We start from the raw sequence: 46,480 nt of genomic DNA, 5'->3' as shown, positions 1-46,480 counted from the left end.
GGCCCGCCGCGATCAGCGCTCTCAACAACACCGGAAACCTGTCAACGATGTATCCGGTCTATAGTGTCAACGATCTCTCCGGTTGCACAGACTGCGCCCTATCCGCTACCAGCGGCGCTTCAAGCGATTGCCCTGAGAGGCAACACCTCACGGCTCGGTCCGATCGCCCCGGCAAGGCCTGCCTGAAATCATCTGGCTCTAGCGCCCGCCCTCGATCTTGCGGCGGCGCTGGTTGATGCCGCCGGCGCCGTAGGGGTAGTCCGCCATCTCGGGCCGGCTCGCCGCGTCCAGCGCGGCGATCTCGTCGCCGCTCAGCGCCAGTGTCGCCGCGCCGAGATTGTCGGCCAGCTGCTGCCGCGTGCGCACACCCAGGATCACCGAGGTGACCGCCGGCTGCGCCGCGACCCAGGCCAGCGCCACCTGTGCCATGCCGACCCCGCGCGCCGCGGCGATGTCCTCGACCGCCTCGATCACCGCCCAGGTGGTCGATCTGGCGTTGCGGGCGTCATAGGCCTCCATGCCGCGCTGCGGGTTCTCGCCCAGGCGGGTGGCGCCGGTCGGCATCTGGTCGCGCTTGTATTTCCCGGACAGCCAGCCGCCGCCCAGGGGCGACCACGGCAGCAGCCCGATCCCGGCGTCGAGCGCCGCCGGCACGATCTCGTGCTCGATGTCGCGGACCAGCAGGTTGTATTGCGGCTGCAGCGTCACCGGCGGCGCATAGCCATTGGCCTTGGCCAGCCACACCGCCTTGGTCAACTGCCAGCCAAGGAAGTTCGAGAAGCCGTAATAGGCGATCTTGCCGTTGCGCACCGAATCGTCGAGAAAGCGCAGCGTCTCCTCCAGCGGCGTCAGCGCGTCCCAGGCGTGCATCTGGTAGAGGTCGACCTGCTCGACGCCCAGGCGCCGCAGCGAGGCGTCGAGCGCCGCCCCCAGATGCTTGCGCGACAGGCCGAGGTCGTTCGGTCCCTGCCCCATCGGGAACCGGCCCTTGGTGGCGATCACCAGGTCCTGGGCGATGCCTGGCCGGCTTTGCAGCCAGCGGCCGATGATCTCCTCCGACACGCCGGCGGCGTAGACATCGGCGGTGTCGAGGAAATTGCCGCCGGCCTCGACATAGTCGTTCATCAGCGCGAAGGAGGTGGCCTCGTCGGATTCCTTGCCGAAGGTCATGGTGCCGAGGCAGTAGGCCGTCACCACCGCGCCGCTGTTGCCGAGCTTGCGATACTCCATGGTCTTCCTCCCGTGGGAATGTCGAGGTCGAGCCCCGGGCCATGGCCGGGAGCCGCTGTCTTCTGGAGAGCAGACGAACAGGGGTTCCGGCCGGCCGCCTGCCGCGCCGCCTGGATCCGAAGGCAGAATGGAATGTCCGGTTAAATCCGACAAATAGATTGTGCAGATCCGATTGATCGGATTCTCAGCACAATGGCGGCGGAATCAGACGCGGTCCAGGAACGCGATCACCCGCTTGGTGAGCAGCGCGGTCGCCTCGGCGTCGTAGGACGGCAGCGAGCTGTCGGCAAAGTAATGCTGGTCGCCCGGATACAGGAACAGCTCCGCATCCGCGGCCTTGGCCACGATCTCGCGGGCGGCGTCGACGTCGCCCTCGCCAACGAAGAACGGGTCGGCATCCATGCCGTGGATCTGGACCGGGACGCCGTCCGGCCAGGGCCCGAAGGCCCAGTCGCCGCTGATCGGCAGGCAGGAATAGAACAGCAGGGCGCCGCGCGCTCCGGGCCGGGTCTGGGCCAGTTTCTGCGCCGGCAGGACGCCGAAGGAGAAGCCGGCATAGACGAGGTCGGCCGGCAGGCCGTCGGCGAGGTGGACGCCGCGCTCCCGCAGATCGTCGAATCCGACCTGACGGATATGGGTCATCCCCTCTTCGATGCTCACGAAAGTCCGCCCGTCGAACAGGTCGGGCGCGTGCACGGTGTGGCCGGCGGCCCGCAGCGCGTCGGCGAAGGCACGCACGCCGGGGGTCAGCCCCTGGGCGTGGTGGAACAGCAGGACCTCGGTCATGGACAGCCTCCGGGTCTCGGGTTGGACGAAGGGGTATGGCTCCGCTATCCCGGCTCGGGATAGGGCGTGCCGTCCTTGTGCAGGAACCGGCTATCGGTGCTGGGGCTCATCATGTCGATATCGGAGCAGGTGATCACATCGGCCGGCGAGCGCGTGCCGACCTCGAGATAGACCGCGGTCGCTTCCGACCGGTTGATCATGTGATGGCCGTTGCCGGAGTTCTTCGGAAAGGCGGCGCAATCGCCGGCGCGCAGCACGGTCTCGCCGCCGTCCTCGATCAGAACGAGCTCGCCCTCGAGCACATAGACGAGCTCGTCCTCCTCCGAATGCCAGTGGCGCTGGCTCGACCAGTTGCCCGGCGGCAGGCGCATCAGGTTGACCCCGACATCCGTCAACCCGCCGGCATCGCCCAGCCGCTGCCGGGTGCGGTCGGCGCAGGGCGCGTCGAAGGGGTGCGGATAGCCCGTGCCCTTGCGCTCCGGCACGGCGGCGATGTCGATCCTGGGCATGGCGGTCGTCCCGCAAGCGGTGGTCCGCCCGCACTGTGGGCAAAGCACGCCCGGGGGACAAGGCCGAGAGAGCCTGCCGGGCGCGATCGTTGGATCCCCCTAACCAAACAGCCGGGTCGTCAGAAAGATCGCGCAGCCGACCAGGGCCCCGACGATCGTGCCGTTCATCCGGATGTATTGCAGGTCGCTGCCGACCACGAGCTCGAGTCGCTCGCTCAGCGTGCGCGTGTCCCAGCCGCGCACCACCTCGGCGATGAAGCCGCCGAGCCTGCGCCGCCAGGAGATGAGCTGGACCGCGAGCCGCCGGACCACGGCATCGACATGCGCCTGCATGGCGCCGTCCGCGGCCAGGGCCCGGCCGACCAGGGCGATGCCGTGTTCGAGCGCGGCGCGCGTCTTCGACGCCGGATCGGCCAGGTCCTCCAGCGCCGTCCGGGACAGCTGGCCCCAGATCGAGGCGAGCCAGGCCTGCACCTCCGGGCTGTCGAGGATCCGGTTCTTCGAGGCGTTGATCTGGTCGCGCCGGGCCGGCGAGCGCAGCAGTTCCTCGATCAGGCCGGCCAGCGCCTCGCGGAACCGCAGCCGCGCCTCGCTGTCCGGCCGGCGCAGGTCGCTCAGCAGTTCGGCAACGGCCGAGACGATCGCGGCGGCGATCCGGCGGTCGACCGTCTTCGGAATCCACCAGCGGCTGCGGGCCTCCACCAGCCGGTCGATCTGGCCCCGGTTCTCCTCCAGCCAGCCGACGCCGATGCCGATCGCCCGCTCGAACAGGATGTCGGCCTCGCCGCTGGCCGTCGCCAGCTCGACCACGCGGCCGAGGATCGGCGCCAGGTCGGCGCGGCGGAGCTGCTCGCCCAGCGTGCGGTTGGCGAAATCCTGCAGGTCGTGGTCCTCCAGCGACCGGATCAGGCCCGGCAGCGCGCCGGCGACCAGCCCGGCGATCACCGGCGCGGTGTCTGGCGCCGCCAGCCAGGCGGCGAAGCGCTGCCCGACCCGGCCATCGGCAAGCTTCCGCAGCAGGATCTCCTGGGTCAGGAAGTTCCGTTCGATGAAGCGGCCGAGGGTGCGCGCGATCCGGTCCTTGCTGTTCGGGATGATCGCGGTGTGGGGGATCGGCAGGCCGAGCGGATGGCGGAACAGGGCGGTCACCGCGAACCAGTCGGCGATGCCGCGGACGATCCCGGCCTCGGCCCCGGAGCGCAGCAGCAGCATGGCGAAGCCGGGCTCCGCGACCAGATGCGTGCCGACGAAGACCACCCCCATCGTGGCGAGCAGCCCGGTCGCGAGCCGGCGGTTGCGCCGCAGACGGCGGCGTGCGGTCTCCTTCGCCCGGCCGGATGCGAAGGGCGGGGCGACGGGCAAGACGGGCTGCGGCTGCGGGCCTGAGGCCATGTCTCGGCCCTCCTCTCTCTCGGAGCGATGCGCGGGTCCGCCAGTCCGGCTTCACCGCTTCGATCAAAATTCGTTATAGCGAGCCCCGCAGGGCCGTGGCCATCCGGCAGATCCGGCCCCTGACATTGCGGTCACCATTCAACCGAAACACGCTTTCGCTTGACCTATTGTTCCTGTTTTGTTCTAATGCACAGATGGTCAAAGGTGCCATCAAAGCCGGAACTCCCGCTGCCGCCTCGCCGGCCACGGACGAGGCCGACACCGCGATGCTGTCCGAGCTGGCGGGGCTCGCCATGGAGCTGGCCCAGGCCTTCCAGGCTCAAGGTCTCGCCGCCCTCGCGGCCGGCGATCTCGACCGCGCCGGCAAGGCCGAGGCCGGCTTCAACCGCACCGCGCTGGGCATCCGCGCCGCCGCGCTGAAGGCCCGGCTGCACCAGCAGCGGGAGGAGGAGTGGCGCAACGCCGACGGCCACCGGCACCGGCTGCAGGACCGGAAGGACAACCGGCGCCGCGCTGTCGCCCAGGGCGCCTCCAGCGCCATCGCCGTGGTGAAGCCCGAGGTCCAGGAGCGGCTCACCGCCGATCTGTGGGTCCGGCTGACCGAGACCGAGCGGATCGACGCCGACCTGGCCGACACCGACCTGCCGATCGAGACCCTGGTCCTGCGCCTGGGCCGCGAGATCGGCCTGTCCACCGCGCCATCGCCTACCCGGCCTCGCCCCCGACAGGGCGAAGGCCAGGGCCGAACGGGCCGGCGCCGGCCCGAAACTCTGGAGCGAGAGCCCGGCGGCCGGGCCGGCCCGGTGAGTCCCAATACTGGTGCAGCATCCCGGCCGAAGATGTCGGCGGGCCCGAGGGCGAGCGCTATTTCCACAACGTCCTCAACGGCGAGATCTACGATCAGGCCTGGGAGCTGGTCCGGACGTTGCCTGCGGACGACCGGCCCGAGCCATCCGGCTGACAGGAGCGTCGCCCGGCGGCATGAAAAAGCCCGGCCTCTCGCGAGGCCGGGCTTATCGCCACAGTCTTGTCGGCCGGTCGGCTCAGGCTTCGCCGACCGTGTCCAGAATGGCGGCGGAGACCGCCTCGCTGGCGCTCTTGCCGCCCCAGAGGACGAACTGGAAGGCCGGGTAGAAGCGCTCGCATTCGGTCAGCGCGATGTCGACCAAGTCCTCGAGCTGCTCCTGGCTCGCCGCCTGGGCGCCGCGCAGCAGCGTGGTGTGCCGGAACATCGGCGTCAGCTCCTCGGAGTCGACGTCGAAATGGCCGAGCCACATCCGCTCGTTGATGATGCCGAGCAGCTCCGCCACGTCGCGGCGCTTCTTCTCCGGCACCTTCAGGTCGAACTGGCAGGAGAACTGCATGGCGCTGATCTCTTCCTGCCAGAAGAAGAACAGGCGATAGCTGCACCACCGGCCGGCGACCTCGGCCAGCATCTCCTCGTTGCTGGCCCGCTCGAAACTCCAATCATTGGCGCTGACGATTTCCTCGAGCGTGTCGAGGGGGTTTTGGGTGAAGGCGGCTTCCTCGAAGGTCTGGGACGCTGTGGTCATGATCCTCCGCTCCCGTACCGAGGCGTGGCACATCTATGGCGCCCGCTATCGGCCAATACCCAATGTGTAGTGGTGTTAACCATTACAGCCTTTCCAAGACAACGGTCGCACAAGGGCTTGTTAGGCGCAACCGATATGCTCCGCTGCCACGATAAAAGTTGTGGATGATTTGTGACGAAATTCAGTCCGCCGCCTTGGCACGAGCCCTGCGGCCCTTCGGCGCAGGAGCCGAGTCCGCGGCCGCCTTGGCCTTGCGGGCAGGCCTGGCCACCGTCGCCGGGGCCGCGCGCTTCGAAGCCGCAGGCTTGGCCGCGGGCTTCCCCGCCGGCTTGACTGCGGCCTCCAGCGCCGCCACCCGGGCGGCCAGCAGCTCCTGCTCCTCGCGCGCCCGCTGGGCCAGGGCGCGGACGATCTCGAACTCCTCGCGGGTGACCACGTCGAGCCGCGACAGGATGTGCTCGAACTGCTCGCGCAGGCGGGTCCTCGCCTCCTCGCGCACGCCGGCGACGGCACCGAAGGCTCCGGTCGCGACGCGGACCAGATCGTCGATCAGCTTGGTGTCGAAGGGCATGTCAGGCGGTATCCGGAACAAATCATCATCATCTGGCAATATGGCCGCCGGTTCCCCGCGTTGCAACACGCTGGACCGCGCGCCTATAAGGGCACGCTTCGCCCCCCGAACGGGAACACACATGGGTTGGTTCGATCCGGTCGCCCTGCAGATCGGCCCCATCGCGATCCGCTGGTACGCGCTCGCCTACATCGCCGGCTTCATCCTCGGCTGGCGCTATGCCCTCTGGCTGACCCGCCGCACTGCGCTGCCGCCCGACCGCACGGCGCTGGACGACTTCCTGACCTGGGCGGTGATCGGAACCATCCTGGGCGGCCGGCTCGGCTATGTCCTGTTCTACAATCTCGACGAATATCTGGCCGCCCCGCTGTCGATCCTGGAAATCTGGCATGGCGGCATGTCCTTCCATGGCGGCTTCCTCGGGGTCAGCGCCGCCATCATCCTGTTCGCCCGCAGCCGCGGCTTCTCGCCCCTGCTGCTGGGCGACGTGGTCGGCGCCGCCGCGCCGATCGGGCTGTTCTTCGGCCGCATCGCCAATTTCGTGAACGGCGAGCTGTGGGGCCGCGTCACCGACGAGCCCTGGGGCATCGTCTTCCCCAATGGCGGGCCGCTGCCGCGGCACCCCAGCCAGCTTTACGAGGCCGGGCTGGAGGGGCTGGTGCTGTTCCTGATCCTGCTGCCGCTGGCCGCCAGCCCGCGCATCCGGGCCAGGCCGGGCATCGTGCTGGGCGCCTTCATCGCCTGGTATGGCGTGTCGCGCTTCCTGGTCGAATTCGTGCGCGAGCCGGATGCCCAGCTGGGCTATCTGATGGGCACCGACTGGTTCACCCGGGGCCAGCAGTTGTCGATCCCGATGATCCTGATCGGCCTCGCCGTGGTGCTGTGGGCCACGCGCCGGCCGGCGGTCGAGGCCCCTGCCCCGGCCGCCTCGCCACCGGCCGCGTGACCGCGCTGCTCGACCTGCTGCGCCGCCGCATCGCCGTCGCCGGCCCGCTGACGGTGGCGCAGTACATGGCCGAGGCGCTGGGCCATCCCCGGCACGGCTACTACGTCAAGCAGGACCCGTTGGGCGCGGCCGGCGACTTCACCACCGCGCCGGAGATCAGCCAGGTCTTCGGCGAGCTGATCGGCCTGTGGTGCGCCGATCTGTGGCAGCGGATGGGCGCGCCCGACCCGGTGCTGCTGGTCGAGCTCGGCCCCGGCCGCGGCACGCTGATGCAGGACGCGCTGCGCGCCATCGGCCGCGCCGCGCCCGGCTTCCGCGCCGCGCTGCGGCTACATCTGGTCGAGACCAGCCCGGCCCTGCGCACCGCCCAGGCGGCGCGGCTGGCCGACGCCGATCCCGCCTGGCTGGACCGGCTGGCCGATCTGCCGGACGGGCCGGCGCTGGTGGTCGCCAATGAGTTCTTCGACGCCCTGCCGATCCGGCAATGGCAGCGCGGGGCCAAGGGCTGGCACGAGCGGCTGGTCGGCTGGGACGAAGCGACCGGCCGGCTGCGCTGGGAGCTGTCGGCCCGCGCCGATCCCGGGCTGGCGCTGATTCCGGAGGCGGTGCGGGACGCGCCGGAAGGCTCGATCGCCGAGGCCTGCCCGGGGGGGCTGTCGCATGCCACCCTGCTCGGCCGGCGTCTGGCGCAACAGGGCGGCGCCGCGCTGATCGTCGATTACGGCCCCGCCCGCAGCGCACCCGGCGACAGCTTCCAGGCGGTGCGGCGCCACACCTTCGCCGACCCGCTGGAGGCGCCGGGCGAGGCCGACCTGACCGCCCATGTCGATTTCCAGGCCCTGGCCCAGGCCGCAACCCAGGCCGGAGCCGACGCCCAAGGCCCGGTGACGCAAGGCGCATTCCTGGAGGCGCTCGGCCTGCGTGCCCGCGCCGCGCAGCTCAAGAAGGCGTCCCCGGCCCGCGCCGCCGAGATCGACGCCGCGGTCGACCGGCTGGCCGGGCCGCAGCAGATGGGCAGGCTGTTCAAGGCCCTGGCCCTGACCGCGCCCGGCCTCGGCGCGCCGGCGGGATTTCCCTGACCCGGCCGGCAATGCTATTCCGGTCCCGTCCGAACCGGCCGGAGCCCACCCCGTGATCACCGTCGACGCCCTCGCCCTGCCCGGCATCGGCCATGGCTTCTTCCCGCGCACCGGCGGCGTCAGCGAGGGCATCTTCGCCTCGCGCAACTGCGGCTTCGGCTCCGGCGACCGGCGCGAGGCGGTGGCGGAGAATCGCGACCGCTGCCGGCGCGAGCTCGGACCGGCTGAGACGCTCTTGACCGTCTACCAGGTGCACAGCCCCAATGTCGCGACCGTGACCGGGCCCTGGACGCCGGAGACGTCACCCCAGGCCGACGCCATGGTCACCGACCGGCCGGGCCTGGCGCTCGGGATCCTCACCGCCGACTGCGCCCCGATCCTGTTCGCCGATGCCGAGGCCGGGGTGATCGGCGCCGCCCATGCCGGCTGGAAGGGCGCGCTCGGCGGCGTCACCGACGCCACCGTCGTGGCGATGCAGGCCCTGGGCGCGGTGCCGGAGCGGATCGCGGCCGCCGTCGGCCCCTGTATCGGGCCGGACAGCTACGAGGTGGGGCCGGAGTTCCGCGACCGGTTCCTGACCGAGGATCCGGACAGCGCCGGCTTCTTCCACACCCCCGGCGCCCGGCCGCATTTCGATCTGCCGGGCTATGTCGCCCGTCGCCTGCACCGGGCCGGGCTGCGCGACGTCACCGTCACCGGACTCGACACCCTGGCGCGCGAGGACCAGTTCTTCAGCTATCGCCGCACCACCCTGCGCAAGGAGCCGGATTACGGCCGGCAGATCTCGGCCATCCTGCTGACGGGCTGACCGCCATGCCGCATCTGATCACCCTGTTCCTGTTCATCATCCTGGCGCTGCTCGGGAGCTGCGTGCTGATGCTGATGTGACAATTCGGGGTCAGGGTTGCGTGAAGTCCGTTTACACCCAGATGCGCGCGGGATATACGCAGCCGCATCCGGCCCCGGCCACCGCCCGAGACCACCGAGCCGCCCCGCATGAAAATCATCGCCTGCAACAGCAATCGCCCGCTCTGCGAGGCGATCGCCGCCTATTTGCAAATTCCGCTGACCAAGGCCCAGATCCGGCGCTTCGCCGACATGGAGGTCTTCGTCGAGATCCTCGAGAACGTCCGCGGCGAGGACGTGTTCGTGATCCAGCCGACCAGCTTCCCGGCCAATGACAACCTGATGGAGATGCTGGTCGCCATCGACGCGCTGCGCCGCGGCTCGGCCCGCCGGATCACCGCGGTGATGCCCTATTACGGCTATGCCCGGCAGGACCGGAAGACCGGCCCGCGCACGCCGATCTCGGCCAAGCTGGTGGCCAACCTGATCACCCGCGCCGGCGCCGACCGGGTGCTGACCCTCGACCTGCACGCCGGCCAGATCCAGGGCTTCTTCGACATCCCGCTGGACAACCTGGTGGCCGCGCCGGTGTTCGTGAAGGACATCCGCAGCCGCTTTTCCAGCGACAACCTGGTCATCGTCTCGCCCGATGTCGGCGGCGTGGTCCGCGCCCGCTCGGTGGCGCAGCGCCTGGACGCCGACCTCGCCATCATCGACAAGCGGCGCGAGCGCGCCGGCGTGTCCGAGGTGATGAACGTGATCGGCGACATCGACGGCCGCCGCTGCATCCTGATCGACGACATCGCCGACAGCGCCGGTACGCTGTGCAACGCCGCCGTCGCCCTGATGGAGCGCGGCGCGTCCGAGGTCTTCGCCTATATCAGCCACGGCGTGCTGTCGGGCGGCGCCGTCGCCCGCGTCGGCGCCTCGCCGATCAAGGAGATGGTGACGACCGACAGCATCCTGGCGACCGAGGCGGTGCGGCTGAGCCACAATGTCCGCCAGCTGACCATCGCCCCGCTGATGGCCGAGGCGATCCTGCGCATCGCCGAAGAGAAGTCGGTCTCCAGCCTGTTCCAGTAAGCGCGGGCCGGCACCCCTTGGGAACCGGCCCGCTTCGTCTTGCGTGATCGGGGCTACAGCGCGAAGTCGCCGGCGGCCAGGCCCAGATGGCCGGAGAGGACGATGCTGAAATCGGAGGCGCCGTCGCCGTTGACGTCGCCGGAGACCACGGTGTCGGTCCCGCTGTAGTAGTAATGCAACTCGCCGGCATGGTGGGTGTAGGCGCCGGTACCGAGGAAGCGGAAGGCCTGGTTGCCGGCCGCGCCGCTGCTGGCATCGATGCCCGACAGGTCGATCTTGTCGCCCTGGGCGTGGCTGAAATCGGTGATCCGGTCGGCGTTGGCCCCGGTCACGCTGTCACCGAGGGTGGTGAAGTGGTAGCGGTCCGCCCCGGCGCCGCCGGTGAGCGTGTCCTTGCCGGCCCTGCCGAAGAGGGCGTCGTTGCCGTTCCAGCCCTGCAGCACATTGGGGCCGGTAGTGCCGTAGAGGCCGTCGCCGCCCTGGCTGCCGGAGAGGTTCTCGATGCCGAAGAGGGCGTCGCCCTGGGCCTCGCCGCCGCTGCCGAGGCCGCTGGCGAGGCTGACCACGACGCCGATGGTGCCGCTATAGTAACTGGCGGTGTCGCTGCCGAACCCGCCATCGAGCCGGTCGGCCCCTGCCCCGCCGCGGAGCACGTCGTTGCTGTCCCCGGCGTTCAGCGCGTCGTTTCCGGCGCCGCCGCCGCGGCCGGACATCGTGTCGTCGCCGGCATTGCCGTAGCCGGACGGCGGGATGAGGTTGTCGTATTCGTCGCCTTCGAAACGCGTCATCGAATTCTCCTGAACGGGTAGAGTGAGGACGCAGGACGCCCCTGCCGGCATGCCGCATCCCGGGCCGATCTCGACGTCCGCACTTTCCGTTCAGGGTGATGAAACAGGCCCTAGCACAGCAATCCCCGACGATTGGGGGATGGACTCCCTTTCCATCGCCTGGCCCCGCTGGCTAGTCTGGCGCGGCAGCACGCAGCGGGGCCGGCATGAGCACGACGCTTCCTTCCTTCTTCGATCCGGCCCGGGCCGGCGACTGGTCGTACCGGCCGGACATCGCCGGGCTACGCGCCGCGGCCGAGGACTGGCGTGGCGAGATCAAGACAGTCGAAGGGACGCGCACGGACCTGCTGCTGATCGACCTGCAGCGCGATTTCTGCCTGCCGGAGGGTGCGCTCTATGTCGGCGGCCGCTCCGGGCGCGGCGCGGTCGAGGACACGGCGCGGATCGCCGCCTTCATCCACCGCAACCTCGGCGCCCTCTCCCGGATCGTCCCGACCTTCGACACCCACACGCCGCTGCAGATCTTCCACCGCTCGTTCTGGGCCGATGCCGACGGCCGCTCGCCCGCCCCCTTCACCGTGATCACCGAGGAGATGCTGGCCGGCGGCACGCTGCGGCCGAGCCCGGGCGTTCTGGCCCTGCTGCCCTCCGACGTCGCGACGGAGGGGTGGGTCGAGCGGCAGTTGCTGCACTATGTCCGCAGCCTGGCGCGGCAGGGTCGCAACGCCCTGATCGTCTGGCCCGACCATTGCCTGATCGGGTCTGAGGGGCACGCCATGCCGGGGCTGGTCCAGGAGGCCTGGCTGTTCCATGCCCTCCTGCGCGGCGCGCCGACCCCCGTGATCATCAAGGGCGACGATCCCTGGAGCGAGAGCTATTCCGCCTTCGCACCCGAGGTGCCGGACCGCTGGGACGGCGGGCGGCTGGTGCAACCGCAGGACGATGCCGCGCTGCTGGAGCTGCTGCGCGCCGACCGGATCGTCGTCGCCGGCCAGGCCGCCAGCCATTGCGTGCGCTGGTCGGTCGACGATCTGCTCGATCGGATGCGGGCGCTCGACCCGGCCCTGCCGCGCCGGGTCTATGTCCTGCGCGATTGCATGTCGGCCGTGGTCGGGCTGGATGGCGAAGGCCGGCCGGTCCCGGCGCTGGACTTCACCCCGCAGGCCGAGGAAGCCTTCGCCCGCTGGGCGGAGCTCGGCGTCCACATCGTCGAGTCCGGCCAGCCAATGGCGGAGTGGCCGCGATAGGGTTCAGGCTGGCGCCAGACCGTCGGTCACCGCCCTGAGCCCGAGCTTGTCCAGCAGCCGGGCGTCGCGATCCAGCCCCGGATTGGCCGTGGTCAGCAGCACGTCGCCGAGGAAGATCGAGTTGGCGCCGGCCAGGACGCACAGCGCCTGCAGCTCGTCGCTCATGGTCTGCCGGCCGGCGGAGAGCCGCAGCACGCTGCGCGGCAGCAGGATCCGCGCCACCGCCACCAGCTGGACGAAGCCGATCGGATCGGGCGTCTCCGCCGTCGCCATCACCGGAGTCCCCACCACCTCGGCCCACAGGTTCAGCGGCACGCTTTCCGGATGCGGCTCCATCCCGGCCAGGAGCAGCAGCAGGCCCAGCCGGTCGTCGACTGCCTCGCCCATGCCGACGATGCCGCCGCAGCAGACCTTGATGCCGGCGGCGCGGACATGCTCCAGCGTCTCCAGCCGGTCCTGCAGCGTCCGGGTGGTGATGATCCGGCCGTAGAACTCCGGCGAGGTGTCGACGTTGTGGCTGTAGTAGTCGAGCCCCACCGCCTTCAGCCGGTCCGCCTGCGGCCGGGTCAGCATGCCGAGGGTGACGCAGGTCGACATCCCCAGCGCCTTGACCCCTGCCACCATCTCGCAGACCCGGTCGAGGTCGCGGTCCTTCGGGCTGCGCCAGGCCGCGCCCATGCAGAAGCGCCCGGCCCCGGCGGCCTTGGCCTGGGCCGCCCGGTCCACCACCGCGCCAGGATCCATCAGCCGCGTGGCCTTGACACCGGTGTCGTAGCGGGCGCTCTGCGAGCAGTAGCCGCAATCCTCCGGGCAGCCGCCGGCCTTGATGCTGAGCAGGCTGGCGGTCTCGACCTCCGCCGGATCGAAGCTCTCGCGATGGACCAGCTGGGCCCGATGCAGCAGCTCCGGAAACGGCAGGCCGTACAGCGCCTCGGCCTCGGCCCGCGTCCAGTCGAACCGGACCGCGGGCCTGGAACCGGAGGCGTCAGCCGCCGTCACGCAGCCCTCCGGACGCGGCGCAGGGCGAGGGTCACGGCGGCGGCCAGCAGCACCTTCAGCGCGTCGCCGAGCAGGAAGGGCGCGACGCCGGCGGGGATCACGGCCGCCCAGCCGGTGAACTGCGCCAGCCAGAGGCAGCCGAGGAGATAGATCACGCCCAGCCCGGCCAGCATCGGCACGACGGTGGCGATCATCCCGCCCGGGCGACGCCGGATCCATTCGCCGGCCAGGAAGGCGGCGACGACGAAGCCGAGCAGATAGCCGCCGGTCGGGCCCACCAGCGGCGCCAGCCCGCCGCTGCCCCCGGCCAGGACCGGCAGGCCGACCGCGGCCTCCGCCAGGAACGTTGCGACCATCGCCGCCGCCAGCCGGCCGCCGGCCAGCCCGGCCAGGAGGAAGGTGGCGCAGACCTGCATGGTCATCGGCACCGGCCAGAACGGGATCTGGATCTGGCCGCTGAGCGCCATCAGCAGGCTGCCGCCGATGATCGCGGCGGGGACGCGCCAGCCGGCCAGGGCGGGCAGCGGTGCTTCGACGGGAGAATGCATGACTGACTCCTCAAGATCATAGATAATCTCTTTGATTAGTCTATGATTGTTGTGACTCAGTCGAGTCTATAGGCACCAAACCCGGCGCGCACTGATTTACTCAGTAGATAATCTATGATCCAGAATGCCGAAGACTGACGTTTCCCAGCAGACCGTCGCCGACCGGATCGCCGAAATCCTGGCCGAGCGGATCGTGACCGGCGAGCTGGCGCCGGATGCGCCGCTGCGCCAGGACCACATCGCCCACGAGTTCGGATCGAGCCATGTGCCCGTCCGCGAGGCCTTCCAGCGCCTGCAGGCCCAGGGGCTGGCGGTGAGCGAGCCGCGGCGCGGCATGCGCGTGGCGCCGCTGGACGAGCGGTCGATGCGCGAGGTGGTCGAGATCCGGGCGGCGCTGGAGGTGCTGGCGCTGCGCCATGCCGCCCGCCGGCTGACGCCGCTGCAGATCGAGCGGATCGACGACGCCGTCGCCGCAGGCGACCGGGCGCAGTCCTTCGCCGAATGGGAGGCGGCCAATCGCAGCTTCCATCGCGAGCTGGTGGCGGCCTGCCGCATGCCACGCCTGCTGGCGATGCTGGCGGAGCTGCAGCTGGCCAATTCCCGCTTCACCTTTGCCGCGACCCGGTCGGCCGGGTGGCAGCCGCGCTCGAACCAGGACCACCGGCAGATCCTGGACGCGCTGCGGCGCGGCGCCGTCGATCAGGCGGCCGCGCTGCTGGGCCGGCATATCCAGACGCTGGAGCGGGTCGGCGGCGCTCCTGCCGAGCCCGCGAGTCTCTGAGGATCAGGCCCGGCGGCGCCGGCGGCCTTCGCGCTCGCCGCCGCCTTCGGCCGGGCGGCCGGACTGGGCCTTGATCGGGCCCAGCAGCCGCTCGACCGTCTCGACATCCGGCACCGGGCCGCGGGCGCTGCCGTTCACCGCCGCGACCATGGCCCGGATATGCTCCGGCGTCGTGCCGCAGCAGCCGCCGATGATGCGGGCGCCGGCATCGCGCGCCAGCACGGCGTAGTCGGCCATGATCTCCGGCGTGCCGTCATAGACGATGGCGCCCTCGCGATATTGCGGGATGCCGCAATTGCCCTTGGCGACGATGATGTCGCCGGTCTCGGAGGCGCGCACCAGGCCGAGGATGCTGTCCAGCAGCTGGGCCGGACCGATGCCGCAATTGGCGCCGAAGGCGCTGGGCCGGCAGGCGCAGTTGCGGCCATGGGTGATCGCCGCCTCCGGCGTCAGCCCCATCATGGTGCGGCCGTTGGTGTCGAAGGTCATGGTCGAGACGATCGGCAGGCCGGTGCGCGATGCGCCCTCGATCGCCGCCTGAATCTCCTCCGCCGCCGAGATGGTCTCGATCCACAGCACGTCGACGCCGCCCTCGGCCAACGCCTCGGCCTGCTCGGCGAAGGCAGCGACGCCCTCCTCGTAGCTGAGCGCGCCGACCGGTTGGAAGATGTCGCCGGTCGGGCCCATCGACCCGGCGACGATGACCGGACGGTCGAACTCCTCCGCCACCGCGCGGGCGATGCGGGCGCCGGCGACATTCAGCTCGCGCACCCGGCCCTGGGCGCTGTGCAGCGCCAGCCGCCGCGCATTGCCGCCGAAGGTGTTGGTCAGGATGATGTCGGAGCCGGCCTCGGCGAAGCCGCGATGCACCACCTGTACCCGCTCCGGCCGCTCGATGTTCCACAGCTCCGGGCTGTCCCCGGTCTCCAGCCCCTGGGCGAACAGGCCGGTGCCCATGCCGCCATCGGCGAACAGGATCGGCTTGGCGGCGAGGAGATCGTGGAAACGGGTGCTGGACATGGCCGGACCTTCCTGAAACCGCGGCGGGCGCAGAGCGACGGTACCGCCGGGCTGATGCGAACTCCATCTAAATATAAGGACATCGTTATGAATTTATATCCCGCCTGCGACGCGGGCTCGCCCGGCCTCGCCGCGCTGCGAGTCGTTCGTCATTGCCTTCGCCCCGCGCCCGGATGAGAAGCAAAAGGCGAGCGAAGCGGAGACGACGATGAAGGACTTTTCCGAGCTGACCGAGCGCGAGATGCTGGCCCTGGCGATCGCGCTGGAGGAGGAGGACGCCCGGATCTACGGCGATTTCGCCGAAGGCCTGGCCGCCGACTTCCCCGCCTCGGCCGCGGTGTTCCGCGGCATGTCGCGGGAGGAGGACGGGCACCGCCACCGGCTGCTCGAGCTCTATAAAGGCCGCTTCGGCGACCACATCCCACTGATCAACCGGCACCTCGTCCGCGGCTTCATCCGCCGCCGCCCGGTGTGGCTGTCCCGGCCGCTGTCGCTGGACACCGTGCGCAAGCAGGCCGAGGCGATGGAGGCGGAGACCCGGCGCTTCTACGAGCGCGCCGCCGGCCGCGCCACCGACGCCTCGATCCGCCAGCTGCTGGGCGATCTGGCGGCGGAGGAGCGGCGGCACGAGCATGTCGCCGGGCAGCTGGAGGCGAAACACGTCCCGGCCAAGGTGCAGATGCGCGAGGGCGAGGATGAGCGCCGGCTGTTCGTGCTGCAGATCGTGCAGCCGGGCCTGGCCGGGCTGATGGACGGGTCGGTCTCGACCCTCGCGCCGCTGTTCGCCGCGGCCTTCGCCACGCATGACAGCTTCGACACCTTCCTGGTCGGCCTCGCCGCCTCGATCGGCGCCGGCATCAGCATGGGCTTCGCCGAGGCGCTGTCCGACGACGGCAGCCTGACCGGCCGCGGCCGCCCCTGGCTGCGCGGGCTGGTCTGCGGCGGCATGACCGCGCTGGGCGGCCTGGGCCACACCCTGCCCTATCTGATCCCGGATTTCCGTGTCGCCACCGGTATTGCCGTCGCCGTGGTGGCGGTCGAGCTGGCGGCGATCTCCTGGATCCGCCACCGCTTCATGGACACGCCACTGCTGTCCTCAACCTTCCAGGTCGTGGTCGGCGGGCTGCTGGTGTTCCTGACGGGGATTCTGATCGGCAGCGCCTAGTCGCTCGGCACCCCGCCCTCTTCCTTGCGCTTCGCGACGAAGGCGTCGAGCTCCTCGGCGATCGCTGGGTCGAGCGGCGGCGGCTCGTATTCGGCGAGGATGCGCTTGTACAGCTGGTGCGCCCGCTGGGTGGCATCCGGCGCCCCGACCTCCTGCCAGCTCTCGAAATTGCGCCAGTCGGACAGCAGCGGCGCGTAGAAGGCGGTCTCGTAGCGCGCCAGCGTGTGCTGGCAGCCGAAGAAATGGCCGCCCGGCCCGACCTCGCGGATGGCGTCGAGGCCGAGCGTGTCGTCGTCGACCACGATCGGCTTCAGGAACTCCGTCATCGTCTGCACCAGCTCGGCATCGATGATCATCTTCTCGAAGCTGGCGCGCAGCCCGCCTTCGAGCCAGCCCAGGCTGTGCATGACCATGTTGGCGTGGCCCTGCACCGCGGCCCAGAGCGACACCATGCTCTCATAGGTCGCCTGTGCGTCGACCGCGTTCGAGGCGTTGGTGTTGGAGGAGCGATACGGCAGGCCGTAGCGCCGCGCCAGCTGGCCGCCGGCCAGCGCCGCCTTGGCGTATTCCGGCGTGCCGAAGGCCGGCGCCCCCGACTTCATGTCGACATTGGAGGTGAAGCCGCCATACATCACCGGCGCGCCGGGCTTGATCAGCTGGATCAGGGCGATGGTCGCCAGCGCCTCGGCATTCTGCTGCGCCAGCGCGCCGGCCAGCGTCGCCGGGGCCATGGCGCCGGCCAGGGTGAAGGGCGTGACCGTGACGATCTGCCCCGCCTGCGCCATCTCGACCAGGCCCTCGATCATCGGCCCGTCCAGGCGCAGCGGCGAGGAGGTGTTGACCACGGTGAACAGGCTGGGCTCGCGCTGCAGCTGATCGCGGGTCACGCCTCGGGCGATGCGGGCGATCTCGATGCCGTCGCGCATCCGCACCCGGCCCAGCGCATAGGCGTGGAACGGCTTGTCGGACAGGGTGACGAAGGCGCGCAGCGCGTCGAGATGCCGGGTCGAGGGATGCAGATCCACCGGCTCGACCGGATAGCCGCCGAAGATGTGCATCGCGTTCAGCGTCTGGCCGAGGCGCAGCAGGTTGCAATAGTCGCGATAGTTGCCGACCCGCCGCCCGCCCTCGATGTCGGAGACGTTCGGGGCCGAGCCGACCGAGGCGAAGACGATGGAGCGGCCGCCGATCCGGACATCCCGCTCCGGGTTGCGGGCGTGAAAGGTGTAGGCGGAGGGCGCCTTCGCCACCGCGTCCAGCACCAGGCCGCGATCGAATCGGACGCGGCGGCTGCCCGGCGTGGTCTTGGCCCCGGCGCGACGCAGGATCTCGATCGCCTCGTCGTGCAGGAAATCCATCCCGATCTCTTCCAGGATGGTCAGCGACGCCTCGTGGATGCGCTCGATCTGGTCCGGGCGCAGCACCTCGACCGGCGGCATCGGGTTCTCGACCAGCTGCCACGGGAGCTGGTGGAGGCCACCTGCACCGTCACGGCGTCGGCGGGGCGTGGTGCGGGTGCGGCTCATCCTGACCTCGTCTCGATCTCGGGCGAATCCCGGCGTTCAACCCTTGCACGGCCGGGGTGAAGGAACGCCGCCCGGATTCGCCATGCAGCAGCCTCGTCGCGACACGCATCGCACCTATCACGACATGTGACATCGGGCACGACGGCGGCCATAATCCTGCTGTAATATGCGAGCAGCTCTCAACTGGACTGTATTTTCGTGGAGGATTGAATGCCCCGTCTGCTGGAGCCCGGCGATCCCGTGCCGCTCTTCGTGGTTCCGACGCCGCAGCGGCCGGATTTCCGTTTAGATACCGTGGCCGGGCGCTACGTCGTTCTCAGCTTCCTGGGCTCGGCCGGAGACGCGCAATCGGCACGGCTGCTGTCGGCGATCGCGGCCGAGGTCGGGCCCTTCAACGACGGCCACGCCGCCTTCTTCGGCGTCACCCAGGACAAGAACGACGCCCAGCCGGGACGGCTGCCGACCCGCGTCCCCGGCCTGCGCCATTTCTACGACTTCGACGGCAAGATCAGCACCAGCTACGGCGCCGACCAGCGCAAGGTCAGCTACGTGCTGTCGCCCGGCCTGCGCGTGCTTGCCCGCTTCCCGATCGAGGACGGTGCCGAGCATGCCAAGATCCTGGCGGATTTCGTCAGCCGGCTGCCGCCGCTGACCCGGCTGGGCACGGCCACGCCGGGTGCGCCGGTGCTGGTGGTGCCGTATCTGTTCGAGTCGGAGTTCTGCCGCGCCCTGATCGACTACTACAGGAAGGTCGGCGGCGAGGAGAGCGGCTTCATGCAGTCGCTGCCGGACGGCCGCACCGCCGCCGCGGTCGACCATGCGCATAAGAAGCGCAAGGACGCGACGATCGAGGACGATACGCTGCGCCTGGCCATGAAGGCCCGGATCGAGCGGCGCCTGGTGCCGGAGATCAAGAAGGCGTTCCAGTTCAACGCCACCCGGATCGAGCGCTACATCGTCGCCTGCTACGATTCCGGCGAGGGCGGCTATTTCCGCGCCCATCGCGACAACACCACCAAGGGCACGGCGCATCGCCGCTTCGCCGTCACCATCAACCTGAACGCCGACGAGTTCGAGGGCGGCGAGCTGCGCTTCCCCGAATACGACAGGCACAGCTACAAGGCGCCGACCGGCGGGGCCGTGGTGTTCTCCTGCTCGCTGCTGCACGAGGCGCTGCCGGTGACCAAGGGCACGCGCTACTGCACCCTGCCCTTCCTGTATGACGAGGAAGGCGCCAAGATCCGCGAGCAGAACCTGTCCTATTTCGCGGACGAGGATCTGCGCAGCCAGCTCGAGCGCAACCTGCTGGGCAAGGAGGCGAAGGCCGCCGGCTGACGCACCGGACGGATCGGCCGCCCCTGCGGGCCGATCCGAACCGAGCACCGACCGCTCAGTCGCCTCATCCGTTCGGGCACCCCGGCGGGGCCTGTACCAGCCCGATGCCGTAGATCGGGTCGTGCCCGGGTGCGCCGAGATCCTGGGCCCGGGATACCAGCCGGCGCAGCACCGCCGGCTCGCCATCCGCCGGCTGCGGATCGGCGGCCAGGGCCGGGACCACGAAGGGAACCGCGAAGGACGTGCCGGTGACCAGGCGGGCCGTGCCGGAGGCGTCGGTCACCGGCCCCCGCACCCCGGGCGCCACGACATCGACATAGGGGCCGCGATTGGGCGTGGCATAGGCGAAGTCGAGCGGCGGCAGCGACGCGGTGCCGGACGGCCGGTACAGGTGATGCAGATCCAGCAGCAGGTCGGGAAAGCGCCGCTGCAGCACGGACCGGGCCATCCCCGGCGTCATGCCGCCGGGGATGCGCAGCCGGCGCATCCGTGCGCCGCATCCGGCACTGGCGGAGCCGGTCGACCCAGGTGGTCTGGGCGATCCGGAACAGCCAGCTGTCCAGCCGTGAGCCCGGCGTGAACTGGTGCGAGCGGGCCAGCGCCTTCTCGCAGGCCGCCTGCACCAGATCGTCGCCCTCGTCCCGCGACCCCGCCAGGCCCCAGGCGAAGCGCCGGAGCCGCGGCAGATGGGCCGCAAGGTTGGACCGCACCTCGTCCCCCACACTGTGTCTTCCCTTCCCGCTACGGGGACAACGGCCGAGGCCGGTCCCTATTCCCCGGGGGCCATATACGGCGGCCGGGTGGCTCTTTCATCCAACGGGCCGCCATGCCCCCCGACACGCAACCGGCAATCCAGAGCCGCCGCCGCCGCATGGCTCCGCTCTGGCCCCGCGGCCCCCGGCCCCGCTAGCCTTCGCATCGTTCCGCCACGACTGCGCCCCGGAGACGGCCATGCAGCGCCTCGAGACCATGATGACCGACGACCTCCGCGCCTTCCGGCGGCAGGCGGGGGACCGGCATGTCGCCTTCCGCGCCCGCGGGCTGAAACTGGACAGCAGCCGGGGCAAGCCGTCGGCGGAGCAGCTCGACCTGTCGAATGGGCTGCTGTCCCTGCCCGGGCCGGACGGATACAAGGCGGCCGACGGCAGCGACTGCCGCAACTATCTCGGCGACGTCCGCGGCCTGCCGGAAGCGCGGGCCCTGTTCGCGCCCATGCTGGGCGCGCCGGCGGAGCAGGTGCTGGTCGGCAACAATTCCAGCCTGACGCTGATGCACGATATCATCGCCTTCGCCCTGCCGCACGGCGTGCCGGACGGCGACAAGCCCTGGGCCGCGCAGGGGCCGATCACGTTCCTGTGTCCGGTGCCCGGATATGACCGGCATTTCGGCATCTGCGAGGGCTTCGGCATCCGCATGATTCCGGTGCCGCTGACCGGGCACGGGCCGGACATGGATGTGGTCGAACGGCTGGTGGCGCAGGACCCGTCGGTCAAGGGACTATGGGCCGTACCGAAATACAGCAACCCGACGGCCGAGACCTATTCGACCGAGACGGTGGAGCGGCTGGCGGCGATGCCCACCGCGGCCCCGGACTTCCGGCTGTTCTGGGACAACGCCTATGCGGTGCACCATATGACCGACCGGCCGCATGTCCTGGCGAACATCCTGGAGGCCTGCGCCCGGCACTGCCACGCCAACCGGCCCTTCATCTTCGGCTCGACCTCGAAGATCACTCTCGCCGGCGCCGGCCTGGCGCTGTTCGCGAGCTCGGCTGCCAACATGGATTGGGCCCGCAAGCATCTGTCGCGGCAATCGATCGGCCCGGATAAGCTGAACCAGCTGCGTCACGTCCGGCTGCTGCGGGACGAGGCCGGCATCGCCGCGCTGATGGAGCGGCATCGGCAGATCATCGTGCCGAAATTCCAGCGCGTGCAGGCGGTGTTCGGCGAGCATCTCGGCGAGGCCGGAATCGCCCGCTGGACCGAGCCCGAGGGCGGCTACTTCGTCAGCCTGGACGTGCGGCGCGGCTCCGCCCGCCGGACCGTGGCCCTGGCGCAGGAGGCCGGGGTGGCGATGGTGCCGGCGGGAGCGACCTTCCCATATGGCCGTGACCCGGACGACCGCAACATCCGCATCGCCCCGACCTTCCCGGCGCTGCCGGAGGTGGGGCTGGCCGCCGAGGGCGTGGCGCTGTCGGTGCTGGTGGCGACCAGCGAGGCGATCCTGGCCGAGCGCGAGGCCGGCGGCGGCCACTGACGATGGGCTGCCGCCTGGATTAAACCCTGGCGAAGATTTCGACGATGAAGTCGACGAAGGCGCGGACCTTCGGGACGAGGTATCGCTTCGACGGGTAGACGGCGTAGACCGAGGTCTCGACCGCCGACCAGCCGTCCAGCACGGTCGCGAGGGTTCCACGGGCGATATCGTCCGCCACGTAGCGGCGGGGCACGAGGCTAAGGCCGAAACCGGCGAGCAGCGCATCCCGCACCGCGATGCTCGAGGTGACCTTGTACCGGCCGTCGATCGGCACCCGGACCGCCTCCCCGCCCCGCCGGAACGCCCATTCATCGGCATGGCCGGACAGCGTGAATTGGACGCAGTCGTGGCGACGGAGGTCGTCCGGCCGCTCGGGCGCGCCCCGGCGCCCGATATAGTCCGGCGATCCGCAGACGACATGGTCGAGCGTGAACAGCTTCCGCGCCACCAGGCTCGATTCCTCCAGGCTGTCGCTGCCGCGGATCGCGACGTCGTACCCCTCCTTGACGATGTCGACCCGGCGGTCGTCCAGGGCGAGGTCGAGCGACAGCTCCGGATAGCGGGCCAGGAAGCCCGGGATCGCCGGCGACAGGGTCAGCAGCGTCAGTGAGACGGGGGCGGTCACGCGCAGCAGCCCGCTCGGCTTGTTCTGCAGCGCGCCGAGCGACCGGTCGGCATCCTCGATGTCGTCGAGGATGCGGCGGACCTGCTGGTAGTAGATCGATCCCGCCTCGGTCAGGCTCATCCGGCGCGTGGTCCGGTTCAGGAGCCGCGCCTGGACATGTCGCTCCAGCTCGCCGATGTTCTTGCTGACCGCGGCCGGGGACAGCTGCAGCGCCTTAGCGGCATGGGCGAAGCTGCCCAGTTCCACCGCCGTCCGGAACACCTTCAGCGCGACCATATGGTCCATATCGTTCACTCTCGGTGGCGAGTGTCGCCACCATATCGATCGTTATCTCGCAGGGGTGAAGATAGTACGGTATCGGCGAGAAGAGGCAGTGGGCCTCGAATGCGCGTGAGGCGGCCGTGGCGATCTCCCTTGCCCAGAAGGATGCGAAGGCGAATGCCGGCCACGTGGCGGCGGTGCTGACCACCGCCATCGCGCCGGCGATCTGGGGCAGCACCTACTACGTCACCACCGCGTTCCTGCCGCAGGGCTATCCGCTGACGGTCGCGATGCTGCGCGCCCTGCCGGCCGGGCTCCTGCTGCTGGCCTTCGTCCGAACCCTGCCGACCGGCCTCTGGTGGGGCCGCGCCTTCATCCTCGGGGCCCTGAACTTCTCGTTCTTCTGGGCCATGCTGTTCGTCTCGGCCTACCGCCTGCCAGGCGGGGTGGCGGCGACGGTCGGGGCGATCCAGCCGCTGATCGTGATCGCCCTGGCGCGGCTGGTGCTCGGCCGGGCCGTGCGGCCGCTCGCCGTCGCGGCCGGCATCGCCGGGGTGATCGGCATTGCGCTGCTGGTGCTGACGCCGAGGGCGGCGCTCGACCCGATCGGCATCGCGGCCGGCCTGGCCGGCGCGGCCTCGATGGCCTGCGGCACGGTGCTGACGCGGCACTGGCAGCCGCCGGTCAGCAACCTGACATTCACCGCCTGGCAGCTGACGGCGGGCGGCCTGCTGCTGATCCCGCTGGCGCTGTGGCTGGAGCCGGCACTGCCGCCCCCGACCCTCGACAACGTGCTCGGCATGGCCTGGCTCGGCCTGATCGGCGCGGCGCTGACCTACATACTGTGGTTCCGCGGATTGGCGCGGATCGAGCCGAGCGCCGCCGCCTCGCTCGGCTTCCTCAGCCCGCTGGTCGCGACGCTGCTCGGCTGGCTGCTGGACCAGAGCCTCACCCCGCTGCAGCTGGGCGGCTTCGTCCTGGTGGTCGCCAGCGTCTGGCTCAGCCAGCGGGCCGCCATGGCCCGGTAAGGATCAGGGGCCGCGGATGGCCGCGAGCCCGCCGCGCCCCTCCTCCACCACCGGCTCGAATTCGCCGGTGTCCGGGTCGCGCACCAGCAGCCGGCCCGAGGCGACGCCGAAATAGGCGCCGTGCAGCTGCAGCTTGCCGCGCCCGACCAGGATCGAGACGCAGGGGAAGGTCATCAGGTTCTGCAGGCTCAGCTCGACCGAGGCGAATTCGAGCCGGCGCAGATAGCCGTCGCCGTCCTCCGGTTTGCGGGGACCGAGGCTTTCCGCCGCGGGGGCGATCTGCGACATCCAGCGGCCGATGAAGTCGCCGGGCGACAGCGGCTCCTGCTCGTCGGCGAAGGCGCGGATGCCGCCGCAATGGGCGTGGCCCAGCACCACGATGTGCTTGACCCGCAGCGCCTGGACCCCGAATTCGAGCGCGGCGCTGGTGCCGTGCTGGGTCTCCCGGTCGGGCTCGTAGGGCGGCACCAGGTTGGCGACGTTGCGCACCACCAGCAGCTCGCCCGGCGCCGCGTCGAAGATGACCTCGGGCGATACCCGCGAATCGACGCAGCCGATGACCATGATCTCGGGCTTCTGCCCGGCCTCAGCCAGCATCTCGTAGCGGCTGCGCTCGGCGGCGAACCGGCCGTTGAGAAAGGCGCGATAGCCCTCGGTAAGCCGTTCGGGAAACATGGCCGCTCTCACATCCACCTCGCCGCGACAAGGAATGCGGCAGAAGCGTGGCAATAGCAAACGGCGCCGTCCGCGCCAATACGGACCGCGCAACGGATCGCGGTTGGATCGCCGCCGGGTCTGCTCTAAGCAGGGCGGGGACCACAGGGCGGAATCGAGAGTGCGGACCGAATGCTGACGCTGGAGCGCATCTGCCGGAGCTTCGGCACCGTCCGGGCGCTGGACGGCGTATCGCTGTCGATCGCGCCTGGCGAGATCGTCTGCCTGGTCGGCCGGTCCGGCTGCGGCAAGTCCTCGCTGCTGCGCATCGTCGCCGGGGTCGATGCCCCCGACAGCGGCCGGATCCTGCTGGATGGCGCGGAGATCGCGGGGCCGGGCGGCTTCGTCGAGCCGGAGGACCGCAACATCGGCTTCATGTTCCAGGACTACGCGCTGTTCCCGCATCTGTCGGTCGAGGAGAACGTCGCCTTCGGCCTGAAGCGGCTTCCGCGCGAGGCGGCGCGCGCCCGGGCGGCGGAAGTGATCGGCCGCATCGGCATCGCAGCGCTGGCGGGCCGCTATCCGCACACGCTGTCGGGCGGCGAGCAGCAGCGCGTGGCCCTGGCGCGGGCGCTGGCGCCGAAGCCGATCATCCTGCTGATGGACGAGCCCTTCTCCAACCTCGACCGCGGCCTGCGGGAGCAAGTGCGGGAGGAGACCATCGCGACGCTGCGGGCCCTCGGCACGACGGCGATCATGGTCACGCATGACCCCGAGGAGGCGCTGTCGGCCGGCGACCGGGTGGTGCTGATGCAGAAGGGCCGCATCGTCCAGGTCGGCACCGGCTACGAGATCTACGACCACCCGAACTCGCTCTACGCCGCCGAGTTCCTGTGCTCGCTCAACCGGATCGCGGGCACCGTCCGCGACGGCCGGGTGGAGACGCCGCTCGGCACCTTCCCCGCTCCGACCACCCTGCCCGAAGGCAGTGCCGCCGTGGCCTGCATCCGGCCGCAGGCCCTGTCCCTGTCACGTCCGGGCGCGGGCCTGCCAGGGCGCATCGTGAGCATTTCCTTTCTGGGCGAGATCGAGCAGCTGTCGATCGAGGTGGAGGGCTTCCCGGACATGCTCCGCCTGCGCACCACCAGCCGGATCGACGTCCGGCCGGGCGAGCCGATCGCGGTCTCCGTCGATCCGGGCAGCGTCCTGGTGTTCGCCGCCGAGTGAGGCCGGATGCCACGAGCGTAACCAAGCGGCTTGACGGCGCGAATTCATCTGTGCTGGAGCAAATGCGTCTTGGTCGCAGTATGATGGAGCAAACGCGTCTTGGTCGCAGCTCCGACCAGACAAGCACAGGGGGAGTCGCACCATGAGGGACGTTTCCGTATTCCGGCTCGCGCTTCTGGCGGGTGTCGTCATCGTCGGCACCGCCGGCACCGCCGCAGCCGACATCAACATCTACACGACGCGCGAGCCGGGGCTGATCCAGCCGCTGCTCGACGCCTACACCGCCAAGAGCGGCGTCAAGGTGAACACCGTGTTCCTGAAGGACGGGCTCGCCGAGCGGGTCGCAGCCGAGGGGCAGAGCTCGCCCGCCGACCTGCTGATGGCGGTCGACGCCGGCAACCTGGCCGACCTGGTGGACAAGGGCGTCACCCAGCCGATCGAATCGAGCGTCCTGACCGCCGCGGTGCCGGAACAGCTGCGCGATCCGGGCAACCACTGGGTCGCGCTGTCGGTCCGCGCCCGCCTGCTCTATGCCGATAAGGACCTCGACCTGACCGCCTTCAACTACGAGGATCTGGCCGATCCGAAGTGGAAGGGCAAGGTCTGCATCCGCTCCGGCCAGCACCCCTACAACACGGCGCTGTTCGCCGACTACATCGCGCATTACGGCGTCGAGAAGACCGAGGCCTGGCTGACCGGGGTCAAGGCCAACCTGGCCCGCAAGGCCGGTGGTGGCGACCGCGACGTGGCCAAGGACATCCTCGGCGGCATCTGCGACATCGGCGTCGCCAATTCCTACTATGTCGGGCTGATGCGGTCCGGTAAGGGCGGCGAGGAGCAGATCGCCTGGGGCAATGCGATCAAGGTGATCCTGCCGACCTTCAAGGATGGCGGCACCCAGGTGAATGTCAGCGGCGCAGCCCTGGCCAAGCATTCGCCGAACAAGGCCGAGGCGGTCAAGCTGCTGGAGTACCTGGTGTCCGACGACGCCCAGAAGATCTATGCCGAGGCCAATTACGAGTATCCGGTGAAGGCCGGTGCCCAGGCCGACCCGATCATCGCCTCCTTCGGCGAGTTGAAGGTCGATTCCGTGCCGCTGACCGAGATCGTCAAGCACCGCAAGCAGGCCAGCGAGCTGGCCGAGAAGGTCGGGTTCGACGGCTGACGGACGGTCCGGGTGCGGCGGAATCCGCGCCCGCCGTCTCCCCGCGATGACCCAAGCCGTTCTGCAGCAGGCCCCTGCCCCGACCGTTGCCCGGCGCAAGCCGGGGCGGCGTTGGCTGTCGGCCGCCGCCTTCATCGGCGGGCTGGTCGCCCTGCCCGTCCTCTCCTTGGCCTGGGAAGCGCTGCAGGGGTCGATCGGGCTGTGGCCGCACCTGTTTGCTTATGTGCTGCCGCCGGCGCTGGGCCAGACGGCCATGCTGCTGTTCGGCGTCGGCGTGATCGTCACCGTGATCGGCACCTCGAGCGCCTGGCTGGTGACGGCCTACGACTTCCCGGGCCGCCGGCAGCTGGAATGGGCGCTGCTGCTGCCGCTGGCGGTGCCGACCTACATCATCGCCTACGCCTATCTCGACATCCTGCACCCGCTCGGCGCGGTGCAGGGGGCGATCCGGGCGCTGCTGGGCTATTCCAGCCCCCGCGAGCTCCGGCTGCCCGACATCCGGTCGATGGCCGGCTGCATCGTGCTGCTGGGCTTCGTGCTGTACCCCTATGTCTACATCACCACCCGGGCGATGTTCCTGACCCAGGCGGCCAACCTGGTCGAGGTGTCGCGCACGCTCGGCACCCGGCGCGGCCAGGTGTTCCGGCGCGTGGCGCTGCCGCTGGCGCGGCCGGCCATCGCCGTCGGCGTCAGCCTGGCGCTGATGGAGACGCTGAACGACATCGGCGCCTCCGAGTTCCTGGGGGTGCGGTCGCTGACCATCTCGGTCTACACCACCTGGGTGACGCGCTCGGACCTGCCCGGCGCGGCGCAGATCGCCCTGGCGATGCTCGTGCTCGTGGTCGCGCTGGTGGTGATCGAGCGCTGGGCCCGCCGCCGGCAGCGCTATTGGACCGCGGCGCAGCGCACGCGCAGCTTCACGCCGCACCGGCTCGCCCCCCTCCCCGGCCTTGCGGCACTGGCGCTCGGCCTCGTTCCGATCCTGATCGGCTTCGCCGCCCCGGCGCTGTACCTCGCGGTCGAGGCGTGGAAGCGGTTCCGGTTCAACGGGATCTCCGACCGGCTGCTGTCCGAGGCGATCAACACCGTGGCCCTGTCGGCGATCGCGACCATCACCGTGCTGCTGTTCGGCGTGATCGTCGCCTATACGGCGCGGTCGCGGCCGGGACGGGTGGCGGCTGCGCTGCAGCGGCTCTCGACCCTCGGCTATGCCATGCCGGGCACGGTGATCGCCATCGGCATCCTGGTCCCGGTCGCCGCGCTCGACCAGGTGATCGACCGGGCAGCGAGCGCATGGCTCGGTGTCTCGACCGGGCTGCTGCTGATCGGGTCCGGGGCGGCCCTTGTCTATGCCTATGTCGCCCGGTTCCTGGCGATCTCCACCGGCGCGGTCGAGGCCGGGTTCAGCCGCATCCCACAGTCCTTCGACCAGGCGGCGCGCAGCCTCGGTCAGACCGTGACCGGCACCTTCCGGCACGTGCATCTGCCGCTGTCCAGGGCCGCGCTCGCCGCCGCCGGGCTGCTGGTGTTCGTCGACTGCATGAAGGAGCTGCCGGCGACCCTGCTGCTGCGGCCGCTCAATGTCGAGACGCTGGCGACGCATCTCTACGGCGAGGCGGCGCGCGGAACCTATGAGGAGGCAGCGATCGCCGCCCTCGCCATCGTCCTGGTCGGGATCCTGCCGGTGGTGCTGCTGGCCCGGATCGGCCGGCGCAGCACGTAGGCGCCGGCCTCAGCCGCGCCGACGCCGGCGCCGCCCCCCTTCGCCGTCGCCGGCCTCGGCTACCTTCGGCGCCGGCAGCTCGACCACGGCGGCGAGGTTCGGGAAGGCGGCGGTCTTGTGCGGCAGAGCCATCGCCTCGACGAAATGCTGCTGGAACATCGGCTCGACCGCGGTCTCGATCTTCTCGACCCGGCGCACCACCTGCTCGATCTCGGCGCGGGCCGCGCGGCTGACCAGGGCGATGCGGGCGCCGGTGCCCGCGGCGTTGCCGCCGGCCACCACCTTGGCCAGGTCGCAATCCGGGATCAGCCCCAGCACCATGGCGTATTTCACGTCGATATGGCTGCCGAAGGCGCCGGCCAGGGTGATGCGGTCGACCTGGTCGACGCCGAGCTTGTCCATCAGCAACCGCACCCCGGCATAGAGCGCGGCCTTGGCCAGCTGGATGGCGCGGACGTCGTTCTGGGTGACCCGCAGCTCGCGCTCGCCGTCGCGGTGCAGGACGTAGCTGAAGGTGCGGCCGTCGGCGACGATACGGTCGCTGCGCGCCGCCATGCTGCCATCGATCACCCCGTCCTGGGTGATAATGCCGGCCAGGAACATCTCGGCCAGCACCTCGATGATGCCGGAGCCGCAGATGCCGGTGACGCCGGTGCGGCGGACCTTCTGGGCGAAGCCCTCCTCGTCCGACCACAGCTCGTTGCCGATGATGCGGAAGCGCGGCTCCAGCGTGTCGCGATCGATCCGCACCCGCTCGATCGCCCCCGGCGCGGCGCGCTGGCCCGACGAGATCTGCGCGCCCTCGAAGGCCGGACCGGTGGGGCTGGAGCAGGCCAGCAGCCGGTCCTTGTTGCCCAGCACGATCTCGGCATTGGTGCCGACATCGACGATCAGCCGCAGGTCGTCCGACTTGTGCGGCTCTTCCGACAGGATCACCGCGGCGGTGTCGGCGCCGACATGGCCGGCGATGCAGGGCAGCACATAGACCCGGGCGTTCGGGTGGATCCTGAGGTCGATCTCGGTCGCCCAGATGTTGATCGCCTGGTCGGTGGCCAGGGCGAAGGGCGCGCCGCCCAGCTCGATCGGGTCGATGCCCAGCACCAGGTGATGCATGATCGGGTTGCCGACCAGCGTCACCTCCAGCACGTCCTCGACCTCCAGTCCGGCCTGGGCGGTGACGTGCCGGGCGAGGTCGTTCAACGCCTCCCGCACAGCCTCGGTCAGCGCCTTGTCGCCGCCCGGGTTCATCATGATGTAGCTGACCCGGCTCATCAGATCCTCGCCGAAGCGGATCTGCGGGTTCATGGCGCCGCCGGAGGCAACGACCTCGCCGGTCTCGATGTCGCAGAGATGGCAGGCGATGGTGGTGGAGCCGACGTCGTAGGCCAGGCCGTAGATCTTGTCGCGGAAGCCCGGCCAGACGGCGAGCAGACGCTTCACCCGCTGCTCGCGCACCGCCACGGTGCAGGTCCAGCCGCCGTCCCGAAGGGCCTTCTGCAGCCGCTGCACCACCCGCAGGTCGCAATCGAGGCCAGTGATGCCCCACTGTTCGGCCAGCGCCTCCTCCAGCCGGCGCAGGTCGCCGGAAGGATCGTGCATGTCGGGCTCGCGCACCTCGACATAGTAGAGCTTGACCGGCGGATCGACCTCGATGACCCGGTGCTCGGCATCCTTGCGGACGACCTGCTTGTGCACCTGGCTCTCGGGCGGCACGTCGACGACGAGATCGCCCTGGATCAGGGTCTGGCAGGACAGCCGACGGCCCGGCTTCAGCCCGCGCTTCTCGGCATAGCGCAGCTCCGCCGCCCCGGTCTCCGAGGCGTGGCCGGCGCGGGATTCGATACCGTGCTTGGCGAACTGGCCGTCGCCGATCTCGACCTGGCAGCGGCCGCAGATCGACCGGCCGCCGCAGACGCTGTCGACATCGACGCCCAGAGACCGCGCCGCCTGCAGCAGCGGCGTCCCCAGCGCGAAGCGGCCGCGCCGGCCGGACGGGGTGAAGACGACCAGCGCCCTCTGGGTCGCACCCTGACCAGGCGGCTGCCCGGGATCGATCATGTTCATCGCCAACCCGTCACCCTCGCAGCGCCCCGGCCGAGGCGCCGCATCGTCATAGTCACTGCGCCGCCCGGCGCCGACGCCCTTCGCGGCCACCGCGCGCGCCCGCGGCCTCGGCGCCTTCGGCCGCCGGCTCGCGGTACTGCCGGATCCAGCGGGCACAGTGCGGATCGTGCCCCATCATCGTGTCGGCGCCCAGCACCGCCTGCAGGCTCTCCGCATGCAGCGGATTGGTGATCGCCGAGGTCATGCCGGCGCCGATCGCCATGGTCAGGAAGGCGGCGTTCAGCCCGTGGCGGTTCGGCATGCCGAAGCTGACATTGGACGCGCCACAGGTGGTGTTGACCTTCAGCTCCTCGCGCAGCCGGCGGACCAGGGTGAAGACCTGCCGCCCGGCGGTGTTGATGGCGCCGATCGGCATCACCAGCGGGTCGACCACGATGTCGGCGTAGGAGATGCCGTGGTCCCGCGCCCGCTCGACGATCTTCTTGGCGACGGCGAAGCGGACGTCGGGATCCTCGGAGATGCCGGTCTCGTCATTGGAGATGGCGACGACCGCGGCGCCGTACTTCTTCACCAGCGGCAGCACCGTCTCCAGCCGCTCGTCCTCGCCGGTCACGGAATTGACCAGGGCCTTGCCCTTGTAGACGGCCAGCCCCGCCTCCAGCGCCGCGACGATCGAGCTGTCGATCGACAGCGGCACATCGGTGATCGACTGCACCAGCTGGATGCATTCGGCCAGGATGCGCGGCTCGTCGGCCAGCGGGATGCCGGCATTGACGTCCAGCATCTGGGCCCCGGCCGCGACCTGCGCGAGCGCGTCGGACTGCACCCGGCTGTAGTCGCCGTTCTTCATCTCCTCGGCCAGGATCTTACGGCCGGTCGGGTTGATCCGCTCGCCGATGATGACGAAGGGCCGCTCGAAACCGATGGCGATCTCCTTGGTCGCCGAGCTCACCACTGTGTCCGTCATGCCCTGCCTTCGGATGCTGGAGTTCTGTGGGATCGAGGCTAGGAGGAACGCCCCCGCCGGGATCGTCTTGCAGCGGCATTGCCTGCCGCAGGCGCGTCAGGGATGGTGGACCGTCATGATCCCGTCCTCCGTCTTCGTCGAACTCGGGCCAGACCATACTTTGTCAAAGCTTGGCTCTCGCGTTATCCTGCGCACTTGGCCAGGAGACGCCCCATGCACATCTCACTGACACCCAAGCTCGAGGAGTTGGTCCGGGAGAAGGTCGAATCAGGCCTCTACAACAATGCCAGCGAGGTCGTGCGCGAAGCGCTGCGCCTGATGCAGCAGCATGACGAGATCCGCCGACTGAAACTGGAGCGGCTGCGAGAGGAGCTGGCGAAGGGCGAGGCCGATCTCGCCGCCGGCCGCGTCACGGTCCTGGACAGCGACGACGCGATCGAAGACTTCTTCGCCCGTCTGTGAAACGGCTGGTCGTCACCGCCGAGGCAGAAGCCGATTTGACGGCCATCGGCCGCTACACCGCCGAGACCTGGGGCCTCGATCAGAAAGCCCGATATCTCGGCCAGATCCGGGCAAGGTTCCTCCAGCTCCGGAGGAAACCAAGCCTCGGCCGAGCGCGCGACGAGATCCGCCGCGGTTATCGAAGCTTCTCCGCCGGACGACATGTCATCGTCTATCGAGAGACGGACGGCCTGGTCGAGATCCTCCGAATCCTGCACGACCGTATGGATCTGCACCAGCAGCTCGAAGATCCCGACCCCGGGTCCGTCTGAGCCGCGCTCAGCCCGCGATGCCGCCGGCTTCGACCAGAGCCCGCAGCCGGGCGTCGTCATATTCCGCCTCGATCCGCGCCGCGGCCGCATCGGCCTCGGCCTGCAGGTCGCCGCCGCACTCGACCGGCTCGGACTTCTTCCATTCCTCGAGATAGCTGTCGGCGTCACGCGCCTTGCCGCGCATCGCGGCGCGGTCGATCGCGTCCTGGAAGCGCTGCGACAGCAGCACCTTGGCCTGGTCGCGCCGGCCGGCTTTGGCGATGACCTGGCTCGGGATGTCGCGCCAGGAAACGATGATGAGCTGCGGCATGGACTCTCTCGATCGTGAAGGGTCAGGCGGAATCCGCCACGAACTGCGCGAACTCGCCATATCCGGTATGGCGGTACTCATAGGCCAAGCCGAGCCGCTCCGCCGCGGCCTTCGCCTGGGCCTGCAGGGCCGGGTCCTCGGTCTGGGCCAGGTAGACCAGGCGGCGGTAGTTGCCGAAGATCATCGGCAGCAACTCCGGGTGGCGGTCCAGCCCCATGCCTTCGACGATCAGGGCCTGGAAGTGGCGGACCAGGTAGTCGGTCAGGAAGAAGCTGCCCGGCTCCTTCTCCATCAGCCGGTCGAAATCGGCCGCCCCGGCGAAGAAGGCGTAGCAATGCGGGCCGCCGATGCGTTCCGCCCCCTCCTCCGCCGCCACCCGGTCGATGGCGCCGCCGCTGCCGCAATCGGCATAGGCGATGCGGATCCGGCTCCAGCCCATGGCGCGGGCGGTGCGGATGCGCTGGCGCAGCCGGTCGGCGATGCGTTCCGGCCGGTTGTGCAGGATGGCAGGCAGGCAGGTGACGGCAACGCGATCCGCGATGCCGTTGGCGCGGATCACGGCCAGCGTCTCGCGCGCCAGGGCCCCGCAGGCGATCAGCAGCGTCCGGTCCGGGCCGGGGGCGACCCCGGCGACACCGAACCGGTCGGCCCTCAGGCCGTCGCGCTCTTCGCCTGGTTGTGCTTGCGCCGCATGAAGTCCTTGGCCGTCTCCACTGCCACCGCCGCGTCGCGGCAATAGGCGTCGGCGCCGATTTCCCGTGCGAATTCCTCGTTCAGGGGCGCACCGCCGACGAGCACCACGTAGTCGTCGCGGATCCCCTGCTCCTTCAACGTATCGATCACCACCTTCATATAGGGCATCGTCGTCGTCAGCAGGGCGGACATGCCGACGATGTCGGGCTGATGTTCCTCGATCGCCTTCAGGTAGTTCTCGACCGGGTTGTTGATGCCGAGGTCGATGACCTCGAAGCCGGCGCCCTCCATCATCATCGACACAAGGTTCTTGCCGATGTCGTGGATGTCGCCCTTGACCGTGCCGATCACCATCTTGCCGACCTTGGGCGCGCCGGTCTCGGCCAAGAGCGGCCGCAGCACGAACATGCCGCGCTTCATGGCGTTGGCGGCCAGCAGCACCTCGGGCACGAACAGGATGCCGTCGCGGAAGTCGATGCCGACGATGCGCATGCCCTCGACCAGCGCCTTGGTCAGCACGTCGTAGGGCGTCCATTTGCGCGCGAGCAGGATGTTGACGCCCTCGACGATCTCGTCGGCGAGGCCGTCATAGAGGTCGTCCCACATCTGCTCGACGAGTTCCTCGTCGTTCAGCGCGTTCAGGTCGATATCGTCATCCGCCATGGGGGCCCTCGATCGCCGGCTGCTGACTAGCCACGGCTCGCATTAACCGGGATGCCGGACCTTGCCGCTAGCCTGGAACCGACCCGGACTGCGAAGGCGGCGACACGCCATGCGATCGGCCGGGCGCGGCATCGCCGCGCTTGCCAGCCGCCTCCCGCCCCCGGATGATGCCTCTCCTCCGGCCGCACGGTTGCCATGGACCTCCAGGATTCCCTCGTCACCTTCCTCCGCCACTTTCCGCGGACGGACGATGCCACCCTGATCATTCTCAAGGGCCATCTCCTGCTGGAGGAGGAGATCAACAACCTGCTGCAGGAGATGCTGCCCAACCCGCAGGCGCTGGACGGGCTGCAGATCAACTTCTTCACCAAGACCCAATTCGCCCGCGCCCTGATCAAGAACGAAGCGCTGGACGACATACTGGATGCGGCGGAGAAGCTGAACCGCCTGCGCAACCGGCTGGCGCACAACCTGGAACCATCCGGAGTCGAGGCGGCGATCCGCGATTTCGTCACCGCCGCCGACGGCCGGATCCTGGGCGGCGAGACCGCGCCGGAGCAGCAGTTGAAGCGGCGCATCGCTTTCCTCTGCGGCCAACTGCTGCGCTTCCGCACCGAATATCGGGCCGCGCGGCAGATCCTGAAGACCAGGGTCGGCGGCGGCAAGGCGAAGCCGAAGCGGTCCTGAGGCCGGCTATGCCGAACTGGCGCAACCGTGGCGGCGGGCAGCGCGATCCGGAGCGGGTCGAGCGGGCCGTGAAGGCGGACCGGCTGCGGCAGGACCGCCGGGCCAAGGCCGCGCTCGAGGCGCAGGAGGCCGAGCGCAACACGCTGGCGGTCGGCCTTCTGGCCGGGGAGATCGCCGATGGCGATGCCACCGCGGCCGTACAGGAAGCCGATCCCATTCCCAAACGCCGCCCCCCGCGGGATACTGGGTGAATGCGGATCGACATCTTCTTCGACGTGGTCTGCCCCTGGTGCTACATCGGCAAGCACCGGCTGCAGCGCGCCCTGGCGATGCGGCCGCTGCCCGGCATCGAGCTCCGCTGGCAGCCCTTCCAGCTGAACCCGGAGATGCCGAAGCAGGGCGTCGACCGGCAGAGCTACATGATCGCCAAGTTCGGCGGGCGCGAACGCATGCGGCAGATCAACGCCGTGGTCGCCGAGGCGGCCGGCAAGGAAGGCCTGCCCCTGAATCAGGGCGTGATCCGCCGCACTCCGAACACGGTCGAGGCGCACCGGCTGATCCGCCATGCCGGCGAGCTGGGCGAGGCCGACCGCATGGTCGATGCGCTGTTCGCCGCCTATTTCGTCCACGGCCTGGATGTCGGCAACCGCGAGATCCTGATCGACATCGCCGAGGAGCTCGGCTTCGACCGCCGCCGCATGGCCGGGGTCCTGGCCAGTGAAATCGGCATCGCCGAGATCCAGGCGGCCGACCTGCGGGCGCGGCAGCTCGGCATCCAGGCGGTGCCCTGCTTCGTCTTCGACGGCCGCTACGCCGTCTCCGGCGCGCAGGAGCCGAGCGCCTTCCTGCCGCTGCTCGACCTCGCCCGCGAGCACGCCGTCTCCGCCCCGCTGTCGGAGCGGGCTTAGCTGTCTGCTCTACCCGGCTCCACGCAGCGCTGCGCCGGCGCCATCGAGCACTCAACGGGTGGTGGCGGTGTCATCTCTCAAAGACGGTCGGATCAGCACATCGGCCGAAATCCCCAGTCTTTCGTGCAGGCGTCGGATCATGTCGATCGACAGGCCTCGTCTGCGGTTCATGACCTCCGCCACGCGAGCGCGGGTCCCGATCAGCGGTTCGAGATCCCGACGGGTCAGCCCCTGCTGCTCCATCCTGAACCTGATGGCCTCGATCGGATCCGGTGGGTCCATCGGATGGTGCTGTGCTTCATAGGCATCGATCAGAGTCGCCAACACATCGAGGCGATCGCCATCGGCCGTGCCGCTTTTGGCTCCCCAAAGACGGCCCACCTCGCCCAAGGCTTCCTCATAATCCGCCTCGGTGCGGATCGGCCTCACTTCAGTCGCCATGCTGCACCTCCGTCACGTCGATCTGGTCGTATGCCCTGTGGGTGCCGATCCATTTGATCCAGACAATCGCCTTTTCGAAATCGACAGATACAACCAGGCGATAGTCGTTGCCTTTGATGTTGAACACGATGCGCTCGGACGTCACGACACTCGCCGTCGCATATAACCGCTTTACGTCGGCGGTGCTGGCCCAACTGGCTTTGCTTACTTCATCGAACCATGCATCCAGCGCGGCCTTCACGGCCGGTTGGGACTTCTGGCCGGCGAGACTGGCGATGAATTCTCGCAGTGTCCGCCGGGCGATGATTCGCATTTCGCGAGTTTAGCGCGATCCCAATATGGGAGCAAGTATCGACCCTACCCCGCCAGATCGGCCAGGCGTTGCACCAGCTTGCGGGCGCCGCTCACTCGGTCCTGCGGCGTTTCCCAGCCGCGGGCATAGACCAGCTTCTGGTCCGGCCGGACCTTGATCGCCCCGGCCATGCGCTGGATGAAGCCGATCAGCTTGTCCGGCCGGGCGAACTGGTTGTCGCGGAAGCCGATCACCGCCCCCTTCGGCCCGGCGTCCAGCCGCTCCACCCCGGCCCCGCGGCACAGGCGCTTGATCGCCACCAGCTCCAGCAGGTTCTCGACCTCCTCCGGCAGGGCGCCGAAACGGTCGATCAGCTCGGCGGCGAAGCCGTCCAGCTCCGCCTGGCCCTCCAGCGCCGAGATCCGGCGGTAGAGGTCGAGCCGCACCTGCAGGTCGGCAACATAGGTCTCCGGGATCAGCACCGGCACGCCGAGATTGATCTGCGGCGTCCAGCTGTCGGCCAGATCCTCCACCGCGCTGACGCCGGCGCGGGCGGCGCGCACCGCCTCGTCCAGCATCTGCTGGTACAGCTCGGCCCCGACCTCGCGGATATGGCCCGACTGCTCCTCACCCAGCAGGTTGCCGGCGCCGCGGATGTCCATGTCGTGGCTGGCCAGGGTGAAGCCGGCGCCCAGCGTGTCCAGCGTCTCGATCACATGCAGCCGCTGCTGCGCCGTCTTGCTCAGCGCCTTGCGCGGACCGTAGGTCAGGTAGGCGTAGCCGCGCAGCTTCGACCGGCCGATGCGGCCGCGCAGCTGGTACAGCTGGGCCAGGCCGAACAGGTCGGCGCGGTGGATCACCATGGTGTTGGCCGAGGGCACGTCGAGGCCGGATTCGACGATGGCGGTGGCCAGCAGCACGTCGAACTGCCCATCGTAGAAGGCGCTCATCACCTCCTCGAGCTGGGTCGCCGGCATCTGGCCGTGGGCGACCGCGATCTTCACCTCCGGCACCAGCTCCAGCAGGGTCTGGTGCGCCTCGCCCAGATCCTCGATCCGGGGGCAGACATAGTAGGTCTGGCCGCCGCGGAAATGCTCGCGCAGCACGGCCTCGCGGATGATCACCGGGTCGAAGGGCAGGACGAAGGTGCGCACCGCCAGCCGGTCGATCGGCGGGGTGGTGATCAGCGACAGCTCGCGCACGCCCGACAGCGACATCTGCAGCGTGCGCGGGATCGGCGTGGCCGTCAGCGTCAGCACATGCACGTCCTCGCGCAGCGCCTTCAGCTTCTCCTTCTGCTTGACGCCGAAATGCTGCTCCTCGTCGACGATGACGAGGCCGAGATTCTTGAACGACACCTGCTTCGACAGGATGGCGTGGGTGCCGACGACGATATCCATCGTGCCGGCCGCCAACTCGTCCCGCACCAGCTTCGCCTCCTTCGGCGTGACCATGCGCGACAGCTGGGCGACGCGCAGCGGCAGGCCCTTGAAGCGCTCGGAGAAGGTGCGGAAATGCTGCCGGGCCAGAAGCGTGGTGGGCACCACCACCGCCACCTGCACGCCGTTGGCGGCGGCGGCGAAGGCGGCGCGCAGCGCCACCTCGGTCTTGCCGAAGCCGACATCGCCGCAGACCAGCCGGTCCATCGGCCGGCCCGCCTGCAGGTCGTCCAGCACCTCGTCGATGGCGCGCTGCTGGTCCTCGGTCTCGGCATAGGGGAAGCGGGCCGCGAACTCCTCGTACAGCCCCTCGGGCGGCGGCAGCGCGGCGGTGGTGCGCAAGGCACGGGCGGCGGCGATGCGCATCAGCTCCTCCGCCATGTCCTTCAGCCGCTTCTTGACGCGCGCTTTCCGCGCCTGCCAGCCGGCACCGCCCAGCTTGTCCAGCTGCACGGCCATGTCGCCGGAGCCGTAGCGCGACAGCACCTCGATGTTCTCGACCGGCACGAACAGCTTGTCGCCGCCCTCGTAGACGATGCGCAGGCAGTCATGCGCCGCGCCGCCGACGGTCAGCGTCTCCAGCCCCTCGTAGCGGCCGATGCCGTGGTCCTGATGGACCACGATGTCGCCGGCCGCCAGGGCCGAGACCTCGGCGATGAACTGCTCGGATTTGCGGCGCTTCTTCTGCGGCCGGGTCAGCCGGTCGCCGAGGATGTCCTGCTCGGTGACCACGGCGAGGTCCGGTGCCGCGAAGCCGTGCTCCAACGGCAGCACCACCATCACGGCGCTGGCCGGATTGGTCTTCTCCACCCCGGCCCAGCTCTCGGCCACGGCGAAATCGGTGCGGCCCTGCTCCGACAGCATCGAGCGCAGCCGGTCGCGGGCGCCGGTGGTGTAGCCGGCGATCAGCACGCGCTTGCCGGCCGTCTTCAGCTCGCCGATGTGCTGGCGCACCGCGGCGTAGAGATTGACCTCCGGATTGGCCCGGGCCTCGGCGAAGTCGTGCCCGCGACGGCCGCCGGCATCCACGCCGCCCTCCGGCGGGGCGAAGGGCGAGAAATTGGCCACCGGCCGGCCGGCGAGCCCGGCATCCCATTCCGCCACGTCGAGATACAGGCGATCGGGCGGGATCGGCCGGTACGGCACGCCCTTCGCCTTCTTCTGCGCCGCCTGGTGGGTCAGCCGCGCCTCGTAGAAATCGGCGATCTGGGCCAGGCGCTGGTCGCGCGCCTGCTCCAGCTGATGGTCGAGCGTGACCGAGGCGTCGGGCAGGTAGTCGAAGACCGTGTCGAGGTGGTCGTGGAACAGCGGCAGCCAGTGCTCCATCCCGGCTTGCTTGCGGCCGGCCGACACCGCCTCGTACAGCGGATCGTCGTCGTTGATGGCGCCGAACAGCTCGCGGTAGCCGCTGCGGAACCGGGCGATCGAGGCGGGGTCGAGGAACACCTCGCCCATCGGCTTCAGCGTGATCCGGTCGACCTCGCCGGTGGTCCGCTGCGACATCGGGTCGAAGCGGCGGATCTTCTCCAGCTCGTCACCGAACAGGTCGAGCCGCAGCGGCTCATCCGTCCCCGGCGGGAACAGGTCGACGATGCCGCCGCGGATGGCGAACTCGCCCGGCTCGCGCACCGTCTGGGCCCGGACATAGCCGTTGCGAGCCAGGAATCCCTGCAGCGCCTCCAGGTCGATACGCTGGCCCGGCGCCACCGACAGGCTGGCCTCGGCGAAGGCGGCGCGTGGCGGCACCCGCTGCATCGCGGCGCCGATCGTGGTCAGCACGACGAAGGGCCGGCCGGGCTCGCGCGGCAGCAGCAGGCGAGTCAGCGCGTCGACCCGCTCCGCCACCGTCTCCGGATTCGGCGAGACGCGGTCATAGGGCAGGCAATCCCAGGGCGGCAGCACCACGACCGGCAGGTCGGGCGCGAAGAAGGCCAACGCCGCCTCCAGCGCCGGCAGCCGGGCGTCGTCGCTTGCGACATGCAGCAAGCCCTTGTCGCCGGCCTTGCGCGCCAGCTCGGCGATCAGCCGTGCATCCTGGCCCTGCGGCACGCCGCCGATGGTGCGGTACCGGGCGGCAGCTCGCGCGGCGACAGGTTCGGCCAGGGCGCTCATGCGCGCCCCCGCGACCGGGCATAGTCGATCAGCAGCCGCAGGACGTCGCTGTCGGACTCGGCCGGCACCGGCAGCCGCTCGGTCACCCAGTCCCACAGATCGGGGTCGTTGTTCTCCAACAACGCACCGTAGCGGGCGAGCTGGTCCGCATCGAGTCGGCCCAGCACGGCATCGGCGAAGCCGCCGAGCAGCAGGTCGGCTTCACGGGTGCCGCGGTGCCAGCTGCGGAAGCGCAGGCGACGGCGCAGCGGCGCCACGGCATCGCTATCAGTCGGCTCGGTCATTGGCTTATGGTGCGTGTCCACGTGAGCCCCATATAGACCCGAGCCTTGCGTCCGCAAATCCTCTTCCCGCTCTTTGCTGCCATCGAATCCCTGCACGGCATCGGTCCGAAGATCGCCCGGCTGATCGAAAGACTGGCCGGGCCGAAGGCGCTGGACCTGCTGTGGCACCTGCCCTCGGGCGTGGTCGACCGGCGCAAGCTGGTCACCCTGCGCGAGGCCCCGCCCGGCGGCATCGTCACCCTGACCCTCAGGATCGACGGCCATATCTGGGGCTCGTCCGCCCGCGCGCCGCACCGGGTCCGCGCCTCGGACCCGACCGGGACGATCGACCTCGTCTTCTTCCATGCCCAGGCGAAATGGCTGGAGACGACCTTCCCGATCGGACAGACCCGGATCGTCTCCGGCCGGATCGAGCAGTATCAGGGCAGCCTGCAGATGCCGCATCCCGACCGAATCGGCACGCTGGAGGAGCGCGAGGCGATCGCGGTGGTCGAGCCGATCTATCCGCTGACCGCCGGCTTGCAGCCGCGCACCCTGGCCAAGGTGATCGCCGACGCCGTCGCCCGGGCGCCGGAGCTGCCGGAATGGCAGGACGCCGCCTGGCTGCAGCGCCGCGGCTGGCCCAGCTGGCAGGATGCGCTGCGCCGCGCCCATGCCCCTGAGGATGCAGCCGACCTGCTGCCCGTCGCCCCCGCCCGCCAGCGCCTGGCCTATGACGAGCTGCTGGCCAACCAGCTGGCCCTGGCGCTGTTCCGCCGTTCGACCCGCCAGCGCCCCGGCCGGCCGACCACGGGCGACGGGTCGCTGCGGGAAAAGGTCGAAGCCGCCCTGCCCTTCGCCCTGACCAACGCCCAGCGCCTGTCCCTGGCCGAGATCTATGCCGACATGGCAGCGCCGACCCGGATGCTGCGGCTGCTGCAGGGCGATGTCGGCAGCGGCAAGACCGTGGTCGCCCTGCTGGCCATGCTGGCGGCGGTGGAGGACGGCCGCCAGGCGGCGCTGCTGGCCCCGACCGAGATCCTGGCCCGGCAGCACCGCGACACGCTGGCGGCGCTGCTGCAGCCGGTCGGGCTGGAGCCGGGCCTGCTGACCGGCCGCGACAAGGGCAAGGCCCGCAAGGAGACGCTGGCCGGCCTGGCCGACGGATCGATCCGCATTGTCGTCGGCACCCATGCGCTGTTCCAGGAGAGCGTCGAATTCGCCGACCTGGCCGTGGCCGTGATCGACGAGCAGCACCGCTTCGGCGTGCATCAGCGCCTCCAGCTCTCGGCCAAGGGCGAGGGCGTCGACGTGCTGGTGATGACCGCGACGCCGATCCCGCGCACGCTGCAGCTGACCGCCTATGGCGACATGGAGGTGTCGAAGCTGACCGAGAAGCCGCCGGGGCGCACCCCGGTCGACACCCGCGCCGTCTCCGCCGAGCGGATCGACGAGGTGGTGGCTGGCATCGGTCGGCACCTGGCGGGCGGCGGCAAGGCCTATTGGGTGTGCCCGCTGGTCGAGGAATCGGAGACCAGCGACCTGGCCGCCGCGACCGACCGCTTCGACGACCTGCGCCGCATGTTCGGCGAGAAAGTCGGGCTGGTGCACGGCAAGATGAAGGCGGCAGAGAAGGACGCGGTCATGGCCGGCTTCGCCGAGGGCGGCATCGACCTCCTGATCGCCACCACGGTGATCGAGGTCGGCGTCAACGTGCCGGCGGCGACGGTGATGGTGATCGAGCATGCCGAACGCTTCGGCCTGGCCCAGCTGCACCAGCTGCGCGGCCGGGTCGGGCGCGGCGACGCGGCGTCGCGTTGCATCCTGCTGTATTCGCCGCCGCTGTCGGAGACGTCGCGGCAGCGCCTGGCGACGATCCGCGAGACCGAGGACGGGTTCCGCATCGCCGAGGAGGATCTGCGGCTGCGCGGCGCCGGCGAGGTGCTGGGCACGCGGCAGAGCGGCCTGCCGGAGTTCCGAGTCGCCGACATCGACTCCCAGGGCGACCTGCTGGCCGTGGCGAAGGACGATGTTGCCCTGATCCTGAACAAGGACCCGGAGCTGGAGGGGCCGCGCGGCCAGGCGCTGCGCACCCTGCTGTACCTGTTCGAGCACGACAGCAGCGCGAAATACCTGCGGGCGGGGTGACCGCCCGTTCGCCCGGATCAGCGATACAGCGCGGGGGCCGCGACCGCCCCGGCCGGGGGCGCTCCGGGTTGGATGTCTCCCAGCGCTGCCGCAGCCTCGCGCGCGCACCGCACCTTCAGATAGGTCTCTCCCGGCCGGATCGGCAGGGCCGTATCCGCCAGCTGGGCCTGCCCCTGGAAGGCGCAGGCTGCCGCGCTCGCCGTCACCGGCCCCTGGATGACATCGATCGCGGTATCGATCTGGCAATCCCCCGGCGACACGCCGGTCGCGCAGATGAGCAGTAGCATCTTGAACATGACCGATGGGCCCCTGAGCCCTATGCAATGATCTGAAAAGCAGTCATCAGAAGAGAGTCGTCGCAGTGACGGGCCCTGGGACAGGCCCCAAAACCCGACATCGCGAGCAGTCTAGAATCGATTATGTTGATGATCCGTTAGTTCATCGTGAAAATCGATCCACCTAAATTGGGTACACGGCCAATTTTGCCGCAATCTGCGGATGAGTAAATATTCCACGCGTTCTAAGCAAATATTCCGGACGCCCTACAATTCCGGCACCCCGCATCAATCGGAACCCTGCTTGTCCTCACTGCCCCCGTCCGGCCGGCGGGTGAAGTGGCCGAGGAGATCCATCGGCAGCGGGAAGACCACGGTCGAGGAACGCTCGCCGGCGATGTCGTGCAGCGCCGCGAAATAGCGCAGCTGCATCGCCTGCGGCTCTTGGGCCAGCGCCCGGCCGGCCTCGACCAGCTTCTCGGCGGCCTGCTGCTCGCCCTCGGCGTTGATCACCTTGGCCCGGCGCAGCCGTTCCGCCTCCGCCTGCTTGGCGATCGCCCGGATCATGCTCTCGTTCAGGTCGACATGCTTGATCTCGACATTGGTGACCTTGATGCCCCAGGCGTCGGTCTGCTGGTCCAGGATCTCCTGGATGTCGGCATTGAGACGGTCACGCTCGGCCAGCATCTCGTCGAGGTCGTGCTTGCCGAGCACCGAGCGCAGCGTGGTCTGCGCCAGCTGGCTGGTCGCGGCCATGAAGTCCTCGACCGCGATGATCGCGCGCTCCGGGTCGACGATGCGGAAATAGAGCACCGCATTGACCTTGACCGAGACATTGTCGCGCGAGATCACGTCCTGGGGCGGGATGTCCTGCACCACCACGCGCAGATCGACCCGCACCATCTGCTGCACGAAGGGGACGAGCAGGATCAGGCCCGGCCCCTTCACCCCGGTGAAGCGGCCCAGGGTGAAGACCACACCGCGCTGGTATTCGCGCAGGATGCGGACCGCCGCAGCGATGAAGACGGCCGCCAGCACCAGCAGCAGGGCATAGGCCATATTGTCGAGAATGGTCATCGTCGATCTCCGTCCCGAGGCGCGGTCCGGCGCCGGACCAGAAGCGTCAGCCCGCGGACGCCGGCGATCTCCACCATCTCGCCCGGACCGAAACTGGCTTCGCCACGAGCCTGCCAGCGCTCGCCGCGGGCGAAGACGTGGCCCGTCTCGCCTTCCCAGTCGAGAATCCGTGCCGGCAGCCCCTGCATCGCCTGCGCCCCGACCCGGGCCGGACGCTGCCGGGCCCGCCAGAGCTGACGGCCGACGGCGATCACCAGCCCGGCCGTCATTGCGATCGCGATACCGATGACCGGCCAGGACAGGCGGTAGCCGGGCCCCTGGATCCGCAGCAGCATGGCGGCGCCGAGCAAGAAGGAGACGACGCCGCCGAGGCCGAGCACGACGGTGGGGTTGAACGCCTCGACCGCCAGGAAGGCGATGCCGAGCAGCATCAGCGCCAGGCCGGTGTAGTCGATCGGCAGCATGTCGAGGGCATAGAAGCCGAGCACAAGGCAGACCGCGCCGATGACGCCCGGGGCAATGGCGCCCGGGCTGCTGAACTCGAAGATCAGGCCGTAGACGCCGATCAGCATCAGGATGATCGCGACATTGGGGTTGGTGATGACGGACAGCAGCCGGATCAGCCAGCCGGGCTCGACCGTCTCCAGCGCCAGCCCTTTGGTTGCCAGGCGCCGGTGCGTCCCGTCCGCCATGGCGACGCTGCGGCCGTCGATCCGATCGAGGAGGTCGGCCGGGTCCCGGGCGACGAGGTCGACCACCCCGGCCGCAAGCGCGGCATTGGCCGAGAGGCTGGCCGCCTCGCGCACCGCCTTTTCCGCCCAATCGGCGTTGCGGCCGCGCAATTCCGCCAGGCTGCGGATGAAGGCCACGGCGTCGTTCGTGACCTTCGCCATCATCGCGTCGCCGCCGGTTCCGTCCTTGTCCTCATCGCCCGGGCTGGGCGCCCCCGGCAGGCCGGGCGGCGCACCGCCGATCTGCACCGGCGTGGCGGCGCCGAGATTGGTGCCCGGCGCCATCGCCGCCACATGGGTCGCGTAGAGGATATAGGTGCCGGCGCTGGCGGCATGGGCGCCGGACGGTGCGACGAAGCCGGCGACCGGCACCGGCGAGGCCAGCAGCTCGGCGATGATCTCGCGCATGCTGGTGGCGAGGCCGCCCGGCGTGTCGAGGCGCAGGATGACAATCCCGGCCTGCCGCCCTGCCGCCTCTGCCAGGGCATCGTGCACATGACGCGCCGTGGCCGGGCCGATCGGCCCATCGATCGCTATCATCAGCGCCGGCCGGGACGGCACAGCCCCGGCCGCACCATCCTCCGCGGCCGCGGGGCGGGAGGCGGCGATCAGACCAGCGGCGAGGACCGCTGCAAACAGGACCGCACGCGACGCGTTCACGCTTCCGAGCTCCCTTACAGAAGATATGGGAGGTCCGCCCGCATCCGGCCATGGGGGCATCCTCTGGCGGAGAAGGCGGTTTAGGCTCGTCCATGGCGCCGAAATGTCGGACGATACCCTCGGAACCGGACGCATCAGCAAACCCGACGACGATCGGGCGGATGCGCGGCACAGCGAAGGGGAAACTCCATGACCGACATCGCCGAACGGCGGATCGCAGACCTCGACGATCCCTATCACCTCACTCCCGACGGCGTACGCGAGCCGCCCACGGGCTGGGCCGATAGCCTGAAGCATCTCGGGCCCGGACTGATCCTGTCGGCGTCGATCGTCGGCTCCGGCGAGCTCGTCGCCACCACCACGCTGGGCGCCCAGGTGGGATTCGCCCTGCTCTGGATGGTGATCTTCTCGACCTTCGTGAAGGTGGCGGTGCAGGTCGAGCTGGCGCGCTGGACCATCTCCACCGGCCAGCCGGCTTTGACCGGCTACAACAAGGTGCCGCCGGCAGTCGGGCGCATCGGTTGGGTCAACCTGCTGTGGGTCGTCATGGCGCTGTCGAAGATCCTGCAGGTCGGCGGGGTGCTGGGCGGCACCGCCCTGGCCTTCTCGATCCTGCTGCCGCTGGGCGGGCCGCCGCTCGGCGCCGTCTCGCTGGGGATCTGGACCGCGCTGCTGGTCTGCGTCTCGATCGCCCTGCTCTATTCCAACAACTACAATCTGATCGAGCGCGGCGCGGTGCTGCTGGTCGTGGTCTTCTCCTTCGTCACGGTGGTGATCGCGCTCGGCCTGCCCTTCACGCCCTACCCCTACGCGGCCGACGATCTGGCGACCGGGCTGGCCCTGACCATCCCGGCCGGGGCGGTGGGCGCCGCGATCGCCATGTTCGGCATCACCGGCGTCGGCGCCGACGAGCTGACCTTCTACACCTACTGGTGCGTCGAGAAGGGTTATGCCCGGTCGGTCGGCCCCAATGACGGCAGCGAGGCCTGGAAGCGCCGGGCCCGGGGCTGGATCAGCGTGATGTACAAGGATGCCTTCCTGTCCTGGTGCATCTACACCTTCTCGACCATCGCCTTCTACATCATGGGCGCCGCGGTGCTGAATCCGCAGGGGCTGGTGCCGGCCGGCAACGAGATGATCACCACGGTCTCGCGCATGTACACCGACACGCTCGGGGAATGGGCGGGCTTCCTGTTCCTGGTCGGCGCGATCGCGGTGCTGGGCTCGACCCTGTGGGCCGCGATCCCCAGCTGGGCGCGGATGTATGTCAACCTGCTCGCCGTCATCGGCGCGGTGGACTGGCAGGACACGCGGGAACGGACGCGCTGGATCCGCATCTTCACCGTGGCGCTGCCGGTCATCTGGGGGCTGGCCTACATGACCGTGCAGTCGCCGGTGCTGATGATCCAGATCGGTGGGTTGGCGACCGGCATCTTCCTGCTCGCCGCGGTGGTGGCGGTCTGGTACCTGCGGCGGTCCGAGACCGATCCCGACCTCTATGGCGGCGCGGCATTCAACGCCCTGCTGGTGATCAGCAGCATCGCCATCGTGCTGCTGGGGATCTACACCGGTGCCAACGTGCTGGGGATCAAGCTGGCCTGAAGACCTGCCGGGGGGGGGGGGGGCCGCGCCCC

The 46,480-nt window shown here is 69.8% G+C and carries 47 protein-coding genes and 1 pseudogene; 20 read left to right on the top strand and 28 right to left on the bottom strand.

The genetic code is table 11. The features are described 5' to 3' along the window. Positions 1-198 precede the first annotated feature (198 nt). The 7 genes from AAHM41_RS13505 to AAHM41_RS13475 form a co-directional block, all read right to left on the bottom strand. Complete coding sequence (locus AAHM41_RS13505) at positions 199-1,230, bottom strand: aldo/keto reductase (RefSeq protein ID WP_342237065.1); 1,032 nt, start codon at positions 1,228-1,230, stop codon at positions 199-201. Between the two features lie 204 nt (positions 1,231-1,434). Next, positions 1,435-2,016 carry a dienelactone hydrolase family protein gene (locus tag AAHM41_RS13500; protein WP_342237064.1) on the bottom strand — a complete coding sequence of 194 codons (582 nt, stop codon included), beginning with the start codon at positions 2,014-2,016 and terminating at the stop codon, positions 1,435-1,437. 44 nt (positions 2,017-2,060) lie between these two features. Next, positions 2,061-2,525 carry a cupin domain-containing protein gene (locus AAHM41_RS13495; protein WP_342237063.1) on the bottom strand — a complete coding sequence of 155 codons (465 nt, stop codon included), beginning with the start codon at positions 2,523-2,525 and terminating at the stop codon, positions 2,061-2,063. Between the two features lie 99 nt (positions 2,526-2,624). Further along, positions 2,625-3,917 carry a DUF445 domain-containing protein gene (locus AAHM41_RS13490; protein WP_342237062.1) on the bottom strand — a complete coding sequence of 431 codons (1,293 nt, stop codon included), beginning with the start codon at positions 3,915-3,917 and terminating at the stop codon, positions 2,625-2,627. A gap of 164 nt (positions 3,918-4,081) precedes the next feature. After that, entirely contained in the window at positions 4,082-4,390 is a 309-nt protein-coding gene (locus AAHM41_RS13485) for a hypothetical protein (RefSeq protein WP_342237061.1), read from the bottom strand. Positions 4,391-4,960: 570 nt separating this feature from the next. Next, on the bottom strand, positions 4,961-5,470 hold the full coding sequence (locus tag AAHM41_RS13480) for a YbjN domain-containing protein (RefSeq protein WP_342237060.1): 510 nt from the start codon (positions 5,468-5,470) through the stop codon (positions 4,961-4,963). A gap of 181 nt (positions 5,471-5,651) precedes the next feature. Next, positions 5,652-6,041: an accessory factor UbiK family protein gene (locus tag AAHM41_RS13475; protein ID WP_342237059.1), complete on the bottom strand. Its 390-nt coding sequence runs from the start codon at positions 6,039-6,041 to the stop codon at positions 5,652-5,654. A 121-nt stretch (positions 6,042-6,162) separates the two neighbouring features. On the opposite strand from AAHM41_RS13475, the gene lgt reads away from it, so the two are divergent. The 4 genes from lgt to AAHM41_RS13455 all read left to right on the top strand — a co-directional run bounded on the left by lgt (position 6,163) and on the right by AAHM41_RS13455 (position 9,995). Beyond that, a complete protein-coding gene (lgt, locus tag AAHM41_RS13470) occupies positions 6,163-6,987 on the top strand; it encodes a prolipoprotein diacylglyceryl transferase (RefSeq protein WP_342237058.1) in 825 nt (274 codons plus the stop codon). Beyond that, on the top strand, positions 6,984-8,066 hold the full coding sequence (locus tag AAHM41_RS13465; protein WP_342237057.1) for a class I SAM-dependent methyltransferase: 1,083 nt from the start codon (positions 6,984-6,986) through the stop codon (positions 8,064-8,066). The genes lgt and AAHM41_RS13465 overlap by 4 nt, the downstream gene beginning before the upstream one ends. 52 nt (positions 8,067-8,118) lie before the next feature. After that, positions 8,119-8,874, top strand: coding sequence for a peptidoglycan editing factor PgeF (gene pgeF, locus AAHM41_RS13460; RefSeq protein ID WP_342237056.1), 756 nt, complete (start codon positions 8,119-8,121; stop codon positions 8,872-8,874). Positions 8,875-9,062: 188 nt separating this feature from the next. Beyond that, on the top strand, positions 9,063-9,995 hold the full coding sequence (locus AAHM41_RS13455; protein ID WP_342237055.1) for a ribose-phosphate pyrophosphokinase: 933 nt from the start codon (positions 9,063-9,065) through the stop codon (positions 9,993-9,995). A gap of 53 nt (positions 9,996-10,048) precedes the next feature. Here AAHM41_RS13455 and AAHM41_RS13450 read toward each other — a convergent pair whose 3' ends face one another. Next, the gene (locus AAHM41_RS13450) at positions 10,049-10,783 is read right to left on the bottom strand and encodes a calcium-binding protein (RefSeq protein ID WP_342237054.1); all 735 of its coding nucleotides are present in this window, start codon (positions 10,781-10,783) and stop codon (positions 10,049-10,051) included. A 206-nt stretch (positions 10,784-10,989) separates the two neighbouring features. Between AAHM41_RS13450 and AAHM41_RS13445 the strand changes: the two genes are divergently transcribed. After that, a complete protein-coding gene (locus AAHM41_RS13445; protein ID WP_342237053.1) occupies positions 10,990-12,030 on the top strand; it encodes a hypothetical protein in 1,041 nt (346 codons plus the stop codon). 3 nt (positions 12,031-12,033) lie between these two features. Here the strand turns inward: AAHM41_RS13445 and bioB are convergent, their stop codons facing one another. Together bioB and AAHM41_RS13435 are read right to left on the bottom strand one after the other, a co-directional pair. After that, positions 12,034-13,029, bottom strand: a complete 996-nt coding sequence (gene bioB / locus AAHM41_RS13440) for a biotin synthase BioB (RefSeq protein WP_342237052.1) — start codon at positions 13,027-13,029, stop codon at positions 12,034-12,036. Beyond that, a complete protein-coding gene (locus tag AAHM41_RS13435) occupies positions 13,026-13,577 on the bottom strand; it encodes a biotin transporter BioY (protein ID WP_342237051.1) in 552 nt (183 codons plus the stop codon). Before AAHM41_RS13435 ends, bioB begins: the two co-directional genes overlap by 4 nt. Before the next feature lie 124 nt (positions 13,578-13,701). Between AAHM41_RS13435 and AAHM41_RS13430 the strand changes: the two genes are divergently transcribed. Then, entirely contained in the window at positions 13,702-14,358 is a 657-nt protein-coding gene (locus tag AAHM41_RS13430) for a GntR family transcriptional regulator (protein WP_342237050.1), read from the top strand. Between the two features lie 3 nt (positions 14,359-14,361). Here the strand turns inward: AAHM41_RS13430 and bmt are convergent, their stop codons facing one another. Further along, positions 14,362-15,378, bottom strand: a complete 1,017-nt coding sequence (gene bmt, locus AAHM41_RS13425; protein WP_342237049.1) for a betaine--homocysteine S-methyltransferase — start codon at positions 15,376-15,378, stop codon at positions 14,362-14,364. A gap of 208 nt (positions 15,379-15,586) precedes the next feature. On the opposite strand from bmt, the gene mbfA reads away from it, so the two are divergent. Next, positions 15,587-16,543 (top strand): iron exporter MbfA, encoded by a 957-nt coding sequence (gene mbfA, locus AAHM41_RS13420; protein WP_342237048.1) that lies wholly within the window; start codon positions 15,587-15,589, stop codon positions 16,541-16,543. Here the strand turns inward: mbfA and AAHM41_RS13415 are convergent. Then, on the bottom strand, positions 16,540-18,069 hold the full coding sequence (locus tag AAHM41_RS13415) for a trimethylamine methyltransferase family protein (RefSeq protein ID WP_342237047.1): 1,530 nt from the start codon (positions 18,067-18,069) through the stop codon (positions 16,540-16,542). The genes mbfA and AAHM41_RS13415 overlap by 4 nt on opposite strands. A gap of 210 nt (positions 18,070-18,279) precedes the next feature. On the opposite strand from AAHM41_RS13415, the gene AAHM41_RS13410 reads away from it, so the two are divergent. Continuing rightward, positions 18,280-19,404, top strand: coding sequence for a 2OG-Fe(II) oxygenase (locus AAHM41_RS13410; RefSeq protein WP_342237046.1), 1,125 nt, complete (start codon positions 18,280-18,282; stop codon positions 19,402-19,404). Positions 19,405-19,468: 64 nt separating this feature from the next. On the opposite strand, the gene AAHM41_RS13405 is transcribed toward AAHM41_RS13410, so the two are convergent. Both AAHM41_RS13405 and AAHM41_RS13400 read right to left on the bottom strand, forming a co-directional pair. Then, positions 19,469-19,891: a hypothetical protein gene (locus AAHM41_RS13405; protein ID WP_342237045.1), complete on the bottom strand. Its 423-nt coding sequence runs from the start codon at positions 19,889-19,891 to the stop codon at positions 19,469-19,471. Between the two features lie 31 nt (positions 19,892-19,922). After that, positions 19,923-20,114 (bottom strand): annotated as a pseudogene (locus AAHM41_RS13400) (RNA polymerase sigma factor); the annotation flags it as partial. A gap of 241 nt (positions 20,115-20,355) precedes the next feature. Between AAHM41_RS13400 and AAHM41_RS13395 the strand changes: the two are divergent. Next, entirely contained in the window at positions 20,356-21,660 is a 1,305-nt protein-coding gene (locus tag AAHM41_RS13395) for an aminotransferase (protein WP_342237044.1), read from the top strand. Between the two features lie 19 nt (positions 21,661-21,679). Here AAHM41_RS13395 and AAHM41_RS13390 read toward each other — a convergent pair whose 3' ends face one another. Beyond that, positions 21,680-22,570, bottom strand: coding sequence for a LysR family transcriptional regulator (locus AAHM41_RS13390; protein ID WP_342237043.1), 891 nt, complete (start codon positions 22,568-22,570; stop codon positions 21,680-21,682). Positions 22,571-22,686: 116 nt separating this feature from the next. Here AAHM41_RS13390 and AAHM41_RS13385 point away from each other — a divergent pair, with 116 nt between their 5' ends. Continuing rightward, positions 22,687-23,574: an EamA family transporter gene (locus AAHM41_RS13385; protein WP_446719448.1), complete on the top strand. Its 888-nt coding sequence runs from the start codon at positions 22,687-22,689 to the stop codon at positions 23,572-23,574. A gap of 3 nt (positions 23,575-23,577) precedes the next feature. On the opposite strand, the gene AAHM41_RS13380 is transcribed toward AAHM41_RS13385, so the two are convergent. Then, positions 23,578-24,249 carry a carbonic anhydrase gene (locus tag AAHM41_RS13380; protein WP_342237042.1) on the bottom strand — a complete coding sequence of 224 codons (672 nt, stop codon included), beginning with the start codon at positions 24,247-24,249 and terminating at the stop codon, positions 23,578-23,580. A 171-nt stretch (positions 24,250-24,420) separates the two neighbouring features. Here AAHM41_RS13380 and AAHM41_RS13375 point away from each other — a divergent pair, with 171 nt between their 5' ends. From AAHM41_RS13375 to AAHM41_RS13365, 3 genes are all read left to right on the top strand, one after another. Continuing rightward, positions 24,421-25,455: an ABC transporter ATP-binding protein gene (locus AAHM41_RS13375; RefSeq protein ID WP_342237041.1), complete on the top strand. Its 1,035-nt coding sequence runs from the start codon at positions 24,421-24,423 to the stop codon at positions 25,453-25,455. 142 nt (positions 25,456-25,597) lie between these two features. Continuing rightward, a complete protein-coding gene (locus AAHM41_RS13370) occupies positions 25,598-26,620 on the top strand; it encodes a Fe(3+) ABC transporter substrate-binding protein (RefSeq protein WP_342237040.1) in 1,023 nt (340 codons plus the stop codon). Between the two features lie 46 nt (positions 26,621-26,666). Next, positions 26,667-28,343: an ABC transporter permease gene (locus AAHM41_RS13365; protein ID WP_342237039.1), complete on the top strand. Its 1,677-nt coding sequence runs from the start codon at positions 26,667-26,669 to the stop codon at positions 28,341-28,343. A gap of 9 nt (positions 28,344-28,352) precedes the next feature. On the opposite strand, the gene AAHM41_RS13360 is transcribed toward AAHM41_RS13365, so the two are convergent. Then, the gene (locus AAHM41_RS13360) at positions 28,353-30,497 is read right to left on the bottom strand and encodes an ASKHA domain-containing protein (RefSeq protein WP_342237038.1); all 2,145 of its coding nucleotides are present in this window, start codon (positions 30,495-30,497) and stop codon (positions 28,353-28,355) included. Further along, positions 30,460-31,374: a methyltetrahydrofolate cobalamin methyltransferase gene (locus AAHM41_RS13355; protein ID WP_342237037.1), complete on the bottom strand. Its 915-nt coding sequence runs from the start codon at positions 31,372-31,374 to the stop codon at positions 30,460-30,462. Before AAHM41_RS13355 ends, AAHM41_RS13360 begins: the two co-directional genes overlap by 38 nt. Before the next feature lie 213 nt (positions 31,375-31,587). On the opposite strand from AAHM41_RS13355, the gene AAHM41_RS13350 reads away from it, so the two are divergent. Together AAHM41_RS13350 and AAHM41_RS13345 are read left to right on the top strand one after the other, a co-directional pair. Next, complete coding sequence (locus AAHM41_RS13350) at positions 31,588-31,836, top strand: type II toxin-antitoxin system ParD family antitoxin (protein ID WP_342237036.1); 249 nt, start codon at positions 31,588-31,590, stop codon at positions 31,834-31,836. Next, positions 31,833-32,147, top strand: coding sequence for a type II toxin-antitoxin system RelE/ParE family toxin (locus tag AAHM41_RS13345; protein ID WP_342237035.1), 315 nt, complete (start codon positions 31,833-31,835; stop codon positions 32,145-32,147). The genes AAHM41_RS13350 and AAHM41_RS13345 overlap by 4 nt, the downstream gene beginning before the upstream one ends. A gap of 7 nt (positions 32,148-32,154) precedes the next feature. On the opposite strand, the gene AAHM41_RS13340 is transcribed toward AAHM41_RS13345, so the two are convergent. The 3 genes from AAHM41_RS13340 to AAHM41_RS13330 form a co-directional block, all read right to left on the bottom strand. Beyond that, complete coding sequence (locus AAHM41_RS13340) at positions 32,155-32,457, bottom strand: virulence factor (RefSeq protein WP_342237034.1); 303 nt, start codon at positions 32,455-32,457, stop codon at positions 32,155-32,157. Between the two features lie 22 nt (positions 32,458-32,479). Continuing rightward, a complete protein-coding gene (locus AAHM41_RS13335) occupies positions 32,480-33,016 on the bottom strand; it encodes a DUF1638 domain-containing protein (protein WP_342237033.1) in 537 nt (178 codons plus the stop codon). Between the two features lie 92 nt (positions 33,017-33,108). Further along, complete coding sequence (locus AAHM41_RS13330; protein ID WP_342237032.1) at positions 33,109-33,813, bottom strand: corrinoid protein; 705 nt, start codon at positions 33,811-33,813, stop codon at positions 33,109-33,111. 195 nt (positions 33,814-34,008) lie between these two features. Here AAHM41_RS13330 and AAHM41_RS13325 point away from each other — a divergent pair, with 195 nt between their 5' ends. From AAHM41_RS13325 to AAHM41_RS13315, 3 genes are read left to right on the top strand one after another with little or no spacing between them, the layout of a single operon-like run. After that, a complete protein-coding gene (locus AAHM41_RS13325; RefSeq protein ID WP_342237031.1) occupies positions 34,009-34,500 on the top strand; it encodes a hypothetical protein in 492 nt (163 codons plus the stop codon). An 8-nt stretch (positions 34,501-34,508) separates the two neighbouring features. After that, complete coding sequence (locus AAHM41_RS13320; RefSeq protein ID WP_342237030.1) at positions 34,509-34,751, top strand: hypothetical protein; 243 nt, start codon at positions 34,509-34,511, stop codon at positions 34,749-34,751. Then, positions 34,752-35,408, top strand: coding sequence for a DsbA family oxidoreductase (locus tag AAHM41_RS13315; RefSeq protein WP_342237029.1), 657 nt, complete (start codon positions 34,752-34,754; stop codon positions 35,406-35,408). It begins immediately after the preceding gene. A 51-nt stretch (positions 35,409-35,459) separates the two neighbouring features. On the opposite strand, the gene AAHM41_RS13310 is transcribed toward AAHM41_RS13315, so the two are convergent. The 4 genes from AAHM41_RS13310 to AAHM41_RS13295 are packed head-to-tail and all read right to left on the bottom strand — an operon-like array spanning position 35,460 to position 39,976. Then, positions 35,460-35,849 carry a helix-turn-helix domain-containing protein gene (locus AAHM41_RS13310; protein ID WP_342237028.1) on the bottom strand — a complete coding sequence of 130 codons (390 nt, stop codon included), beginning with the start codon at positions 35,847-35,849 and terminating at the stop codon, positions 35,460-35,462. Then, positions 35,839-36,162, bottom strand: coding sequence for a type II toxin-antitoxin system HigB family toxin (locus AAHM41_RS13305; protein ID WP_342237027.1), 324 nt, complete (start codon positions 36,160-36,162; stop codon positions 35,839-35,841). The genes AAHM41_RS13310 and AAHM41_RS13305 overlap by 11 nt, the downstream gene beginning before the upstream one ends. A gap of 44 nt (positions 36,163-36,206) precedes the next feature. Then, positions 36,207-39,692, bottom strand: a complete 3,486-nt coding sequence (gene mfd / locus AAHM41_RS13300) for a transcription-repair coupling factor (protein ID WP_342237026.1) — start codon at positions 39,690-39,692, stop codon at positions 36,207-36,209. Beyond that, on the bottom strand, positions 39,689-39,976 hold the full coding sequence (locus AAHM41_RS13295) for an FAD assembly factor SdhE (RefSeq protein ID WP_342237025.1): 288 nt from the start codon (positions 39,974-39,976) through the stop codon (positions 39,689-39,691). The genes mfd and AAHM41_RS13295 overlap by 4 nt, the downstream gene beginning before the upstream one ends. 45 nt (positions 39,977-40,021) lie before the next feature. On the opposite strand from AAHM41_RS13295, the gene recG reads away from it, so the two are divergent. After that, complete coding sequence (gene recG, locus AAHM41_RS13290; RefSeq protein ID WP_342237024.1) at positions 40,022-42,103, top strand: ATP-dependent DNA helicase RecG; 2,082 nt, start codon at positions 40,022-40,024, stop codon at positions 42,101-42,103. A gap of 17 nt (positions 42,104-42,120) precedes the next feature. Here recG and AAHM41_RS13285 read toward each other — a convergent pair whose 3' ends face one another. The 3 genes from AAHM41_RS13285 to AAHM41_RS13275 all read right to left on the bottom strand — a co-directional run bounded on the left by AAHM41_RS13285 (position 42,121) and on the right by AAHM41_RS13275 (position 44,846). Further along, a complete protein-coding gene (locus tag AAHM41_RS13285; RefSeq protein ID WP_342237023.1) occupies positions 42,121-42,399 on the bottom strand; it encodes a hypothetical protein in 279 nt (92 codons plus the stop codon). A 267-nt stretch (positions 42,400-42,666) separates the two neighbouring features. Further along, positions 42,667-43,455: a slipin family protein gene (locus AAHM41_RS13280; RefSeq protein WP_342237022.1), complete on the bottom strand. Its 789-nt coding sequence runs from the start codon at positions 43,453-43,455 to the stop codon at positions 42,667-42,669. Next, complete coding sequence (locus AAHM41_RS13275) at positions 43,452-44,846, bottom strand: NfeD family protein (protein WP_342237021.1); 1,395 nt, start codon at positions 44,844-44,846, stop codon at positions 43,452-43,454. The genes AAHM41_RS13280 and AAHM41_RS13275 overlap by 4 nt, the downstream gene beginning before the upstream one ends. A 189-nt stretch (positions 44,847-45,035) precedes the next feature. Here AAHM41_RS13275 and AAHM41_RS13270 point away from each other — a divergent pair, with 189 nt between their 5' ends. Beyond that, positions 45,036-46,448: an Nramp family divalent metal transporter gene (locus AAHM41_RS13270; protein WP_342237020.1), complete on the top strand. Its 1,413-nt coding sequence runs from the start codon at positions 45,036-45,038 to the stop codon at positions 46,446-46,448. The last annotated feature ends 32 nt before the right edge of the window (positions 46,449-46,480 follow it).

Source organism: Inquilinus sp. OTU3971 (genome assembly GCF_038440215.1).
The sequence above is the reverse complement of the archived record's forward strand: the minus strand, read 5'-3'. Positions and strand labels throughout refer to the sequence as shown.

Bases quoted from the DNA above. Each gene is read 5' to 3' on its own strand.
- AAHM41_RS13455 (WP_342237055.1), top strand. From the start codon at position 9,063: ATGAAAATCATCGCCTGCAACAGCAATCGCCCGCTCTGCGAGGCGATC.
- AAHM41_RS13355 (WP_342237037.1), bottom strand. From the start codon at position 31,374: ATGACGGACACAGTGGTGAGCTCGGCGACCAAGGAGATCGCCATCGGT.
- AAHM41_RS13320 (WP_342237030.1), top strand. From the start codon at position 34,509: ATGCCGAACTGGCGCAACCGTGGCGGCGGGCAGCGCGATCCGGAGCGG.
- bmt (WP_342237049.1), bottom strand. From the start codon at position 15,378: ATGTCCAGCACCCGTTTCCACGATCTCCTCGCCGCCAAGCCGATCCTG.
- lgt (WP_342237058.1), top strand. From the start codon at position 6,163: ATGGGTTGGTTCGATCCGGTCGCCCTGCAGATCGGCCCCATCGCGATC.
- AAHM41_RS13380 (WP_342237042.1), bottom strand. From the start codon at position 24,249: ATGTTTCCCGAACGGCTTACCGAGGGCTATCGCGCCTTTCTCAACGGC.
- AAHM41_RS13475 (WP_342237059.1), bottom strand. From the start codon at position 6,041: ATGCCCTTCGACACCAAGCTGATCGACGATCTGGTCCGCGTCGCGACC.
- mbfA (WP_342237048.1), top strand. From the start codon at position 15,587: ATGAAGGACTTTTCCGAGCTGACCGAGCGCGAGATGCTGGCCCTGGCG.
- AAHM41_RS13395 (WP_342237044.1), top strand. From the start codon at position 20,356: ATGCAGCGCCTCGAGACCATGATGACCGACGACCTCCGCGCCTTCCGG.
- AAHM41_RS13490 (WP_342237062.1), bottom strand. From the start codon at position 3,917: ATGGCCTCAGGCCCGCAGCCGCAGCCCGTCTTGCCCGTCGCCCCGCCC.
- AAHM41_RS13375 (WP_342237041.1), top strand. From the start codon at position 24,421: ATGCTGACGCTGGAGCGCATCTGCCGGAGCTTCGGCACCGTCCGGGCG.
- AAHM41_RS13340 (WP_342237034.1), bottom strand. From the start codon at position 32,457: ATGCCGCAGCTCATCATCGTTTCCTGGCGCGACATCCCGAGCCAGGTC.
- AAHM41_RS13450 (WP_342237054.1), bottom strand. From the start codon at position 10,783: ATGACGCGTTTCGAAGGCGACGAATACGACAACCTCATCCCGCCGTCC.
- AAHM41_RS13500 (WP_342237064.1), bottom strand. From the start codon at position 2,016: ATGACCGAGGTCCTGCTGTTCCACCACGCCCAGGGGCTGACCCCCGGC.
- AAHM41_RS13410 (WP_342237046.1), top strand. From the start codon at position 18,280: ATGCCCCGTCTGCTGGAGCCCGGCGATCCCGTGCCGCTCTTCGTGGTT.
- AAHM41_RS13445 (WP_342237053.1), top strand. From the start codon at position 10,990: ATGAGCACGACGCTTCCTTCCTTCTTCGATCCGGCCCGGGCCGGCGAC.
- AAHM41_RS13330 (WP_342237032.1), bottom strand. From the start codon at position 33,813: ATGGCGGATGACGATATCGACCTGAACGCGCTGAACGACGAGGAACTC.
- AAHM41_RS13365 (WP_342237039.1), top strand. From the start codon at position 26,667: ATGACCCAAGCCGTTCTGCAGCAGGCCCCTGCCCCGACCGTTGCCCGG.
- AAHM41_RS13295 (WP_342237025.1), bottom strand. From the start codon at position 39,976: ATGACCGAGCCGACTGATAGCGATGCCGTGGCGCCGCTGCGCCGTCGC.
- AAHM41_RS13405 (WP_342237045.1), bottom strand. From the start codon at position 19,891: ATGCGCCGGCTGCGCATCCCCGGCGGCATGACGCCGGGGATGGCCCGG.
- AAHM41_RS13270 (WP_342237020.1), top strand. From the start codon at position 45,036: ATGACCGACATCGCCGAACGGCGGATCGCAGACCTCGACGATCCCTAT.
- AAHM41_RS13325 (WP_342237031.1), top strand. From the start codon at position 34,009: ATGGACCTCCAGGATTCCCTCGTCACCTTCCTCCGCCACTTTCCGCGG.
- AAHM41_RS13415 (WP_342237047.1), bottom strand. From the start codon at position 18,069: ATGAGCCGCACCCGCACCACGCCCCGCCGACGCCGTGACGGTGCAGGT.
- AAHM41_RS13350 (WP_342237036.1), top strand. From the start codon at position 31,588: ATGCACATCTCACTGACACCCAAGCTCGAGGAGTTGGTCCGGGAGAAG.
- AAHM41_RS13430 (WP_342237050.1), top strand. From the start codon at position 13,702: ATGCCGAAGACTGACGTTTCCCAGCAGACCGTCGCCGACCGGATCGCC.
- AAHM41_RS13315 (WP_342237029.1), top strand. From the start codon at position 34,752: ATGCGGATCGACATCTTCTTCGACGTGGTCTGCCCCTGGTGCTACATC.
- AAHM41_RS13285 (WP_342237023.1), bottom strand. From the start codon at position 42,399: ATGTTCAAGATGCTACTGCTCATCTGCGCGACCGGCGTGTCGCCGGGG.
- AAHM41_RS13305 (WP_342237027.1), bottom strand. From the start codon at position 36,162: ATGCGAATCATCGCCCGGCGGACACTGCGAGAATTCATCGCCAGTCTC.
- AAHM41_RS13370 (WP_342237040.1), top strand. From the start codon at position 25,598: ATGAGGGACGTTTCCGTATTCCGGCTCGCGCTTCTGGCGGGTGTCGTC.
- AAHM41_RS13390 (WP_342237043.1), bottom strand. From the start codon at position 22,570: ATGGACCATATGGTCGCGCTGAAGGTGTTCCGGACGGCGGTGGAACTG.
- AAHM41_RS13495 (WP_342237063.1), bottom strand. From the start codon at position 2,525: ATGCCCAGGATCGACATCGCCGCCGTGCCGGAGCGCAAGGGCACGGGC.
- AAHM41_RS13310 (WP_342237028.1), bottom strand. From the start codon at position 35,849: ATGGCGACTGAAGTGAGGCCGATCCGCACCGAGGCGGATTATGAGGAA.
- mfd (WP_342237026.1), bottom strand. From the start codon at position 39,692: ATGAGCGCCCTGGCCGAACCTGTCGCCGCGCGAGCTGCCGCCCGGTAC.
- AAHM41_RS13505 (WP_342237065.1), bottom strand. From the start codon at position 1,230: ATGGAGTATCGCAAGCTCGGCAACAGCGGCGCGGTGGTGACGGCCTAC.
- AAHM41_RS13280 (WP_342237022.1), bottom strand. From the start codon at position 43,455: ATGACCATTCTCGACAATATGGCCTATGCCCTGCTGCTGGTGCTGGCG.
- AAHM41_RS13480 (WP_342237060.1), bottom strand. From the start codon at position 5,470: ATGACCACAGCGTCCCAGACCTTCGAGGAAGCCGCCTTCACCCAAAAC.
- AAHM41_RS13435 (WP_342237051.1), bottom strand. From the start codon at position 13,577: ATGCATTCTCCCGTCGAAGCACCGCTGCCCGCCCTGGCCGGCTGGCGC.